Raw genomic sequence first — 57,671 nt, 5'->3', positions numbered from 1 at the left:
TCAGCACCAGACCGGTGGTATCAATGTCTAAACGCCCTGCGGCATGCAGCTTATAGGCCACGGGCTCATCCAGAAAATAGAGCACCGTTGGGTGATCAGGGTCTTCGGTGGAGCAAACATAACCCTGCGGCTTGTTCAGCATGAAATAACGCGGGCCATTCTGCTGGGTCAGCGTGTTGCCTTCGTAGGCTACGGCGTGTTCTGGTAGCAGTTTAAATGCGGTGTCACGCACCACTTCGTCATCGATGGTCACGTGGTGGCCGCGGATCAAACGCCCGGCAATAGCACGGCTGACGCCGAGTTGCTGAGCGATAAACTTATCAAGTCGCATGAAGTATTTTTAGCCTGTAATAGTGCCGGGTGCCGGACGAAACGTCCGAAAAATGGGGTAATCGACTCGCTGGATGTCCAGCTATCGGGCAAAAAACACCGATAACGGGAAAGACGACGAGTATAACAATCTGTAAGTATAACGGGCTTGTTATCCCACTCAAGTGAAAAGATTCATGGCATACTATTTGGCTATTAAGGACAATCATCACGCCAATGACTTTTACACTTCGCCCCTATCAGCAGGAAGCGGTTGACGCGACCCTGACCTACTTCCGTCGTCATACCCAACCTGCGGTGATCGTTTTACCCACCGGCGCCGGGAAAAGCCTGGTTATTGCCGAACTGGCACGGCTGGCGCGTGGTCGCGTGCTGGTGCTGGCGCACGTCAAAGAGCTGGTTGCCCAGAACCACGCGAAATACTGCGCGCTGGGGCTGGAGGCCGATATTTATGCTGCCGGGCTGAAGCGTAAAGAGAGCCACGGCAAGGTGGTCTTCGGCAGCGTACAGTCTGTGGCGCGGAATCTTGACCATTTCCAGGGCGAGTTTTCGTTGCTGATTGTTGATGAGTGCCACCGCATCAGCGATGACGACGACAGCCAGTACCAGCAAATCCTCACTCACCTGGGAAAAGTGAACCCTCACATCCGCCTGCTTGGCCTCACAGCCACGCCGTTCCGTCTGGGCAAAGGCTGGATTTACCAGTTCCACTACCACGGCATGGTGCGCGGCGACGAGAAAGCGCTGTTCCGCGACTGCATCTATGAGTTACCGCTGCGCTACATGATTAAGCACGGCTACCTGACGCCGCCAGAACGGCTGGATATGCCCGTGGTGCAGTACGATTTCAGCCGCCTGCAGGCCAACAGCAACGGGTTATTTAGTGAGTCCGATCTTAACCGTGAACTCAAGCAGCAACAGCGTATTACACCGCACATCATCAGCCAGATTGAGGAGTTCGCGCAGACGCGCAAAGGGGTGATGATTTTTGCCGCCACCGTCGAGCACGCCCGTGAAATTACCGGCCTGCTGCCCGCCGATGACGCCGCGCTGATTACCGGTGAAACCCCCGGCCCGCAGCGCGATGAACTGATTGAGGCCTTTAAAAATCAGCAGTTCCGTTATCTGGTTAACGTCGCCGTCCTGACCACCGGTTTCGATGCCCCGCACGTCGACCTGATTGCGATTCTGCGCCCGACTGAGTCCATCAGCCTGTATCAACAAATTGTAGGCCGTGGCCTACGTCTGGCGCCGGGGAAAACGGACTGTCTTATTCTCGACTACGCCGGAAACCCGCACGACCTCTACACGCCGGAAGTGGGTTCGCCAAAAGGCAAGAGCGATAACGTGCCGGTGCAGGTCTTCTGCCCCGGCTGCGGATTTGCCAATACCTTCTGGGGGAAAACCACCTCTGACGGCACTATTATTGAGCACTTTGGCCGACGCTGTCAGGGCTGGCTGGAGGATGATGAAGGCCATCGCGAGCAATGCGACTACCGCTTCCGCTTTAAAAACTGCCCGCAGTGTAATGCCGAAAACGATATCGCCGCCCGCCGCTGTCGCGAGTGCGACACGGTGCTGGTTGACCCCGACGATATGCTGAAAGCGGCGCTGAAGCTCAAAGACGCGCTGGTGTTGCGCTGTAGCGGCATGGTGCTACAGGACGGCATGGACGAAAAAGGCGGCTGGCTCAAAATCACCTATTACGACGAAGACGGCGCAGATGTGAGTGAGCGCTTCCGTCTGCACACGCCCGCGCAGAAAACGGCGTTCGAGCAGCTGTTTATCCGCCCACATACCCGCACGCCTGGCGTACCGCTGCGCTGGATAACGCCGGGCGATATTATCGCTCAGCAGGCGCTGCTCCGCGCACCGGATTTTGTCGTTGCCCGTAAGAAAGGCGTCTACTGGCAGGTGCGCGAAAAAGTGTTCGACTATGAAGGCCGCTATCGCCGGGCTAACGAGCTACGCTAGCCGCGCGTCTGCTTCACCCACAGCAAGTCGTCGACGGCAAACCCAAGCCCGCGGGCGATGGTCAGGTAGTTTTGCTGTACCTGCGGCGGCAGCGTTGGCGTGCGCGATAAAATCCACAGGTAGTCGCGGTTCGGTCCACTGACCAGTGCGTACTGGTAGTCATCATCCAACGCAATGACGTTATAGCCGCCGTAGAAAGGGCCAAAGAAGGAGACCTTCAGCGCGGCAACGTTCTGCTCGCCGGTGAAGTACGCCTTCCCTTCGCTCTCTTTCCACTCGCCTCGCACCGGGTCAAACCCGCGGTTCAACACGCTGATACCGCCATCTTTGCGTTTGCCATAGGTTGCGGTCACCTGCTCCAGACCGCGTTCAAAGCGGTTATCCAGACGGGCGATTTCATACCATTTTCCCAGATAGCGACTGGCATCAAAGTGGCTAATTGGCGTCACCCCTTTTGGCGGCGTCGGTGAACGGCAGGCTACCAGAGCCAGAGAAATAGCGACACCGGTGACAACGGGCCATAGCTTCATGCGACATCTCCCTTTTGACAATAATGGGTTAAGTGTAGAGGATAAAAACCTACGCGGTCAGAAGCGGGAGAACCTATGCTTGAACTATGGCCCACGACAAACAGGACAATAATATGAACGACAAACCGATACTCGGCATCAGCGGCTGCCTGACCGGTGCTGCCGTTCGCTTTGACGGCGGGCATAAGCGGATGGGATTTATTATGGATGAGCTCGCCGACTGGGTGACATTCAAACCCGTCTGCCCGGAAATGGGCATTGGCCTGCCTACGCCGCGCCCTGCGCTGCGCCTGGTTAAGACCGCCAATGGCGATACCCGCGTGCGCATGAGCCAGGACCTGGATAACGACCTCACCGATAAGATGCACCATTTTGCCGAGGAGGTGCTGCCTGGCGCGGCGCACTTCGCCGGTTTTATTGTCTGTGCAAAATCCCCAAGCTGCGGGATGGAGCGAGTACGGCTGTACGATGAGCGCGGTAATCGCGGCGCGAAGGAAGGCGTTGGCCTGTTTACCGCAGCGCTACAGGCGCGCTACCCGTGGCTACCAGTGGAAGAAGATGGCCGGTTACACGACCCGGTGCTGCGTGAAAACTTTGTAGCGCGGATATTTGCGCTGCACGAGTTAAATACGCTGCGGGACGAGGGATTAACTCGTCAGGCCCTGCTGGCCTTTCATAGCCGCTATAAGCTGCATCTGCTGGCTCACAATCAGCCGGGCTATCGTGAAATTGGCCCGTTTATCGCTCATCTGCATGAATGGCAGGACCTGGAGGCCTTTTTTGTCGCCTACCGCGACAAGCTGATGGCAATTCTGCGCCACCCTGCTTCACGTAAAAATCACACCAACGTGCTGATGCATATTCAGGGCTATTTCCGTAAACAGCTCAACGACCGCCAGCGTGCGGAGCTTCGCGACGTTATCGTCAACTATCACGCCGGGCACCTGCCCATTCTCGCGCCGCTGACGCTGCTGAAGCACTACCTGGCCGAGCACCCGGATGATTACCTGCTGACGCAACGTTATTTTTCGCCGTATCCGGACAGTCTGCGGCTGCGCTTAACGACCAACTGAAGGTGAGGTTTTCATTGCCCGTAAGGCAATAGGCGGCTATAATGCCGCCCGCTTTCACATCCGTGAAGCAGATCATTTGCCTGCTGCTGGGTCGCCTGTAGCAGGATTAATTAAGAGAGCTATCAATGTTTACTATTAATGCAGAAGCACGTAAAGAGCAGGGTAAGGGTGCGAGCCGCCGCCTGCGCGCAGCTAACAAGTTCCCAGCTATCATTTATGGTGGCGAAGCAGCTCCGGTTGCTATCGAACTGGATCACGACAAGCTGTGGAACCTGCAGATCAACGCTGAATTCTACAGCGAAGTTCTGACCATCGTTGTTGATGGTAAAGAAGAAAAAGTTAAGGCTCAGGCGGTGCAGCGTCACCCGTTCAAGCCAAAACTGGCTCACATCGACTTCGTTCGCGCTTAATCGCCGACAAGTTTTCGTGACGAAAAAACGGCTCCTTACGGAGCCGTTTTTTTTACTGCTTCGCCGCCTCCCGCACCACCGTCTCCTTCCCTGCCGCCGTTATCACTTCGTTATTCGCGCTGTCTGAAAGCGTAATACCGCTCACCTGCGCAAAATTCCAGGCGTGCTCCGTGTTGTCAAACGTGACGTGCGTAAACTGACTGTCATGCAGGAAGGTGATTTTGCTCGCCTGCACGTTGCGAAACTTCACATTGCTGAACGCCAGATTCTGATGATAGGCATCGCGCGGGTAGGTAATGCCGTATGCCGCCGTCATCTCCTGCACCGTCATGCCATCCACCAGAATGCTTTTCTTCGCCGCCGTGCCGTCAACGGTGACGTTCTCGACGGTCACATTGCGGAATTGAGCAGGCTCGGTGGCTGGGGTGGTGTCGTTAACGTCGGCGCTGTACTTGATGGTGAAGATAAACGGCTCTTTCGCCAAATCTTTCATCGCGTTATTGCGGAACACAACATCACGCGCGCCGCCGCCGTAATACGGGCGACTTTTCATCCGCAGACCGATATCGGTCAGATACATAACGTTATCTTCCGCTTTAACTTTCTCGATCCAGGCGCCGGTATGGCTACCGGTCACCACGGCGCCGTGCCCCTTGCGGAAGTAGTTATTGAATATCCACGCCCCGCTCTGCGGTTTCTGCCCAAAGGTTTCTACGCCCTTGCCGTAGCCTGCGGCAAAGTTCATCCCGTCGTCGCCGGTATCAAAGAAGTTATTGAAGACAAGGGCATTCTGGCTATTACCCAGCTCAATACCATCGGCGTTATTGCCGTCAAAAGTCTTGTGGCTAAGCGCATTCAGCGCGATGTTTTCCGACTCCAGCACCATGATCCCGTGAAATGCCGGGTTGAGGATGGTCAGCCCTTCGATATAAAGATTGCTGACGCCGCGCAGCGTCATCAGGCTGGAACGGCGGTTTTTGTAGGCGCTGTCGCGGTTCATCCCTTCAGATACCGCCAGCTCGGTCTGATGCTTCGCCAGAATACCGTCTTCGCCCACCTTATTGGCGTTGCTGGCGCGGTACTGCGGCAGCGCATTACCGGCTTCATCAACGATAGATTCTGCCCCGCCGTGCTTCACGCCCCGCGTCCAGCCATTACCGTCGATGGTCCCTTTACCCACAATGCGAATATTACGGAAAGTACCGGCGTGAGAGTTACCCTTATCGTTCGCTTCCAGCGCGTTAATCAACGACGGTGGGCGCTTCGGCAGCGGATTATCAGTATAGGGGTAAAGAAAATAGCCTTTTTCCATCGGGTACTGCGCCGGGTCATCCGAGCCCAGCAGCGTCGCATCTTCAGCAATCTCCAGCGTCATATCGCTGTGTAAGAACAGCGCGCCGGTTTTAAACACGCCGCCGCGCACGCTCACTTTGCAGCCTTGCGGATACTGCGCCAGCGTACAGCTATCAATCGCTTTTTGCAGCGCGGCGGTATCAAGCGTTGCCCCGTCGCCGACGGCACCTGCCGCTTTGGCATCCACCACGTGCGGCACCCTGGTGGTGCGCAGAGAAATCGGCGCGCTATCGGCGGACTCGTTACCGTCCGAATAGACCGCGCGAACGGTAAACTGATAGTCGGTATCGGCTTTCAACCCCTCGACGGTGAAGCTTCGCAAATCAACCTTCTGCTGCCAATGATCGTTATCCAGCGTCTGGTAGAAGTTATCGATATAAGGTTTAGCGGGGGAAAACTTGTCCTGATTGTCGCGCGCGCTGCCCAGCAGCTCACCGTCGCGATAGACATGATAGTCCACTACCTTGTCCGCCTCCTGAAGCGGTTTTTCCCACACCAGCACCACGCTGTCATCGTCAACGGAGAGCACCGGCGACTGGACGTTTTGTGGCGCCGCGGACGCCTTCGCCTGAGCAGCCTGGCTATCGTCACAGCCGCTTAATACGCCCACGAGCATCATTGTGGTTGCCAGCGCCAGTCGGGAGTGTCTGAAGGTATTGTGCATCTTGTTATTATTCCTCTCAGTAATTCGCGGCACCCAGCTGCCGCGTCCTTGAGCCCTCCTGAGTAAGGATGGCTCTCCATTTATAAAATCAAAATATTTTTGCATTTAAAATGAAACGTATTTTCATTTATTTCATTAAGTATTAACTGAGAGTCAGCTCAAGTTTTAACCTGGATGAAAAAACATCGATACAGAAAATGAGAGGAGTGTCACTCAAAACTGGCGGTAATACGGATAGACAAAGCCCGCTCGGGGATGAGCGGGCTTGAAGGGGGATGGCTTTAGCTTTTGCCGGAAGTCCGGCGCTGCAGCTGGTCACGCAGGTTTGGCGGCGTGCCTTTGATAGTCAGCGTGTCAGTCGCCGGATCCCAGTAAATGCGCTCACCGAGCAGCATGGCATCGAAGTTAATGGTTAACCCACCGCCGCTACCGGCAAACTTCGTCAGCTGACGCAGCGTGCTGCGATCCGCCGGGAAGCTCTCTTCCAGCTCGTAGCCTTTTTCTGCGGTAAATTCGCTGAAGCTCACCTCGCTCACGCCAGACAGTTCTTTCGACAGCGATTCCAGCTCAATCTCTTCACCGGCTTGCAGCTGTTCGTTGCAGTAGGAGTAAACCTGCTGACGCACGTTCTGACGCTCGTTTTTGTCGAGCTGCGCTTCGGCGGCAAAATCGTCCAGCGCCTGCAGCAGGCCACGGTTTTGCACCTTCGCGTTCAGGCCTTCGCTCGCGCCGAGGAAGTCCATGAAGAAATCAGCAACCTTGCGCCCAACTCGCCCTTTCAGGAAGGTCAGGTAACGGGTCGATTCCGGGTTAGTTTCCCACTCGGTCAAATCGATACGCGCGACAATATCGGCATGGTTGATGTCGAGATAATGGGTCGCGCTGATATCCAGCTCTTCGTTGACGCGCATGCTGCTGAGGTTATTCAGCACCGCCACCAGCAGGTATTCCACCGCCAGGTAGCGATAGTGACAGAACAGCACAATGCCGCCATCGGCAAACGGATATTTCGCCAGCTCGTCGCGAAGACGACCGGTGGCTGCGCGGCTGAAGGCGAGGAAATCCTCTTCGCCCTGACGCTGCAGCTTTAACGCCTGCGCCAGTTCGCTCTCTTCGGTAAACAGGCCGTAGGCTTTGTTCTTCGCGCTGTACACCCGATGCAGCTCGGCCATCATTTCTTCAACCGGTGCAGTCGGTTCCAGCAGCGTGTCGCGCAGGACCACATCCAGGTTTTGCTCATCGCGTTTGATGAGCTGATGCAAAGCAATCTGGTCGATATCCAGACTCATGTTAAACTCTCCTTTAAGATCGGGTGTATTCAACCACCCCCGATGCGACAGTGCAACTCACACATTACCGCCCTCGCGGCAGCATAATGGCGAAAGGATAACGCGTTACGCTGAAAAAAAGCGGAAAAAATGCTGCTGCTACGGTAATATACTGCCCTTTAATGAATAGACAGATTTCGATTTATGCCACAACAATCCCGCTATAGTGATGAACACGTTGAAAAGCTGCTGAGCGAGCTCGCCAACGTGCTGGAAGAACATAAAGCCCCAACCGACCTTTCTTTAATGGTGCTGGGCAATATGGTAACCAACCTGATTAACAGCAGCGTGGCTCCGGCTCAACGCCAGGCTATCGCGCGTTCTTTTGCCCAGGCGCTTCAGTCTTCCATTAACAGCGATCCTGCGCACTAAGGGTACAAGCAACAGTTTATGGTGACACATCGTCAGCCTTACCGAGAAAAAATCTCCCAGATGGTTAGCTGGGGGCACTGGTTCGCCCTGTTCAACATGCTGTTGGCCATGGTGCTCGGTAGCCGCTATCTGTTTGTCGCCGACTGGCCGACAACGCTGACTGGACGCGTTTTCTCCTATATCAGCCTTGTCGGACACTTCAGCTTTCTGGTGTTCTCTGCCTATCTGCTGATTCTGTTCCCGCTGACCTTTATCGTCATGTCCCAGCGCCTGATGCGCTTCCTGTCCGCCATTCTGGCGACGGCCGGCATGACGCTGCTGCTTATCGACAGCGAGGTCTTTACCCGCTTCCACCTGCACCTTAACCCGGTGGTGTGGGAGCTGGTTATCAACCCCGATCAAAACGAGACCGCGCGCGACTGGCAGCTGATGTTTATCAGCGTGCCGGTTATTCTGCTGGTCGAGATGCTGTTTGCCACCTGGAGCTGGCAGAAGCTGCGTAGCCTGACGCGCCGCCGTCACTATGCTCGCCCGGTTGCCTGGTTCTTCTTTGCGTCGTTCATCGCTTCACACGTGATGTACATCTGGGCCGATGCGAACTTCTATCGTCCGGTGACCATGCAGCGCGCCAACCTGCCGTTGTCGTATCCAATGACCGCTCGTCGCTTTCTTGAGAAGCACGGTTTGCTTGACGCGCAGGATTACCAGCGTCGTCTGGTAGAACAAGGCGACCCGGAAGCCGTGACCGTCCAGTATCCGCTCAGCGATTTGCGCTATCGGGATATGGGCGTCGGTAAAAACGTCCTGCTGATAACCGTAGATGGCCTGAACTATTCACGCTTCGAACAGCAAATGCCGTCGCTGGCGCGCTTTGCGGGCGAGAACGTCAACTTTACGCAGCATATGAGTGCGGGTAACACTGCCGATAACGGCATCTTTGGCCTGTTCTACGGCATTTCGCCGTCCTATATGGATGGCGTCCTGTCGGCGCGAATTCCGGCCGCGTTGATTAGCGCGCTCAACCAGCAAGGCTACCAGCTGGGGCTGTTCTCTTCTGATGGTTTTACCAGCCCGATTTACCGCCAGGCGCTGTTGTCAGATTTCTCACTGCCACCGGGCAAATCGCAGAACGATGCCCAGACGGCAAACCAGTGGACTAACTGGCTCAAAAACAATGCTCAGGACGAAAACCGCTGGTTCTCTTGGGTGTCGTTTAACGGAACTACTATCAACAACGCGCAGGCCAACGACCGTCAATATGCACGGGCAGCGGCGGATGTAGATACCCAAATAGCTAAAGTACTGGACGCGCTGCGCGACTCTGGCAAGCTTGATGACACCGTGGTGATTATTACCGCCGGTCACGGCGTACCGCTTAGCGACGGGAATAGTACCTTTAACTGGTCACGCGCCCAGCTCCAGGTACCGCTGGTTATTCACTGGCCGGGGACCCCTGCACAGCGCATCGACCTGCTGACCGATCATAAAGATATTATGACCACCCTGATGCAACGACTGCTGCACGTCAGCACACCAGCCAACGAATACTCGCAGGGTCAGGATCTGTTCAGCGCCACGCGCCGCCATAACTGGGTGACGTCGGCAGATAACGATACGCTGGCTATCACCACACCGTCGATAACCGTAGTGCTCAGCCATAACGGTCACTATAAAACCTGGAACGCGGCTGGCGAGAAGGAACAGGATCAAAAAGCCCAGCTCAGTTTGCTGCTGCAGGTGCTGACGGATGAAAAACGCTTTATCGCTAACTGATTGATTAATTTTAAATCAATTGATAAACCCTGACTTGCAATCGGGGATAAAAGCGGTACTATTTTTGTCATGCGTCGGCACGTAGCGCAGCCTGGTAGCGCACCGTCATGGGGTGTCGGGGGTCGGAGGTTCAAATCCTCTCGTGCCGACCAAAATCATAAAAAGTGTCAGTTATGAATCATCATAAAGTGGCATTTCCCCAGTAAGAACAGCAGGTTATTATGACCTGCTGTTTTTTATTGCTCATATCCAGCCATGTGAGTACATTGAAATTCACCGTTTTAGGCATATAGCAAGGCATAGATTAATCCTTATGGTTTTTCTCTATGCCTACGCATCATAGCTTGCGGAGGAATGACAATGGCCAGACAAACCAGACCGCTTACCGCAACTGAAGTCAAAAATGCCAAGGCCGCTGATAAGGCCATCGTGCTTTATGACGGCAGTGGGCTTGAGTTACAAATCACCTCTTCCGGTTCAAAATTATGGCGTTTCCGCTACTACAAGCCGCACAGTCAGAAACGTGCGATGATGAGTTTTGGCTCTTATCCTGTCGTAACGCTGGCTGACACTCGCGTCCTGCGAGAAAATGCCAGAAGTCTACTGGCAAAATATATCGATCCACTCGAAGATCAGCGCGCCAGCCAGGAGAAAACCCGCCGTACCAGAGAGAATACCTTTAAATCTGTCGCCACAAACTGGTATGAACTGAAGAAAGCCGCTGGCCTGAAACCCCATACCCTGCAGGACATCTGGAACTCATTAAACCGGTATGTGTTTCCCCATATTGGGGAGATTGGCATTGATGAACTCACGGCGCAGCAGGTTATTGCTGCACTGGAACCTTGTCGCGCAGGCGGTAAGCTGGAAACCGTAAAGCGAATGACGCAGCGAATTAACGAAGTGATGGACTATGCCATGAATGCGGGCCTGATTGTGGCTAATCCGGTTGCCCGCGTTGGCCGGGCTTTTCCCCGCCCGGTGGTACGCCACAGACCTTCACTCTCCCCTGAACAGTTACCGGAACTGATGCGCGCACTGTCTGTCGCCAGTATCCGGTTGCAGACGCGCTGTCTGATTGAATGGCAGCTTCTTACTATGTGCCGCCCTTCCGAGGCATCCGGTGCCCGTTGGAGTGAGCTGGATATGAAAGCACGAGAGTGGCGTATTCCGGAAGGTCGCATGAAGATGCAGCGGCAGCACATCATTCCGCTCAGCGAACAGGCCATGAGACTGCTTGAAGTCATGAAACCCATCAGCCAGCACGGCGAGTTTATTTTCCCTGCTCTCGGACACCCGAAAAAGCCGATGAACAGCCAGACGGCGAATATGGAGTTAAAACGGATGGGGTTTAAAGGATTGCTGGTGGCGCACGGAATGCGGGCGATTGCCTCCACTACGCTGAACGAAGCGGGTTTTTCGCCGGATGTCATTGAGTCGGCGCTGGCGCACATGGATACCAACGAAGTTCGACGAGCTTACAACCGGGCAAATTACCTTGAGCAGCGACGTCAAATGATGGTCTGGTGGGGAAACTCTGTGGATCGGGCGGCAACGGGACGTTTTGGGCTTTCATGTCTTGATGAAAAATAGAAATGCTAAACACCTGTTTTAGCTGCACCAGCTGTACCAGCTTAACTTAATTAGCTGTATTTATTGTTGTTATTGGTGGTACAGGTCGGTTAAAGACCTGTCTCATTACGCCGCCAGCCTGTGCCACAATGCAGGTCTTATTAATCCGTCTGGCCGTACACCTGCTCGATATACCTCCCCCGTCCATCACCGTGGCCCAGATCCGTTGATGTCACCGCCAGCGCCTCTTTATGGCTCAGTCCCTGCTCCTCGTAATAGCGGATCGCGTCCTGCGCCCATGCATAGCGAAGAGAGTGAGGGGCGTATTCCCCCGTCAGCCCTGCATCGCGAAGATGGTTGTGCCAGTAGTCCATCGCGGATTTCAGATCCGACTTGTCAATCAGATGTCCGTTACGCTCCACAGCAATATTCAGTGCCTCTTTCACCGCCTGACGAACCGCTTCCCGGTCCATCACCTGCGTCATGCGTGGTCGTCCGCCCTTGGTGCCGAAGATCACGGGCAGACGTTCAGTGCCTTTTTCCAGCAGTTTGTCCCAGGTTTTCAGTGACTGACAGCACTGTACAGCTTCCTGACCACGCAGGCCCATCACCCTCGCCAGTTGCAGGCTGGCCGCGAGACCAGCGTCAGTTTGCCGGACCCGCTCCAGCACCTGCTGGTAAAACGCATCCGGAATAGCACGATGTGTCCCGTCGCGGCAGGCACCGTTGATACCGAGCGACTGGTTGCTGATTAATTCTGACTGGCTGAGTTGTGTACGCCCGGCTTCAGCCAGAATAGAGCGCACCATCGCCATCACATTCTGTAAGGTACGCGGGGAAATGCCCTGCGCCAGTCGTTCGTTGATATAGCCTGTGATGTGCCTGGCCTTAATATGGTCGGTTCGGATTATCTGGATATTCTGCGCCAGCAAATGATGCGCAAAACGTTGCGCCATCTGTTCGCGGTCGTGGACTGTTTTATGGCTGCCACCCGCGCGGTGTGCCAGTTTTTTCATATCCTGCGCCAGACGTGACATGCAGACCTCCCCCCGCAGTGACAGGCTTACTCCATTTTTCAGGCGCGTGGTGTATGTACGGCGCAGAAAACTGCGCCATGCTGAACAATACCGGTGCGCCGGAAGGCGAAAGTTGAGGTATGGCGGGGTACGGTGCTACACGATGTGCAGGCCGCCTGCGTCAGCAGGGATGCCCCCGGATCGTCGTGATCCGCCTCCGGTACTGTTCATTCCTCCTTTTTGTAACGATTGACGCACGTACTGGCCGTCTTCAGCAGGTAAAAATAGAGCGGCGTGCCTGAAATTTCGGGGCTGGCGCAGCGGAGTGAGCCGGCGTCACTTTGTGCATCAGGCGCATCCAAAGTGACGCCCCGGCCAGATACACTGGCGTTTGTCGGGATAATTCCAGCGTTTTGGGCGCAGGACTAGCAGATTATTGTTGCTGGGATCTGTCACCGTTTTGGCGCAGACATACTTGAAAAACTTCAGGTGCGTGCGATCGTTGCTTTCGGCAACTGCCCTTTTTGCATGTATCGCCTGAGGACTCTTTTTGCAGTCCCAGGACTGCGTCAGTTGCTGTAAACATAGCATTCTATATGCGATGGTCAAGCAATGATTATTGTAATATTTTGATAATTAATGGTTTTATCGTTCATGCGATAACATGATGTATTAGGGGTCAGTTTGGAGAACGAAAATTGTTCTACGTTAAGGCTTTTTTGACCTTTCGACTTTAGCTGGTCTCAGCCGACGAAACTTACCGGAAGCAGGTTTCCGGTTACTCTTGTAGATATAATCGCCTGTCAGTCTGGATGTCCATACCTCATGGCAGGCTTTGTCGGGTAAAGCCCCCTCGCAGGCTGACCCGATCACACGCGCCGTGATAACCGCCATCAATAACGTGCTTATCGACCTAATGACTGGCTTAGCCGCTAACGTCAAAAGCGGGGAATTGAACAGGTAAATGCACTGGGAAAATACCGGGGAAAACAGGCTAGGAACGGCATCAGAAAGTCCTGTACTACAGCAGGTCAAGAAACTGAGCATTCGTGAAATGGCAGATACGACAGGGTACAGCCCTCCCAGATATGCTGCATTTAGGCACTTTATTGATAATCAGAAACGGGTAATTTTGGTTAAGTTGTGATTGTTGTATGATGCCAGTGAGTATAACCGCTTAAATATTGAGGGATTAATGATGGCAAGAGCACTGGCCTGCCTTGGCGACAAAACGAGTTACGGTGAGATTATTTCTGCCACCGCGTCCTGGTTCGAAGGAAGTAAAGCAATAGCCCGGACAGGCGACAAGGCATCATGCAGCAAATGCAACGGGTACTTTGAAATCCTTGCCTCCGCGCAGGACTGGGCAGAAGAAGGCAAAGCGTATGCGGCCACAGGTGACAGAGTGCTGTGCCGTTGCCCCGATCACTATGTGTACGGTTCAGCCACGCAGTCTACCAGCACAGGCACCGGCTCTCTGACCTCCCGCAATACCAGTCAGTCGCCTGTCCCGGTGCAGCAAGCACAGGATTCCGGTGCCCGGAACTGTATTCGCTTTCAGTGCGCCAGTGACGATGGCCAGCTAATGGCTGGTTGCCGCTACACTCTTATGTTCCCGGACGGACGTTCTGAAGCTGGTGTTACCGATGAACACGGGATTACGGGGTGGCATTATGCTGAATCCGCTGAAAATATTAACCTGCATATATTAATGGATTAATTATGGCTATTTACCACCTCAGTACACGTATTAACTCTAATGTCCCGGCTGATTCTTTGCTGTATGACTTGTGTATTTATCGCATGGACTCAAGCAGGAATAAACTCCCCTTGATAGATGTGAAGCAACAGTCGTTTCTGGGTAATTATGAAACGCAGAGTCATATGACCGGAAATATAAATGAGTCACTCTCGACAGTTTATATTATGGAAATGAAACTTTACCGAAAAACCATGTTGCATACACACTGTGTAACGACTGTTCCGTTCACTAAAATGTATACACTGGAAGAGTTTGCGTCAGGCAAAGCCTGGTCTTCAGTTAAGCGGGAGAACCTCTGCTATTTTGAGTCAAAAGGGACAATGAAGCCTGTGAGTCAGGGGGGAGAAACAAAACAGATTAAAATCACCATTCCTGAGCGTCCATTTATTGCGAGAGAATATCCTGTTGGTAATCCAAGAGATCCTTTTGAAAGAAATATAATCGAGCAACAAATAAACAAAAGATATAATCATTATCCAGATGCTTTTCCAGATCAAAATGCCGCAAGTACTTGTGGGCCCGCCGCTTTTTTTATTGTATTCAAATGGACCGTCCCGATGTATATGCACAGGCCGCTAGGGAATTATGGCGATATGGAAAGACCAAAATAGGTGCACTGACTATTTCTCCTGGAGAAGGATGCAAACATCCTTCCGGTACATTTTATACAAGTGACGGGAGACCTAGGATGTTAGGGCTTGACTGGATGACATTGGCTGGGCTTAGAGATTCAGAGAATACTGTGTTGAGTTTTGATACTCTTGATTCTCCAGTTGCTGGTATCACAATGTGGCAAACGCTGACTGAGTGGTTCGAAAAGGCTGGTTATGAAAAAGTATTTAGCAATGTCGGCCCTGTTCAAGCTGGTATTCAAGGAATCCAAGACCTAAATGAATATGCCCAAAAGGGCTATAAAGTTGTCACATTGATTAATGATGGTCTTTTGGAACGAAGTGATTCGAATTTAACGGTGCCAACACACTGGATTGTTTGGGGTGGGCCTGCTACACAGGACTCCAGAGGATATATGCATTTGGATTTATTTTCATGGGGTAATGTTTACGATCAAATAAAACATAAAAAAGATTCTTCGTTTTTTGTTTCTAGGTTTTTTGGAGGAATGGTTTTTAAACCATTGAAATGACATGAGATTATTATTGATTGTTTTTCCTATATTTATTTTATCAGGGTGCACATTACGTGCCGAATTTTCCCCAGAAACAAATGAGCTTAATGATGCAGTTGTTGGTGCAACTTACTATGCTCAGATAAATATTTTTGGTGGGAATGTTGCTACACTGACAAATTCTCATGGCGATAGGGAATTTGTTGGGAATATATCACCTAATGATACAGGGCTATACTTAGCAAATTGCAACAATGACAAATATGATAATAATTGCATACAAATCAGAGGAGTACCGAACAAAAAAGGAGTGATTACAGTTAGAGTATCTGGATTTTTCAATGTGGCAATGTTTCAAAAATCTAGTGAATTCAATAAAACCTATACTATTACGGTCAAAGATTCAGAAGGATCTTCTTAAGATTGTTTGAGAGGTACTCTCAGCATCGCCCATCAAGATACGAGAACCCGCTCAGAGAGCGGTTCTCTTACATCTAAGTGGTTAAAAAAACCTTAACGTACAATAGTTTTTGATATCCAAACTGATCTCTATTATGCGTTTTAGGGACTGATACTATTTTCAGCAGAAGTTCTGGCTAATTGGATAATCATCGATGGCATTGAGCGATAGATTCCGAAGAATACACGTCCGACAAGTGTATACGCGCGCCTGGCCTTCTGTTCGTGAGCATCTGGTGCAGTATGGCCCTTTGGCTTTTTCGGGCAGGGCCGTTCTCCCTTAACGCCATTCCCTTTGCCCTCAATACAGCCAAGGTGAACTTACTGCTTTGCTCACCTTAACTGGCAGTACTTACTCTTTCTGTCATTATTCCGGCAGCTTTTCACGCCGCATTTCCAGTTCCTCGGCTTCTTTAAACGCTTCATACAGCAAATGAAGCTGATCGGCGAGGATCAGTGTAAGTATCCCGGCAAAACGGCCCATTCACTTTTAGAGATCTTCCGACATACTGATTATGTCCCCTGAGGAGATCGCTATGCGTAAAGCCCGATTCACTGAACACCAGATCATCGCCGTTCTGAAGTCCGTTGAAGCCGGACGTACCGTCAAGGATGTGTGCCGTGAGGCCGCTATTTCTGAAGCCAGCTATTACAACTGGAAAGCGAAATATGGCGGGATGGAAGCAGCCGATATTAAAAAAATCAAAGACCTTGAGGATGAGAATCGACGTTTGAAACAGATGTTTGCCGACCTGAGCCTTGAGAACCGGGCACTTAAAGACGTTATCGAAAAAAGCTTTAAAACCAGCGATAAAGCGTGAACTCGTCAGCTATCTGACGGCACAATTTGCCATGAGTTTACGCCAGGCCTGCAGGACGTTATCGCTGAGCAGGACGGTGTATTTTTATCAGCCTGATACCCGGCGTGATGAACCGGTGAGCCATGCGCTGACTGAGCTGGCAGAACGCTATCCGCGCTACGGTTTTAAGAAACTGTTCCAGCTGCTGCGCAGGCAGGGTAATACCTGGAACCATAAACGTGTTCACCGGATTTACTGCCTGCTGAAACTGAATTTTCGCCGCAAGGGAAAACAGCGGCTGCCTGTGCGTAATCCAGCACCACTGGCGACACCGCAAGCGTTAAACCAGAGCTGGTCCATCGATTTTATGCACGACGCGCTGGTCTGCGGCAGACGCTTCCGGACCTTTAATGTGGTGGATGATTTTAACCGTGAAGCACTGGCGATAGAAATCGACCTGAATATCCCGGCTCAGCGAGTCATCCGGGTACTGGACAGGATCGTGGCAAACCGCGGCTACCCGCTGAAAATGCGGATGGACAACGGACCAGAACTGGTCTCGCTGGTGCTGGCACAATGGGCCGAAGAGCATGGCGTGCAGCTCGAATTTATCAAGCCGGGTAAGCCTACACAAAATGCTTTTATCGAACGGTTCAACCGGACATACCGGACAGAAATCCTGGATTTTTACCTGTTCAGAACACTGAATGAAGCACGGGAGATTACCGAGCGCTGGCTGATGGAATATAACAACGAGCGGCCTCATGAATCCCTGAATAACCTGACGCCGGAAGAGTACCGGCTGATGGCTGAAAAACCGGAACACTCAAAAAGTGCATGGAACTGAAGCTGGGATGCTTACACTTGAGCCTTAGGCATAACAACAGGGAAAGAAAACAGAGTGACAACAACAGCAATTGTTATTTTATTCATTACCAATGACCTCTAGAGCCTGACTGAGCAGAACCACCACCAATATGATTACCCCCACCTAAACCATGAGCAGAGTTACTATTAGCGGCATTATTACCACCGTTGCCTGTTCCATGTTCATGAGACGAATTATCATTATGTTGATTATACCCACCTCTGACAGTTTTAAAGACACTGACTACAGGGGGAGTAATAACTGTAGTGGTGGTAGTAGGTGGTAATGACTTAACAGCATTTAATTTATCTTGTTCTGCTTGATAGTCTTTAATCTGCTGTTCAGATAAATCACTTTCTAATACACCACTCCAAACGCTATTATCATTTGAGAAATGAACAGAGTAAGAACCATCAGCAGCTTTATCTACTACTTGACCAACGGTGAAATCTACCGTTGCTAATGCAGACATTGAAACCAGAGAAAGAACAATCAATAATCTCTTCATACAATCACCAAATTAAATATTTTTATCTTCTTTGACAAAACCATGAGTACAATTAATCAACTCCCAATCATCAATAGCCATGAATAATTGGAAAGATTTGTTATATTTTTATATTAGAAACTGGTTTACCAGGTTGTTGAATTACTAGAGCGGCTCATCCAGACAATAGAACGGCAAAAGACAAAATAAAATACAATTTCATCATTAACTCACATAGATATTAAAGAGAATATAACAATTATTTTTAACGAAAATGAGTAACATTTTACAAGCATTCTAATAACTACGAATTCAGTAGTACTTTATTCGCAGGGTCGAGAATGTAGCAACTTGTGCGGTAGTTACCTAGTGAAAATATTTCACATCGCAATTAAATGTAAATTGATTTTAGATAAAGAAATTAAATAAAAAAATTTCTTTAGTATGGTAGCCAGCTAAGAATAAGAGCAGAGAAAAGGTTTGAAAGAGGCCATTCTTGCTTATCTTATGTTGCACATGCTTAAGATTATGCCTTTACTACGGCTTACCCAGCGCCCAGCGACTGTCAAAATGCGTCTGATACTGACGAATGACCTCCGGCTCATCACGGATCACCAGTACGTTTTCTGAATTTTCCGTTTCTGCGGATTTAGCGAAGTTAAAAGACCCCGTCTCCAGCGTATTGCCATCAACAATCATCACCTTATCGTGCTGAATGTGATAATGGCCGTCGATACGAACGTCAATACCGTTTTCTCGCGCCCGGGCAATGGCCTTCAGGCTAACCTCGCCCTGATTTCGTCGCTTATCAATTACCGCCCTCACCTTCACGCCGCGTTTTTGGGCGCGAATCAGCGCGTCGACAATGTCTTTGGCCTGAAACGAGTAGGCCATCATGTCAATGGACCGCTGTGCGCCATCGATAGTGCTCAGCACCAGCTCACGAGCGGATCCTTCAGGCGAGAACCCAACCTGAATTGAGGCCTGCGCGGCAGGGAGAACGCCCAGAAGTGCAGCTATAATAAGAAATCGTGTCATTATCATCATTACCCAGAATATCCGCATGCCATCAAATGATATAAGCAGTCTTAATCGCTAGATTCACACAACAATGCAATATTTAGAACTAGTCCTAATGCAAAATTCAGTAAAATACCATTACCATTGATGTCAGGAATGATATTCTCCTCTCGTTGCAAACTGATAAAAAGGATGAACAGTGAAAAACACACATAAACTTGCCGCATCGTTACTTGCCATCGCCTGCACTTCCAGCTTCGCCTGGGCCGCAGAACAGCCGCTGGAGAAGGTTGCGCCTTTCCCAAAAGCGGAGAAAGGTATGACGCGTCAGGTCATTCAGTTGCCGGAACAGAAGGATGAGTCTGCTTATAAGGTAGAGTTATTGATTGGCAAAACGCTGGAGGTTGATTGCAACCATCATCGCCTGGGCGGTGAACTGGAGAGCAAAACGCTGGAAGGCTGGGGCTACGATTACTACGTGGTAGAGAAAATCTCCGGCCCGATGTCGACCATGATGGCCTGCCCTGACCAGAAGAAAACCAAAAAATTTGTCACCGCGTCACTGGGTGATGACGCCATGCTGCGCTACAACAGCAAGCTGCCGATCGTTATCTACGCGCCAGAGAACGTAGAAGTGAAATACCGCATCTGGGAAGCGCAGGAAGCGGTACAAAGCGCCGTCGCGCGTTAATAAAAAACCCGGGCTCGCATGCGCTTGCCCGGGCTACCAATAGTAAAGTCCCGGTCATGCCGGGACTTTTTCTTTTTAGAGCGCAATATCCGCCATTTCTTTGGCTTCTACCGGTTTTGACGTCACCTGAACTGCTGGCGTAGGATCCGCCTCGCGGGTCGCTTCATGGCGCAGCCCCAGCACTTCGCTGGTATACGCCAGCGTTTTCTCAATCAGATGCGGGTTTTCCGTTAGCGTTGAGCCATAGGTCGGTACCACAGCGCGAATTTTTTGCTGCCATTCAGCCGTCTGCATTTTGTCCTTAAATACCTTCTCCATCAGCTCCAGCATGATAGGCGCAGCGGTTGATGCACCTGGGGAAGCCCCTAACAGCGCGGCAACGGTACCTTCGTCATCGCTGACCACTTCAGTGCCCAGACGCAGTACCCCACCAATACGCGCATCACGTTTGATAATCTGCACGCGCTGACCGGCTTGCCACAAACGCCAGTCCTGCTTTTTCGCCATCGGATAGTAGGTGCGCAGCGCAGCATGACGGTCTTTATCTTTCTGCAGTACCTGGCTTACCAGGTATTTCACCAGATCAAAGTTATCCAACCCAACGTTCAGCATCGGCAGAATGTTGGATTTGTTGGTGGACGCCAGCAGATCCCACAACGAGCCGTTTTTCAGGAAACGCGTAGAGAAGGTGGCGAACGGTCCAAATAGCACCACGCGTTTTCCGTCGATAATACGGGTGTCGATGTGCGGAACGGACATCGGCGGTGCGCCCACGGAAGCCTGACCGTAAACTTTCGCCAGGTGATGGTTAACCACTTCCGGGTTTTCACATACCAGGAACTGGCCGCCAACCGGGAAGCCCGCGTACTCTCTAGCCTGAGGAATTTTGGTTTGCTGAAGCAGCTTCAGCGCCGCGCCGCCCGCACCGATGAAAATGAACTTTGCTTTGATGGTGCGTTTTTCATGGCTGCCGTTAGCATCCGAAACGGTGACGTTCCAGCTGTTATCTGCGTTGCGGCGAAAACGGCGCACCACGGTGTTGAGCTGCAGCGAGAAACGATCGCGCTTTTTGAGGCCCTGAATGAGCTGACGAGTAATCTCGCCATAGTTCACATCCGTACCCGCTTCGGTGCGCGTGGCAGCAATCTTCTGCTGCGGATCGCGTCCTTCCATCACCAGCGGCGCCCACGCCTTAATCTGTTCGTGGTCTTCAGAGTAGCGCATGCCGTTAAACAGCGGGCTCTGTTGCAGCGCACGGTAACGAGCACGCAGGAAATTGACGTTGTCATCGCCCCACACAAAGCTCATGTGCGGCACGGTGTTAATAAAGCTTTTCGGCTGCGTCAGTACGCCGCGCGTAACCTGATGCGCCCAGAACTGACGGGAAATCTGAAAGGCTTCGTTAATATCAATGGCTTTATCGATGCTGACGGAGCCATCAGCTTTCTGCGGGGTATAGTTGAGTTCCATCAGCGCCGAGTGCCCGGTACCGGCGTTGTTCCAGCCGTTTGAGCTCTCTTCGGCGACGCTCTCCATTTGCTCAACCATGGTAATCGACCAGTCTGGTTCCAGCTCCTGCAGCCACGTACCCAGCGTAGCGCTCATAATGCCGCCACCGATCAGCAATACATCTGTCTCATGAACCACACGAGTCTTCGCCTTAGTCGCCACAGAAACCGTCTCGGTACCCGATTTCTGTGAGTTGGGTACAGCTATCTTTTTTTTCATCGTAGGGGGCCTTACTTGACTTGCGATTTGTTACATGCAGGTAAAAACATCCGTACGGTTACGTTACCACCCAGGAAGATAAAATTAAATATTGTTTAAAATTTAAGTTGAGTTTTGAGATCTGTTATTAAAATGTTTAATAAATGTGTACAGAAAATGAGATTTGGTACTGGTAGAATGTGACGTAAAGCGGTATTATTCTCCCCTTTGTGATGGTACGCACGGAAGCTGGGATTATAGAAAACCCGCCATCGATAACCTGTGAATACCCTATGTCCAACGCTTCTTCCTCCCCTCTTTCTGGCTCCCTACTCTCCGTCCTGACATCACCTTCGATGTTAACGCGTGAGGTACTGGCTGGCGTTATTACCGCGCTGGCGCTGATCCCTGAGGTTATCTCGTTTTCCGTTATTGCAGGCGTTGACCCAAAAGTCAGTTTGATCGCCTCCGTGGTGCTGTGTCTGTCGATGTCGTTTCTCGGCGGCCGCCCGGCCATGGTCACCGCCGCCGCGGGCTCAGTCGCGCTGGTTATCGGGCCGATGGTACATCAGCACGGCGTTGCCTACATTTTGCCCGCCGTCGTGATGGCAGGTATCATTCAGATTTTGTTTGCTGCTTGCGGCATGGCAAAACTCATGCGCTTTATTCCGCAGTCCGTGATGACCGGGTTTGTGAACGCGCTGGGGATGTTGATTTTCTTCGCTCAGGTTCCGCATTTCTGGAGCCGTAGCCCGCTGATTGTCGCACTGTTTGCCGCCACCATTCTCATCGTGCTGTGGCTTCCTCGCGTCATGAAAAGTATTCCGTCGCCGCTTATCGCCGTGGTGCTGCTAACGCTCTACACCGCCACCAGCGGGCAGATTTTACCCACCGTTGGTGATGAAGGTTCGATGAGCGGCGGGCTGCCGGGCTTCACCCAGTGGCTGGTACCCATGAATCTTGAGACGTTGCAGATTATCTGGCCGTGCGCGCTGAGCATTGCCTTTGTCGGCCTGATGGAATCGCTGCTGACCGCTAAACTGGTCGACGATCTGACCGTCACGCCGTCCAATAAAACGCGCGAAAGTGCCGGGCTTGGCATCGCGAATATTCTGGCGGGCTGTTACGGCGGTATTGCCGGATGCGCGATGATTGGTCAAACCATCGTGAACGTGGAAATGGGAAAAGGACGCAGCCGGATATCAACGGTCGCGGCGGCGCTGGTATTGCTACTCCTGGTCACCGCATTAAGCGAAGTGATGGCGAAAATACCGATGTCGGTGTTGGCGGGCATAATGGTAATTGTCGCCTTCAAAACCTTTAACTGGAAAAGCCTGCAGCCAGGCACGCTTAAACGCACGCCCTGGCCGGAAACGCTGGTGATGCTGGTGACCGTCGGCGCGACGGTCAGTACCGGTAATCTGGCGATTGGAGTACTGGCAGGCATTATCATGATGGTCATTGTGCCTGCCCGCCTGAAGCACCGCGCAAAGCTTAAAGCAGAAACACGGTCGCCAGCCCCAGAAAAATAAAGAAGCCGCCGGTATCGGTGATGGCGGTGATCATTACGCTGGATCCGACCGCCGGGTCATGCCCCAGTTTAACCATCGTCATCGGGATCAGCACCCCCATCACCGAAGCGACCAGCAGGTTCAGGATCATCGCCAGCGTCATGACGGCTCCCAGATGCGGGTCGTCATATAGCAGCCAGGTCACCGTGCCCATAATCCCGCCCCAGACGATACCGTTAATCAGCGCCACGCCCATTTCACGCAAAATTAAAAACGAGAAGTTACCCGGCTGAATTTTCTGCAGCGCCAACGCGCGCACAATCATAGTAATCGTCTGGTTGCCGGTATTGCCGCCAATGCCGGCCACAATCGGCATCAGCGAGGCCAGCGCCACCAGTTGAGAGATGGTGTGTTCAAAACCATCAATGACGCGGGAGGCAATAAACGCGGTACAGAGATTGATAGCCAGCCACGCCCAGCGCGTTTTAACCGCTTTAGTCACTGGCGCAAACACGTCTTCTTCGCTGCTCAGGCCGCCCATGCGGCGTAAATCACTGTCGGTCTCTTCGTAGACCACATCCACGATTTCATCGATGGTCAAACGCCCCATCAGCTTGCCGTCGGCGTCAATAACCGCGGCGCTGATAAGGTCGTCACGTTCAAAGGTTCGCGCTACGCTTTCCGACTTTTCCTCCGGATGGAAGGCGACCGGATCGGACTCCATCACTTCATGCACGTAGCGCTCTGCCGGGTTGAGCAAAATGGTTTTAAGCTCCAGTTCACCAATCAGGGTCTGGTCGCGCTGCACCACAAAGAGTTTATCGGTGTTCTCAGGCATCTTGCCCAATCGGCGTAAGAAGCGTTGTACCGATGCCAGCGTGACGTCCGGGCGAATGGTAATCACCTCGAACTCCATGATGGACCCCACCTGTTCGTGGGAATAGTTCATCACCTGGCGTACGCGCGCGCGCTCAGCAGGGTCCATGGAGGCCAGCAGGCGACCGGTCAGGTCACGCGGCAGATGCTGCACCATGTAAATCTGTTCGTCGATGTCCAGCGTTTGCAGTGCATCGAGCAACGCCCGGTCGCTCATATCTTCAATGAGGTCATCCCAGACGTTCTCCGATGCTTCGAGCAACACTTTCCCACGGCGGGTGTCTTCGACCAGATTCCACAGTGCGTGACGTTCTTCTGACGGCAGCGCCTCAAGGGTATCGGCAAGATCCGGCGGCGGCAGGTGTGCGACTAACGCGCCCACTTCCGCGAGGTCGTCCACCAGCGTGCCTTCATCGTACTGCTCGGCCAGCGTCAGCTTGCCCAGCAGCGCAGAGGTGACCGCCTTATCGGTTGTCAGCAGCCAGATGAGTCGCTGACGTTCTTCGTCACGCAGACGGGCGCTGTTCTTCTTCAACAGAGACATGAATAATCCTTATTCGGGAAAGTTCGCCCAACCGGATAGTCAGACGAATTAAGCATAGCGCGGAGAAATATAAAAAAAGTTAAACGAGCCGCTCGTACGCTGAAAAAATCAACAGAGCGGCTAAAAAATCAGGCTGTACGCGCCACCGCGTCGCGGGAAGCCCGTTCGCGTTCTTCCCCAACCAATTCACTTAATTGGCCGTTACGCATCTCCAGCAGGCGATCCGCATGGGTGAAGTAATGATCATCGTGGCTAATGGCAAAAATCGTTTTACCCATTTGCTGCATCAGCGGCAGCAGCACCTGGTAAAACTCGCGGCGGAAATGAGGGTCCTGATCGGCCGCCCACTCATCGAGCATGATGATGTCGCGCTCTTCCGCTAACGCCAGCAATAGTGCCACGCGCTTTTTCTGCCCTTTTGACAGCTTCAGGTTAAGGATGCGGCCATCTTCAAGTTTCACCTTGTGGCTCATTTGCAGCTGCGCAAGCCACTTCTCTACCAGTTCCGGCTTCGCCTGTTTGCCTTCCGGCCCCAGCAGGTGTTCGAACAGCCAGACATCGGTAAACACCGCAGAGAACAGCTTGCGATAGTCTTCCGGTTTATCCGCTGCCAGCGGCTGGCCATCCAGCAAAATCTGCCCGGAAATCGGCTGATACAGGCCGGTCAACAGCATCGCCAGCGTCGATTTACCGCTGCCGTTACCGCCAATCAGGAAGACCATTTCACCTCGTTTCAACGTCAGGTTTAATGGGCCGACCGCGAAGGTGTTGTCTTCATAGTGGAAGGTCACGTCACGCAATTCCAGCGTCTGCCAGTTGGGGTGCGCCGTTGGCTGCGGGAACGGCTCGCGGAACGGCGCCAGCGAGAATTTATTCAGCTTGTTGAAGGCGACCTGCGCGCTCAGAAGCGTAGGCAGCGCCCCTACCGCCGACAGCAGCGGCGTACGCAGGAACAGCAGCGTCAGTGAATAGGTTGCCGCCACGTTGGTGTCGGCCCAGCCCAGGCCGTTTGCCATCCAGAACACCAGGCCGATAGCGCCCAGCATCATGATATTTGACCAGTTCACGGCGCTCAGGTGGAAAGTATCGGCACGAATAATATGGTGACGATAGGCTTTGGCGTCCGGCGTGAACTGCTGTTCAAAGACGTACTGCGCGCGCTCGCGGTTAAGCGTCAACTCTTTACGGCCTTCCAGCACCGTCTGGTAGTCGTTATAGAGGCTATCTTCGGTTTCACGCAGCGTCGCCATATGTTTGTACACGCGCGCCACCAGCATAAAGCCACCCCAGATGGTCAACGCCATCCACAGCGCGGTAATGAGCAGCATTTTGGTCGACAGCATCGCCAGATAGGCGGCGGAGCCCACGGTCAGAATAATGCCCTGAACCAACTCAGGCAGGCGCACAAAGGCAATGGTGATGGCGCGAATGTCACTGGTCAGGCCCGCCAGCAGCGATGCGCTGCCAAGTTTCTCCACGCGTTCTACCTGGGTGTCGAGAATACGTTTGATGAATTCACGGCGCAGGCGATAGACAAAGTGGTGCCCCAGCGTGGTCAGCGCCAGCTGAGAGCCCAGCGTAACGGCCATCAGCAGCAGCAACAGTCCGAGAAATTCCGGCAGCACCGCCACGGTGGTGTCGACCATTTCAATCAGACGCACGTTAATAAAGGCGATAAGTCCAATACCGAGCGCCGCGCTCAGCAGGCTCAGGGCGATAACGCCAATGAAGGGCCAGCGGTACTGACGCCAGACGAGTAAAAGAAGTTCCATAACAGCAACCGGGGCAAGAAAAACAGCCAGCAGTGTAAACTGCTGAGCAACGACATCAAGAATAATTCTTATTTTTATTCGTCATTGTGCGGCACGGCGGAAAGTGAGGTTATAGCGCCAGGCGCCTACCTGCGGATGGCTGCCTGCTTTAAGCGGTAAAATGGCATGATAAAACAGCCGGGACTCTCCGCCCCACACCACCACGTCACCATGTTCCAGCCAGACGCGCTGTAGGGGATCGCTGCGGTTTAGCCCGCCGAACTGGAAAGTAGCCGGTAACCCCAGCGAGACGGAAACAATCGGGGCATCCAGCCGCGCTTCGTCTTTGTCTTGATGCAGCGACAGCTTTGCGCCCGGCTGATAGCGATTGATAAGACAGGCATCGGGGCTAAATTCCGGGTATCCGGCCTGGCTTGCCGACGTCTTCGCTAGCGTCAGGAATACCGCCGGAATAGCTGGCCAGGGGTGCCCGGTCAGCGGATCGATAGCTGCATAGCAGTAACCACGGCTGTCCGTACTCCAGCCAAGCGGCCCGCAGTTGGTCATCGCCACGGACATGGTATAACCGCCCGGCGTCACCATATGGCGAAACGGCGAGACGGTGGCGACCTGCGCAACCGCGGCCAGCAATGCATCGCTGCTATCGCGCGCCAGACGGCGCAGGACAACGGCACCTGGCGCGAGCGGCTCTGACCACGGCGCTTCATCAGCAAACAGATCCAGCATCAGCGCTCCTGTTCTTTTTCACGCGCTAGCAGCGCAGCCTTACGCGCTACGCCCCAGCGATAACCGGACAAGCTGCCGTCACCCCGCACCACGCGGTGGCACGGTATCAAAATCGCCAGCCGATTTGCCGCACATGCGCCAGCAACTGCCCGTACCGCTTTCGGGTTGCCGATGCCATCGGCTATTTGCTGATAGCTGCGGGTTTCACCGGTTGGTATTTCACGCAGCGCCTGCCAGACCTGCTGCTGGAAGGCCGTGCCGCGAATATCCAGCGGCAGCGTGAGCGGCGTGGCGCGCTGATTCAGGCTCGCAATAACGGACTGGATTTGCTCAGTGAACTCAGGGGCCGCAGGCATACAATGGGCGGACGGGAAGCTTTGCTGTAGCTCGGCCATGAGCGCCTCATGGCTATCCCCCAGCAACACCGCGCAGATCCCCCTCTCGCTCAGCGCGACCAGACAGTGGCCGAGCTCACAGTGACCAACCGCGTAGTCAATACGGGTAGATTTTCCGCCCTGACGGTAGGCGCGTGCCGTCATTCCCAGAACCTCGTCGGCCTGTCGATAGTAGCTGCTGCTGGTGGGAAATCCGGCCCCTAGAACGGCCTGAGTGACGGATTCGCCCTCGCTTAATGCACCCCGAAGGCGACGCGCGCGCCACGCCTGTTGCCAGACTTTTGGCGTAACGCCGGTGACGGATTTAAACAGACGATGAAAATGATAAGGACTGACTGCCACCGCTTCAGCCAGTGCCTCCAGCGTAACGGGAGTATCTTGTTCAAGCAGGCGGCAGGCCTTTGCGACTTTATCGATTTTTTGCTGTTCAGGCGAAAGGTTGCCTGGCTGACAGCGCTTACAGGGGCGATATCCGGCTGCCTGCGCGGCTTCAGCATCAGGATAGAAGCGCACATTCTGGCGTAGCGCATGGCGGGCACGACAGGATGGGCGGCAGAAAATACCGGTGGTCTGCACGGCAAAAACAAACTGACCGTCGGCCTTTGCATCGCGATTTGTCACCGCCAGCCAGCGGTCATCATCGGTATGTAGAGTATAAGATGTCATAACGGGCTCCTCCTTTTAGTGTAACCGCCACTGTGACCAAAAGGAGGAATTAAAAAACCCGCAATCTTGCTTTTTAATTTTTCCCGCTCACCAGAAAGGCGCTGAACTGCGGCGACATCCAGGTGGTGAAGCCATCGCCCTCTTTCATTATCATGTATACCGCCAGCCCCTGCTCACGGACGACCTGCTGTGCTTTTTCCGTGCCCAGCACCATCAAACCGGTATCCCAGCCGTCGGCTTCCAGCGCGGTTGGCGCAATCACGGTGACCGAGACCAGATTATGGGTAATCGGTCGCCCGGTTTGGGGATCAATAACGTGCGAGATCCGTTTTCCGTCGAGCTCGTAGTAATTACGGTAGCTGCCAGAAGTACTGATACCGTGACCGTTGATATCCACGATAGCCTGCACCGCATTTTCCCGGTCAGTGGGTTTTTGAATCGCCACGCGCCACGGTTGGCCTTCACCATTCATTCCGCGGCTGACCAGGGCTCCGCCAACCGAAACCAGGTAGCGGGAGATCCCTTCTTCAACCATCAATCGTGCTAGATGATCGGCCGCGTATCCTTCGCCGACGGTTGATAGATCAACGTAAAGATCGGGAATCGATTTTTGCAGATACTGTTGGCCCGCGCGGTTGATAACCGTCAGCTTTTCCAGGCCGGTACGAGCCTTCGCTGCATTAATCTGCGCTTGGGACGGGGTTTTCACCGGCTGTTTATCCGGGCCAAAACCCCACAGATTCACCAGCGGCCCCGCGGTAATATCCATCGCGCCCTGGGTTTTCTGCCCAATACGCAAAGATTCGGTGACGATATCGGCCATGCCTTCGCTCACCGGCCACGGCGTCATGCTTTGCGACTGATTAAAGCGCATCAACGCCGAGTCGCTCTTCCAGGTCGACAATAGCTGATCGTCACCATCGAGCAGCGTTTGCACCTTCTGACGCAGCGCTTCCACTCTGTTTTGATCGATGCCTACCACGCTCACACGCCAGAACGTGCCCATGGTTTTACCATCAAGCACGGTCACCTGTTTCTTCGGGGTTGCTGGTGTGCTGGTATTGTCACAACCTGCCAGCAAAATAACGATGCCAAGCAGCATCGTGCGTAAAATTGTCATATCCATCCGTATTACCCTCCTGCAATCGGCGCAAGAGTACACTAATTCACGAAAATCAGGCATTAAAAAAGGGGCCAAAGGCCCCTTTTGTTCCGGTGTTAACCGAATTAGAACTGGTAAACCATACCCAGAGCAACGATGTTGTCGGTAGAGATACCGGCTGCCTGAGTGAAGTCGTTTTTGTCCAGCAGGTTGATTTTGTAATCAACGTAGGTAGACATGTTTTTGTTGAAGTAGTAAGTCGCACCCAGGTCGATGTATTTCAGCAGATCCTGGTCGCCGTAGTTCTTGCCTACGCCACCGTTGCTGATGTCCTTACCTTTAGACTGCAGGTAAGCGATGGATGGACGCAGACCGAAGTCGAACTGGTACTGTGCAACCACTTCAAAGTTCTGCGCTTTGTCAGCAAAACCGTAAACGTCAGCGTTCGGGGAACCGCCGAAACGAGTTGCGTTGTAGGTCTGGGTGTACTGAGTTGCCAGGTATACGTTGTTAGCGTCGTATTTCAGGCCAGCAGAGTAGGTCTCAGCACGGTCACCGCTGCCGTAGATTTTGCTGGTATCGCCAGTTGCAACACCGTTATCATCACGGATGGTGTAAACGTTGTTGTTCTGATCGGATGTACGTTTGGAAGAGGCGATTGCACCACCAATGCTGAAGCCTGCGCCCAGATCATAGGTCAGGGATCCGCCGAAGCCTTCACCATTCTGTTTCAGAGGCTGACGACCGTTAGCGGTCTGGCCTTCACCAGATGCGCTGCCGTTTTTACCCTGATACTGCAGAGCAAAGTTCAGACCATCAACCAGACCGAAGAAGTCGGTGTTACGGTAGGTTGCAACGCCGTTAGCACGGGATTGCAGGAAGTTGTCAGAACCGTAGGTGTCGCCGCCGAATTCTGGCAGAACGTCAGTCCAGGAAGTTACGTCGTAAACAACGCCGTAGTTACGACCGTAGTCGAAAGAACCTGCATCTGCAAAACGCAGACCCGCGAAGCCAACACGAGTCCAGGCCTGATCGGAAGAACCTTCAGTGTTGTTCGCCTGAACGTTGTATTCCCACTGGCCGTAACCGGTCAGCTGGTCATTAACCTGAGTTTCGCCTTTGAAGCCCAGACGAACGTAGGATTGGTCGCCGTCGTTGCCGTTGTCACTAGAGAAATAGTGCAGACCATCAACTTTACCGTACAGATCTAATTTGTTGCCGTCTTTGTTATAAATTTCAGCCGCATTTGCTGCGCCCGCTACCAGCAGTGCTGGTACCAGGAGGGACAGTACTTTAACTTTCATGTTAATAACCCTCTGTTGTTATATATATGCCTTTATATATGCCACTGCTTACTGATTAACCCTCATTAATCAGTCGGCAGACCCATTGTGCTGTAAAAATTAGAATAATCCAATAAGAATATGATACGAAAACCCATGAAATGTTTCATTTATCCACATAGATGTTTCAAAATGTAAATTTAAGGGAACTTTTATAAGCACAAAAAGCCTGGAAAAATAGCACTAATAATCAAAGAACAAAAAAATAAATTCACTAAATCAATGATTTAAAAAACAAGAAGGGTATAGCACTGAATGGTAAAACAAAACTTTCACCTACAACTAAAATAGTCATCGCTATCATCATTAACTTTATTTATTACCGTCATTCAGTTCTGAATGTCTGTTTACCCCAATTTCAACCGGATGCTTCGCATCCGGTTTTTTTTACCTTTCTTTACGCAAACTGAACAAAAATGTGCTACCTCACACAAATTATAACGACTATTAATTAATCACATTGCATACAATTCCTTTCGCCTGAATACTCTTTATTAATAATGTCTTGTTATTTAGTGCTATTTTTTAGTCATTATTCGTAAATAACTGTACAATAAGTGTTACATTGTACAGTTATTCCGCAACATAATATTTCTCCATCGTTCCGTTGTAGAGCGCCCCCTCCTTGTTACTGTTACCACCGCAATGCTTACGCAGAATTCGCCACATTGATGCAACCTGAAGGTTTTTTTGTATATACTGCCAGCAGTGCAAAAACAGGGTTTTCACATCTCAATGCCGCTACTGGCTTGAGCATATCCTCATTCAGATGCCGTTATGATGGGTTACACACGCCAATGAGTCAGTCCGACAAGACGAGCCCGACGAAATTCTCCCTGCTTCCCGGGAGCATTACGCGTTTCTTCCTTCTTATGATCATCGTTCTGTTGGTTACGATGGGCGTGATGATTCAAAGCGCGGTTAACGCGTGGCTTAAAGATAAAAGCTACCAGATTGTCGACATGACGCATGCCGTACATAAGCGTATTGATACCTGGCGCTACACCACCTGGCAGATCTACGACAATATTGCGGCGGCGGGCACCAATGCCACCCCCGTAGACGGCCTGCAGGAAACTCGCTTAAAGCAAGATGTCTACTATCTCGAAAAGCCGCGTCGTAAAACGGAAGCGCTGATCTTCGGCTCACACGACAGCGCGACGCTCGATATTACCCAGCGTATGTCGACCTATCTCGATACGCTGTGGGGCGCGGAGAACGTGCCCTGGTCGATGTACTATCTCAATGGCCAGGACAATAGTCTGATCCTTATCTCAACCCTGCCGCTCAAAGATCTCTCTTCCGGTTTTAAAGAATCGACGGTAGGAAACATTGTTGATTCACGCCGCGCCGAAATGCTGCAACAGGCCAATACGCTGGATGAGCGTGAAACCTTCTCATCCTTGCGCCGCCTGGCATGGCAGAATGGCCGCTACTTTACCCTGCGCACCACGTTCAACCAGCCAGGTCATCTGGCGACCGTCGTTGCATTTGATTTACCAATAAACGATCTGGTGCCGCCAACCATGTCACTGGACAGTTTCCGCATGGAGCCCGATCCGGTCCAGAACGCACAGCGCGCCCAGGATAAAGATCCAAGCGATAGCGTCTCCATCAATTTTAATAGCTCACGTATTGAAATAACGTCGGCGTTGAATGGCACCGGCATGCGTCTGGTGTGGCAAGTCCCGTTTGGTACACTGCTGCTCGATACCTTCCAGAACATCATGCTGCCGCTGCTGCTGAACATTGGCCTGCTGGCGCTGGCGCTGTTTGGCTACTCCACGTTCCGCAATTTACCCACCCGCGGCGGCAACACCAGTACGCCGTCTACCGGAACCAATAATGAGCTACGCGTGCTACGTGCAATAAATGAAGAAATTGTCTCTTTGCTGCCGCTGGGGCTGCTGGTGCATGACCAGGAATCGAACCGGACGGTGATCAGCAACAAAATTGCCGATCATCTGCTGCCGCATCTCAATTTGCAGAACATTACCAGCATGGCGGATCAGCATCAGGGCGTGATTCAGGCCACCATTAATAATGAGCTGTATGAGATTCGTCAGTTCCGCAGCCAGGTCTCCCCACGCACGCAGATCTTTATTATTCGCGATCAGGACCGGGAAATTCTGGTAAATAAGAAGCTCAAACAGGCCCAGCGTCTGTATGAGAAGAACCAGCAAGGCCGTACGGCATTTATGCAGAATATCAGCGATACGCTGAAACAGCCGATTAAGGCTCTGGCGGCCGAAGCCAGCGCTATCGATACCCCAGACAGCCAGAAACTGGCGAACCATGCCGATCTGCTGGTACGCCTGGTGGATGAAATTCAGCTCGCTAACATACTGGAAAATGACAACTGGAAAGGATCGTCTACACAGTTCTCTCTCCAGGAACTGATTGATGAAGTCGTGCCCGAGGTTCTGCCGTCCATTAAGCGCAAAGGGCTACAGCTACTGATTAACAACCAGCTTCCAGCCAAAGAGCAGCGACACGGCGACCGCGACGCGCTGCGCCGTATTCTGCTGCTGCTGATTCAGTATGCGGTAACCACCACCCAGATAGGTAAAATCACGCTTGAGGTGAATGCCGATGAGTCAGCCGAAGAGCGCTTAACCTTCCGTATTCTTGATACCGGCAACGGTGTGTCGCACGGTGAAGTCGACAACCTGCACTTCCCCTACCTGAACGATACCCAGTCCGATCGTTATGGCAAAGCTAACGCCCTCACCTTCTGGCTTTGCGATCAGCTGGCCCGTAAGCTCGGAGGTCATCTCAATATTAAGGCACGAGAGTCGCTGGGAACCCGCTACACCCTGCACGTCAAAATGCCGGTACGCGAAGAGGATATGGAGTCAGAGGAACAGCTGCTGGATGATGTTGTGGTGATGGTCGACATCACTTCAAACGAAATTCGCAACATTGTCACCCGACAGCTCGAAAGCTGGGGCGCGACCTGCATCAGCCCGGATGAGCGAGCGACAAGTCAAGAATATGATCTATTTTTAACAGATAATCCGTCTAATCTTACTGCTTCGGGCTTGCTTTTAAGCGATGATGAGGCTGGGATACGCAAAATTGGCCCGAGTCAGCTGCGTGTGAACTTTAACATGAGCAACGCCATGCAGGATGCCGTACTCCAGCTTATTGAAGAGCAACTGGCGCAGGAAGAAGTGACGGAATCGCCGCTGGGCGGAGATGAAAGTGCCGAGCTTCAGGCCAGTGGCTATTATGCTCTGTTTGTGGATACGGTACCGGAAGATGTTAGCAGGCTGTATACTGAGTCTGCGGCAAAGGATTTTGCTGCTCTGGCACAGACAGCTCACCGCCTTAAGGGTGTGTTTGCCATGCTAAATCTGGTACCTGGCAAGCAGTTATGTGAATCGCTTGAACATCTGATTCGTGAAAAAGATGCTTCAGGCATAGAAAAATACATCAGCGACATTGACGCCTACGTCAAGAGCTTGCTGTAGCAAGGTAGCCTTTACATGAACAATATGAACGTAATTATTGCCGATGACCATCCGATTGTGCTGTTCGGGATTCGTAAATCTCTGGAGCAAATTGAATGGGTTAATGTTGTTGGCGAATTTGAAGACTCCACTGCGCTAATTAACAACTTACCGAAGCTTGATGCCCACGTACTGATTACTGACCTCTCCATGCCTGGAGATAAGTACGGTGACGGTATTACGCTGATTAAGTACATCAAACGCCACTTCCCAGGTTTGTCCATCATCGTGCTGACCATGAACAACAACCCGGCGATTCTGAGCGCGGTGTTGGATCTGGATATTGAAGGGATCGTGCTGAAACAAGGGGCACCAACGGACCTGCCAAAAGCGCTGGCTGCGCTGCAAAAAGGCAAGAAGTTTACCCCAGAAAGCGTTTCTCGCCTGCTGGAGAAAATCAGCGCGGGTGGTTACGGCGACAAGCGCCTGTCACCAAAAGAGAGCGAAGTTCTGCGACTCTTTGCTGAGGGTTTCCTGGTGACCGAAATCGCGAAGAAACTGAACCGCAGCATCAAAACCATCAGTAGCCAGAAGAAGTCGGCCATGATGAAGCTCGGCGTGGAAAACGACATCGCGCTACTGAACTACCTCTCCTCCGTGACGCTTTCGCCGTCAGATAAAGACTAATCGTTGTTGCCTGTCGGGCCTGCTTTACGTAGGCCCGATAAGCACAGTGCCATCGGGCTACCTATAAATACCTTATTCCCGTGCTTTACGGACGCGTGCGGCATACACCGTTAACGTCTGCTTGAGCACATCCAGGGTGACCGGTTTTGACAGGCAGCTGTCCATCCCAGACTCCAGACAGCGCTGCTTCTCTTCGGCCAGCGCATTGGCGGTGACGCCAACGACCGGTAGCGTCAGCCCCAGTTGGCGAATACGCTGTGTCAGACGATAGCCGTCCATATTTGGCATGTTGACATCACTCAGCACAATATCGATGTGGTTCTTACTCAACACATTCAGCGCATCGACACCGTCGTTGGCGGTTTTACACTGATAACCCAACGATCCTAGCTGATCGGCCAGCAATCGGCGATTGATAGGATGATCGTCGACCACCAGGATCATCATATCGTCGTTGCTATCTGCCGGTTGTTCATGCGCTGGCAGCTCCGCGGCATCGCCCGTCTCTACCTTCACGCGATAAATACGTCCCAGCAGCGTCATTAATTCATGCGGTGACACAATGCTGTGCACCCACTGCCCCGGCGCGTACTCCTGCGGAATACCAATATGCCGACGGCAGAAGACCACAGCGGCCCTGCCCGCCCACGGCTGAGACAGCTCATCATCGGTGATAAGCAGATCGTCCGGCTCTGGGGTTTCGCCGTCATAGAGACGAACGTCAATGCCGTGCCAGCTGAGCAACGAATGAATAAAGTCAGAGAGAGAAGCGTTGCGCACCGCCAGCCAGCAGCGAATTTTCGCCAATCCATCAATCGCCAGCGGCGTGGAATCCTGCTCACCATAGAGCGGAATGCGCAGCGTAAACTGGCTGCCCATACCCGGCTCGGTATCCACCGCAATATCGCCGTCCATCATGTTGACCAGCTTCTCACAGATAGCCAGCCCTAGACCGGTCCCCTGAAAATTGCGCTGCACCCCGGTTCCCACCTGGAAGAACGGGTCAAACAATCGCACCACCTCTTTCGCCGGAATACCGACGCCAGTATCGCGAATGCTGATGCTCAGGTAATACCCTTCCCGTTTCAGGTGTAAAACAATACAGCCGATATCGGTAAACTTGATGGCATTGCTCAGCAGGTTGGAAATCACCTGCTGCAAACGCATCGGGTCACCCAACAGCTTCATCGGCACGTCCGGCTCGATAAAGCAGTACATGCCAAGCTGTTTTCTGACCACCAGCGGCAGGTAGTTAGCGGTGATATGGTTCATCACCTCTTTTGGCGAGAATTCGCGCGGTTCAATTTTCAACTGCTCGGATTCAATTTTCGAGAAGTCGAGAATGTCGCTGATAATCTTCAACAGCAGCCCGGAAGGGTTATTCATCGCCGTCACCAGACGGTCAACACCCTTTGGCAACTCTTTGGTTTGCAACAGATCGAGGTTGCCGATAATCCCGTAGAGCGGCGTACGCAGCTCGTGGCTGACCGTTGCCAGGAACATCGACTTCGACTGACTCGCCTGCTCCGCGGCCTGCGCCATCTCCTGCAATGACTCTTCCATTTTGACGCGCGAGCTGACGTCTACCAGCACACATATCGCCACGTTTTCGTTGCGGTAGCGCGAATGGACGAAGCTGATTTGCAGGTTGGTATTGTTGCTGGTCAGCACATCGACGAAATTCACCTGCTGGCCGCAGATAATCTGCGTCAGACGCTGACGGTCTTCGTGCGTCAACATATTGAGATAGTTGTGCGCCAGTTCGTTACTCAGAATATTGGTGCCATCCTGGGTACGCAGGATACAGATCCCCACCGGGGCAGAGGCGACAATTTTACGGTTGAACTGCTCGTGCTCTTCCAGGCGCAGCGCGTCAGATTCCGCAGGTAAAAAGATGCGGCGCTCGTACATTCGCGCCATGGTAAACAGCGCAATACCCGTCAGCAGGTTCAGCAACAGCGCATTCAGCACCAGAATGCGAATACGCTCCAGCACCACATCCAGCGGCACCGAATAGACAATACTGAGTGAAGAAGGCGACAGCGTTTTTTTCAGCACCAGTTCGCGGTAGCCTGAGGTGTAGCCAAACCACAGTCGTTCCTGCAAGCCCCGCGGGCTGATACGCATTTTGGTATCCGGCCCCGCCAGGGAAAGCAGCGTATTGCCGTTATCATCCAGGATGGATACCCCCATCGGCATACTGCCTGGGGTAAAGAAGTTTTCCGCCCGCATGGTCTGCTCAACGCCAAGCAGCGCCTGCAAGCGGTTTGCCTGGTAAACCGGCGTCAGCGCATAGAAATACCCCACGCTATGTCGCGGCCCCTGCCCAACCCAGAACAGATTGCCCCCGCGGTCATCCTGCGGGGCATTACGATAGGCAATAATACGTTCGTGCAGCGCCTTCAGGGCTTCACTGCGATCAACCGGCATTTCACGCAGGCCAAAATTGGCCATACAGAGATTCTCGCTACCGATTAAAAAGACGCGATTAAGATCGTACGTGGCCGAGAAATTTTCCCGCCAGTAGCGCAAGAACCAGGCCAGCGACTCCAGCGGGCCGCGCCAGGTGGTATCGAGCGTGCCACAGTCAGAATCGGAGAACAGCGGCTCAAAATCAGGTATTTCAGCGCTATCTTTTGCCAGCCCGCCGGGCAGCACGCCATTTACCGCCGTCAACCGGTTTTCGGCAATGTACTTGAGCTCCTTAATCACATCGGAGGTTCGCTGGAAGTATCGCTGAGCCTGATCGGAGTTGAGGTTGAATTCCTGACGGATTTCAGACTCTTTTTGATGCAGTGCATTCACGATATAGAAAACGGAAATCAGCGCGATAAGCAGCCAAAGCAGCAGCGCCAGAGCCCGAAACAGGTAACGTGAAACTTTCAGCGTTGTGCGAAAGGAGACAAGATATTTCAAAGTGGCGAAACTCCGCCGTTGAGGGTCAACAGGATGTGGTTAAGGTAGCGGGAAAAGCCGTTAGCCGCAATCAGAGAGTCGCCTAACCGACTCCGGGTATACCGCAAACATAAAAAAAGGGCCGGTTTTCACCGACCCTTTCTCAACGTTGCTCAACGATTACTCTTCAGCATCGTCCGCTACGTCGTCATCGCTCTCGGTTTCTGGCGCGATATCATCGTCGCCTTCCGCCACGCTACCGTCGATAGCGTCCAGCTCTTCGTCGTCAACCGGTTCGGCCACGCGCTGCAGGCCCACGACGTTTTCATCTTCCGCAGTACGGATGAGGATTACGCCCTGGGTGTTACGCCCTACCACGCTGACTTCCGACACGCGGGTACGCACCAGCGTACCGGCATCGGTGATCATCATGATCTGGTCACAGTCGTCGACCTGTACCGCGCCCACCACGGAGCCGTTACGCTCGGTGACTTTGATAGAGATAACGCCCTGCGTCGCACGCGACTTGGTCGGGTACTCTTCAGCAGCGGTACGTTTACCGTAGCCGTTCTGGGTGACGGTCAGGATAGCGCCTTCGCCACGTGGAACAATCAGCGATACCACGCTGTCTTTTTCCGCGAGCTTGATACCGCGTACGCCGGTCGCAGTACGACCCATGGCACGAACGGCATCTTCTTTAAAGCGCACCACTTTACCGGCGGCAGAGAACAGCATGACTTCATCGGAACCGGAGGTCAGGTCAACGCCAATCAGTTCGTCGCCTTCGTTCAGGTTAACCGCGATAATACCGGCAGAACGTGGACGGCTGAACTCGGTCAGCGCCGTTTTCTTCACGGTACCGCTGGCGGTCGCCATAAAGACGTTCACGCCCTCTTCGTACTCGCGTACCGGCAGGATGGCGGTGATACGTTCGTTCGCTTCCAGCGGCAGCAGGTTGACGATCGGACGGCCACGCGCGCCGCGGCTAGCTTCCGGCAGCTGATAAACCTTCATCCAGTACAGACGACCACGGCTGGAGAAGCAGAGGATCGTGTCGTGGGTGTTGGCCACCAGCAGGCGGTCGATAAAGTCTTCTTCTTTAATACGTGCAGCTGACTTGCCTTTACCGCCACGACGCTGAGCTTCGTAATCGGTAAGCGGCTGATATTTGACGTAACCCTGGTGAGACAGCGTTACTACAACATCTTCCTGGCTGATCAGATCTTCGATATTAATATCGGCGCTGTTGGCGGTGATTTCAGTACGACGTTCGTCACCGAACTGTTCGCGAACCAGTTCCAGTTCTTCACGGATCACTTCCATCAGACGCTCGGCGCTGCCCAGAATGCGCAGCAGTTCTGCTATCTGTTCCAGCAGCTCTTTGTACTCGTCGAGCAGTTTTTCATGCTCAAGGCCGGTCAGTTTCTGCAGACGCAGATCCAGAATCGCCTGTGCCTGCTGTTCGGTCAGGTAGTATTTACCGTCGCGAACGCCAAACTCAGGTTCCAGCCATTCCGGACGCGCCGCGTCATCACCCGCACGTTCCAGCATCGCAGAAACGTTGCCCAGCTCCCACGACTGCGCCACCAGGCCCGCTTTCGCTTCGGCCGGGGTTGGTGCACGACGGATCAGTTCAATAATCGGGTCGATGTTAGCCAGTGCAACGGCCAGCGCTTCCAGAATGTGGGCGCGATCGCGTGCTTTACGCAGTTCGAAAATGGTACGGCGAGTCACCACTTCACGGCGGTGGCGCACGAACGCAGCGATAATCTCTTTCAGGTTCATGATCTTCGGCTGACCATGGTGCAGTGCAACCATGTTGATACCGAAGGAAACCTGCAGCTGAGTCTGGGAGTAGAGGTTGTTCAGCACCACTTCCCCAACCGCGTCGCGTTTCACTTCAATCACGATGCGCATACCGTCTTTATCAGACTCGTCACGCAGCGCGCTGATGCCTTCAACGCGTTTATCTTTTACCAGCTCGGCGATTTTCTCGATCAGGCGCGCTTTGTTCACCTGATACGGAATTTCGTGCACGATGATGGTTTCACGACCGGTTTTGGCGTCGGCTTCGACTTCCGCGCGGGCGCGAATGTACACTTTCCCACGACCGGTACGATAGGCTTCTTCAATCCCGCGACGGCCGTTAATGATGGCGGCAGTCGGGAAATCAGGGCCTGGGATATGTTCCATCAAACCTTCGATGGTGATGTCTTCGTTGTCGACATATGCCAGACAGCCGTTGATCACTTCCGTCAGGTTGTGCGGTGGAATGTTGGTGGCCATACCTACGGCGATACCAGAGGCACCGTTAACCAGCAGGTTAGGAATTTTGGTCGGCATTACATCTGGAATACGTTCGGTGCCGTCGTAGTTATCGACGAAGTCCACCGTCTCTTTTTCCAGATCGGCCATCAGCTCATGGGCGATTTTCGACATACGGATTTCCGTATAACGCATCGCTGCGGCGGAGTCGCCATCGACAGAACCGAAGTTACCTTGACCATCTACCAGCATGTATCGCAGTGAGAATGGCTGTGCCATACGGACGATAGTGTCATAGACGGCAGTATCACCATGCGGGTGATATTTACCGATCACGTCACCCACGACACGGGCTGATTTTTTGTAGGCTTTGTTCCAGTCATTGCCCAATACGTTCATGGCGTAAAGTACGCGACGGTGTACCGGCTTCAGGCCATCTCGGACATCCGGCAGCGCACGGCCAACAATGACCGACATCGCGTAATCCAGATAAGAGTTCTTAAGCTCTTCCTCAATGTTGACCGGTGTAATTTCTCTCGCAAGGTCGCTCATCTAACCGCTATCCCTCTACTGTATTCCCGGATTCAAAGGTCGCAAATTATAACACATTAGCGTAAAGACAGGTAAACCCATTAGCACCCCGCGAACGCTTTATTCACGCCGTGGTACTGATATACTCGCTGACAATAACGAAATAAGGAGCAGGAACAGCCATGAATGCCGAAAAAGCTGCGGTAGCGCACAACGTAGACCACGAAGAGATAGCCAAATTCGAGGCCGTCGCATCACGTTGGTGGGATCTGGAGGGGGAATTTAAACCTCTGCACCGCATTAACCCGCTGCGTCTGGGCTATATCGCCGAACGCTCCGGCGGCCTGTTCGGTAAAAAGGTGCTGGACGTTGGCTGCGGCGGCGGCATTCTGGCCGAAAGCATGGCGCGTGAAGGCGCGACAGTTACCGGTCTCGATATGGGCTTCGAGCCGCTGCAGGTGGCAAAGCTGCACTCATTAGAAACCGGTATTCCCGTCGACTACGTGCAGGAAACGGTAGAAGAACACGCGGCGAAACATGCCGGGCAGTATGACGTGGTGACCTGCATGGAGATGCTGGAGCACGTTCCGGACCCACAGTCGGTGGTGAAAGCCTGCGCCCAATTGGTGAAACCGGGCGGTCAGGTCTTCTTCTCCACGCTCAACCGCAACGGCAAATCCTGGCTGATGGCGGTGGTCGGCGCGGAATACATTCTGCGCATGGTGCCAAAAGGCACGCACGACATTAAGAAATTCATCAAGCCGGCCGAACTGCTGAGCTGGGTTGACCAGACCGTATTGAAAGAGCGTCACATGATTGGCCTGCACTACAACCCCATCACCAACCACTTTAAGCTCGCTCCGGGCGTTGATGTTAACTATATGCTGCATACCACCGCCAAAACCCATGCCTGATACGCATGACCTGTAGGCCGGATAAGGCGCGCCAGCGCCGCCATCCGGCACCGAGCATCAATGTCGGATGGCGCTTCGCTTATCCGACCTACATATTGCCTACCAATCATGGGGGGCGCTTACAACAAAATTGCGCCACATCATATTGCGCAAATTCCCCCTTCGACGAAGAAATCAGCACTCGATCAAATTTTCATTTTTTTTTGCAAATTATTGACATTCCCGCCAGCCCTTATGCGCCGTGGACTTAGCGTTTTTTACGCTTTATCAACCTCAAGTTAACGTCAAAATCAACCCTTGTGCTCAAAAGAATCCAGACTAGAATACTCACCATATAGCGTTTAATTAATCAACGAACCCCTACATGTAGTATTTATCCACAGGTTTTGCTACAACGGCAACTGTGGATAAATCAGGGGATATTTTCCTTTTCACGGACAGGTAAAAATCACATGAATCAGAGTCTGCTGGTGACTAAGCGTGACGGCCGCACAGAACGCATTAACCTCGACAAAATTCATCGCGTGCTGGATTGGGCCGCCGAAGGGCTGCACAACGTTTCGATTTCTCAGGTCGAACTGCGTTCACACATCCAGTTCTACGACGGGATTAAAACGTCCGACATTCATGAAACCATTATCAAAGCAGCAGCAGACCTGATCTCCAGCGAAGCTCCGGACTACCAGTACCTGGCCGCGCGCCTGGCGGTGTTCCACCTGCGCAAAAAAGCCTACGGTCAGTTTGAGCCACCGGTACTGCTTGACCATGTCAAACACATGGTTAACCTGGGTAAATACGACAATCATCTGCTGGAAGACTATACGGAAGAAGAGTTCAAGCAGATGGACTCGTTCATTGTTCACGACCGTGATATGACCTTCTCCTACGCAGCGGTTAAGCAGCTGGAAGGTAAATACCTGGTACAGAACCGCGTTACCGGCGAAATCTACGAGAGCGCTCAGTTCCTCTATATTCTGGTGGCCGCGTGCCTGTTCTCGAACTACCCACGTGAAACCCGCCTGAGCTACGTGAAGCGCTTCTATGATGCGGTTTCCACGTTCAAAATTTCTCTGCCTACGCCGATTATGTCCGGCGTGCGTACCCCAACTCGTCAGTTTAGCTCCTGCGTCCTGATCGAGTGCGGCGACAGCCTGGATTCCATCAACGCCACCTCCAGCGCAATTGTGAAATACGTTTCCCAGCGTGCCGGTATCGGTATCAACGCCGGCCGCATTCGTGCGCTGGGTAGCCCGATTCGCGGCGGTGAAGCGTTCCACACCGGCTGTATTCCATTCTACAAGCACTTCCAGACAGCGGTAAAATCCTGCTCTCAGGGCGGCGTACGCGGTGGTGCGGCCACCCTGTTCTACCCAATGTGGCACCTGGAAGTCGAAAGCCTGCTGGTACTGAAAAACAACCGCGGCGTTGAAGGCAACCGCGTGCGTCACATGGACTACGGCGTACAGATCAACAAGCTGATGTACACCCGCCTGCTGAAAGGCGGCGACATCACGCTGTTCAGCCCGTCCGACGTCCCTGGCCTGTACGACGCGTTCTTCGCCGACCAGGACGAGTTCGAGCGTCTGTACACTAAATATGAAAACGACGACAGCATTCGCAAACAGCGCGTGAAAGCGGTTGAACTGTTCTCCCTGATGATGCAGGAACGTGCTTCTACCGGCCGTATCTACATTCAGAACGTTGACCACTGCAACACCCACAGCCCGTTTGACCCGGTTGTCGCGCCGGTACGCCAGTCTAACCTGTGCCTGGAAATCGCTCTGCCGACCAAACCGCTGGACGATGTGAACGACGAAAACGGCGAAATCGCCCTGTGTACGCTGTCCGCGTTCAACCTGGGTGCTATCAATAGCCTGGACGAGCTGGAAGAGCTGGCCGTACTGGCAGTGCGCGCACTGGATGCCCTGCTGGACTACCAGGACTACCCAATTAAAGCCGCTGAACGTGGCGCAATGGGCCGTCGTACGCTGGGTATTGGTGTTATCAACTACGCCTACTGGCTGGCGAAAAACGGCAAGCGCTACTCCGACGGCAGCGCCAACAACCTGACGCACCAGACCTTTGAAGCTATTCAGTACTACCTGCTGAAGGCCTCCAACGAGCTGGCGAAAGAGCAAGGCGCATGCCCGTGGTTCAACGAAACCACCTACTCGCAGGGCATTCTGCCGATCGACACCTATAAGAAAGACCTGGATGCGATTACTAACGAGCCGCTGCATCTGGATTGGGAAGCTCTGCGTGAGTCCATTAAGACGCACGGCCTGCGTAACTCCACGCTCTCTGCCCTGATGCCGTCCGAGACCTCTTCGCAGATCTCCAACGCCACCAACGGCATCGAGCCACCGCGCGGCTACGTGAGCATCAAAGCGTCGAAAGACGGGATCCTGCGCCAGGTAGTGCCGGACTACGAGCACCTGCACAACGCTTACGAGCTGCTGTGGGAAATGCCAAACAACGACGGCTACCTGCAGCTGGTTGGTATCATGCAGAAGTTTATCGACCAGTCGATCTCTGCGAACACCAACTATGACCCAACGCGCTTCCCATCTGGCAAAGTCCCGATGCAGCAGCTGTTGAAGGACCTGCTCACCGCCTACAAATTTGGCGTGAAGACCCTGTACTACCAGAACACCCGTGACGGTGCAGAAGATGCGCAGGACGATCTGGCTCCATCCATTCAGGATGACGGCTGCGAAAGCGGCGCTTGTAAGATCTAATAACGATTGCCGGGCAGCGACACGCTGACCCGGCCTTTGATTTCCGTATCGACCAAAACCTTATTCGGTGTACGGATTTTTTTGCGATGATATTGTAAGCAGGTAAGTAACCGCCATCCGGCATTACTCTCCAGACAGGATTGACATCAATGGCATACACCACTTTTTCACAGACGAAAAACGATCAGCTCAAAGAGCCGATGTTCTTTGGCCAGCCGGTCAACGTGGCACGCTACGACCAGCAAAAATATGACATCTTCGAAAAACTGATTGAAAAGCAGCTCTCCTTCTTCTGGCGTCCGGAAGAAGTTGACGTGTCCCGCGACCGTATCGACTACCAGGCGCTGCCGGAACACGAAAAGCATATCTTCATCAGCAACCTGAAGTATCAAACCCTGCTGGACTCCATCCAGGGCCGCAGCCCGAACGTCGCGCTGCTGCCGCTGATTTCCATTCCGGAACTGGAAACCTGGGTTGAAACGTGGGCGTTCTCTGAAACCATCCACTCACGCTCTTATACCCACATCATCCGCAACATCGTCAACGATCCGGCGATTGTGTTTGATGACATCGTTACCAACGAGCAGATCCAGAAGCGTGCGGAAGGTATCTCCAGCTATTACGACGAGCTGATCGAGATGACCAGCTACTGGCACCTGCTGGGCGAAGGTACCCACACCGTCAACGGCAAAACCGTGACCGTGAATCTGCGCGAGCTGAAAAAGAAACTCTACATCTGCCTGATGAGCGTGAACGCACTGGAAGCGATTCGCTTCTACGTCAGCTTCGCCTGCTCCTTCGCCTTCGCCGAGCGCGAACTGATGGAAGGCAACGCCAAGATTATTCGTCTGATCGCCCGCGATGAAGCGCTGCACCTCACCGGTACCCAGCACATGCTGAACCTGCTGCGCAGCGGCGCGGATGACCCGGAAATGGCGGAGATTGCTGAAGAGTGCAAACAGGAATGCTATGACCTGTTCGTCCAGGCTGCCGTGCAGGAAAAAGAGTGGGCGGATTATCTGTTCCGCGACGGCTCGATGATTGGCCTGAACAAAGACATTCTCTGCCAGTACGTTGAGTACATCACCAACATCCGTATGCAGGCGGTTGGCCTGGATCTGCCGTTCCAGACCCGATCTAACCCAATCCCCTGGATCAACACCTGGCTGGTGTCCGATAACGTGCAGGTTGCCCCGCAGGAAGTGGAAGTCAGCTCTTATCTGGTCGGCCAGATTGACTCGGAAGTCAATACTGACGATCTCAGCGACTTCCAGCTCTAATGAGCCGCGTTTTTCTGCGCATCTCTGGCACGCGTTTGCAGTGCCAGGATGAACACCCTTCCCTGCTGGCGGCGCTGGAGTCTCACAACGTTGAGGTCGAATACCAGTGCCGCGAAGGCTACTGCGGCTCCTGCCGCACGCGGTTAGTTTCAGGCCAGGTCGACTGGCTGACCGAACCGCTGGCCTTTATCCAGCCGGGTGAAATTTTGCCCTGCTGCTGCAGGGCAAAGGGTGATATCGAAATTGAGATGTAACGGTTAGTGCACTTCGTGTGCACTCACTAGCGGCATCGCGCCACGGCGCTTTATCTGCAAGATGTATAGCGCCCCGGCCAACACCACCAGCAGCGCCCCAACCAGATAAATGGCGCGATAGCCCACCCCTTCCACCATCATCCCCATCACGAAAGCGCCAATTGCCAGCCCGGCATCCATCGCATTGAAGAACAACGAGTTCGCCACGCCGATTTTATGCGGTTCAACCGAACTGATAATCTGCGTCTGGAAGATAGGCGTCACTGAACCGTAGCCGATGCCAATTAACGCCCCCGCAAGAATCATCGATGCGCTGCCGTGAGTGTAGCCCAGTACCACCAGGCCGATAGTGAACGCCAGCAGGCAAGGATAAACCACGTATTTCGGCCCCTTTTTATCGCAGATGTTGCCGGTAAAGGCGCGGCAGATCATCAGGAAAATGGCGTAGCACAGCAGGAAGTTGCTAGCCGCGGCCATCAGGTCCAGTTCGCGAGCATACAGGGCGAGAAACGCGGAGACTCCAGCGTAGGAGAAGGTCATAAAGAACGTGACCAGCGCAAACGGCATGGCCGCGCGGTCGAACATGGCTGAGAAACCCAGCTTTGGCTGAGAACCATCGGCATGACGAATAACCGGCGGCACGCGGACAATCAGCGACAGTACGATGCCTATCGCCGAGACCACGGTACACATCCAGAACGCCTGGGTAAACGCACTATGCCGCGCCATGTTCAGGCCAATCCACGGCCCAACGACCATCGCCAGCCCCATGGCTAAAGAGAAAAAGCTGATGCCTTCCCCACGTCGGGAAGCAGGAATCAGGCGCGCAGAGATAGTGCCCTTCACCGTAGTAATCACCCCAAAAGTAATACCGTGCAGCACGCGAATAAAAAGCAGTGCTTCAATGGAATGACAGAACGGATACAGCGCAGTTACCGCTAAAAACGCCAGGGAGGAGAGCATCAGAATCGTTTTGTTTGAGTATTTTCCCACCCATTGTCCAGCGAACGGACGCACGATTATCGCGGCGGCCAGGAAGAAGGTCACCAGCAGCCCGGCTTTGTCCGCGGTGGCGTGGAGGTTATCGGCGATATAAATCGGCAGGAGCGTGAGAAGAACATAAAATACGAAGAAGATAATAAAGCTAATAATCGTGATTGCCCAAAAATCTTTAGTCCATAATTTCTCTTTCATTGATATGCAACCTAATTAAACGTCGCGCATTATCACATTCATCACGAATATATAATTCAAGAATGCATTAAAAACACAAATAATTGCGTGCGTGATTTTGTGATTGAGTCCGTAGAAAAAATTATAGGCAGGCGATATAAATTAGTAAAATTAATCGTTTTAATGACTTTAGTTAGGAAAAACTAATGACGTTAACGCAGATCGGCGCACTGTTAACGGTCCTCGAATGCGGGGCATTTACCGAAGCGGGTAAACGACTGTATATGACCCAGTCCGCCGTTAGCCAGGCTATTTCAGCACTGGAAGAGGAACTGGGCGTCGCCATTCTGGTGCGCGAGCGCCGTAAAGCCATTACGCTGACGGTAGCTGGCGTCCGTATCGTGGCTCACCTTCGTCGCCTGATGAACGAAGTCAGCGCGGTCAAAGAAATTGCCGAGCAGGAGAAAAAAACGCCTCTTCGCTTGCTGCGCATAGGCTGCTTCCCCAGTATTTGCGCCAGCATATTACCGGAGGTGGTACGTTATTTTGAACAACACCATCCGAATATAAAAATTGTCCCCCACGAAGCCAATAGCTCGGAGATTATCGATGCTATTCGCGAAAATAATATCGACGCCGGTTTTGTACATATTCCAGCAGAAGGCATGTTTGTGGCTCCGGTTTATAAAGACAGATTTGCCGTAGTCGTGCCCGATAATCATCCCTTTGCGGGAAAAAAATCCATTTCGCTAAACGCACTGTTCGACGAGCCCCTGATTGTCAGTAAAGGGCGCTATGAAATGAGCATCATGTCGCTGTTCGCCGGGATGAATATTACCCCCAACATTAAATATGAATTTAACCACCCTACCACGGCAATGAGCTTTATCCGTCAGGGGTTGGGCATCGCGTTGCTGCCGGAACTGACCCTGAAAACGCTGGAACAACCGCTACGCTCGGTGCCGCTGGAACCCCCGTTCTATCGCCAGGTATCACTTATTGCCAGCGAGCCTCCGGTTAGCGGTAGCCCTTTGCAGCTGCTGCACGACTGTCTGCACCAACTGGTCAGAGACGGTCATATCTAAGAAAAGGCGATACACGGCACATTTCTCGCGATTATCACTTTCGATTAATGCTCGAATATGTTCGAAATCAAACAAATCAATTCATATACGTGACTTAATGTTATCAAAACGAACATTGAGGACACATTATGGACAGCGCCTCTGTCAATGAATACGATGCCATCATCATCGGCGGCGGAGCCACCGGGGCCGGTATCGCCCGCGACTGCTCGCTTCGCGGTCTGAAGGTAGCGCTGGTTGAACGCTTTGATATTGCCACTGGCGCAACCGGGCGCAACCACGGCCTGCTGCACAGCGGCGCGCGCTATGCGGTGACCGACAGCGAATCGGCGCGCGAATGCATCAGCGAAAACCAGATCCTGCGGCGCATCGCCCGCCACTGTATCGAACCCACCAGCGGGCTGTTTATCACCCTGCCTGAAGATGACCTCGGCTATCAGCGTACCTTTATGGATGCCTGCCAGACGGCGGGAATTCAGGCTGAAGCTATCGACCCCGCGCTGGCGCGGCGGATGGAGGCAGCGGTGAACCCCGCGCTGGTTGGCGCGGTGCGCGTGCCCGACGGCACCGTCGACCCCTTCCGCCTGACCGCCGCCAATATGCTCGATGCCCGCGAACACGGCGCGACGATTTTTACCGCCCATGAAGTCACCGGCCTTATTCGCCACAACGATCGCATCCACGGCGTTCACCTGCTCAACCACACTACCGGGCAACCGCAATCGCTGCGTGCGCCGGTGGTGGTCAACGCCGCCGGGATCTGGGGACAGCGTATTGTCGAATACGCCGACCTGCGCATCCGCATGTTCCCGGCGAAAGGCTCGCTGCTGATATTTGAAAACCGTATCAACCAGCATGTGATCAACCGTTGTCGTGCGCCCGCCGATGCCGATATTCTGGTGCCTGGCGATACCATTTCGCTGATTGGTACCACTTCAACGCATATCGATTACGACGACATTGACCGCTGCCGCGTTACCGCCGACGAGGTGGATATTCTGCTGCGCGAAGGTGAAAAGCTGGCGCCAATCATGGCGAATACCCGCATTCTTCGCGCCTACTGCGGCGTACGCCCGCTGGTTGCCAGCGATAACGACCCCAGCGGGCGCAACGTCAGCCGGGGTATTGTTCTGCTGGATCACGCTGAGCGCGACGGGCTGGAAGGGTTCATTACCATCACCGGCGGCAAGCTGATGACCTATCGCCTGATGGCTGAATGGGCCACCGATGCGGTTTGCCGCAAACTTAACCACAGCGGCATCTGCACCACCGCACAAACACCGCTGCCTGGCTCCCGTGAGCCGGCGGAGAAAACGCTGCAACGTATGATTTCCCTGCCCGCGCCGCTGCGCGGTTCAGCGGTCTATCGCCACGGCGACCGTACGCCGGAATGGCTCGGCAACACTCGATTACAGCGCAGCGTAGTCTGCGAATGCGAAGCCGTCACCGCGGGCGAAGTGCAGTACGCGGTGGAAAATCTGGCGGTCAATAACCTGCTGGATTTACGCCGCCGCACCCGCGTCGGCATGGGTACATGCCAGGGCGAGCTGTGCGCCTGCCGCGCAGCCGGTCTGCTCCAGCGTTATCGCGTCGCCACCTCGGCGCAATCGCTCACCCAGCTTTCTGCCTTCCTCAATGAACGCTGGAAAGGCGTCCAGCCGATTGCCTGGGGCGATGCGCTGCGCGAGAGCGAATTAACCCGCTGGGTATACCAGGGATTGTGCGGCCTGAAAAAGGAGCCAGAAGATGAAATTTGATAGCGTGATTATCGGCGGCGGACTCGCCGGGTTGCTGTGCGGCATCCAGCTACAAAAAGCGGGCCTGCGCACGGTGATTGTCAGCCGGGGCCAGAGTGCGCTGCACTTCTCTTCCGGCTCGCTGGACCTGCTCTGCACCCTGCCCGACGGTCAACCGGTCACCCACCTCGCAGACGGGCTGGCCGCGCTGCGCGAACAATCCCCGCAGCATCCCTATAGCCTGATTGGCTCCCGTCTTGTGCAGCACTACGCGCAGCAGACGCAGACGCTGCTGGCTGAATGCGGAATCAACATGCGCGGCGATATGGCGAAGCCTCATCAGCGTATTACCCCGCTGGGCACTCAACGTGCCGCCTGGCTGAGTCCGTCGGAAGTACCGATTATCCCGTTCAGGCGCGGCCGCGTTCGGGTCGTCGGCATTAGTGGATTTCTCGATTTCCAGCCGCATCTGGTCGCCGAATCCCTCCAGCAGCAGGGGCTAAACGCCGATACCGCTGAAATCGATTTACCAGAGTTGGATGTGCTGCGGGAAAACCCGACCGAGTTCCGCGCGGTCAATATCGCCAGGGTACTGGATGAAAAAACGCACTGGTCAATGTTGCATCAGGCGCTATTACCGCTCAGTGAAGGATGCGACACGCTGGTGATGCCCGCCTGCTTTGGCCTGCGTGACACGGCGTTATTCGACTGGCTCAATCACAATCTCCCCTGCACCCTGCTGCTTCTGCCAACGCTGCCGCCTTCAGTGCCGGGCATGCGGCTCCACACCACCCTGCAACGGCGGTTTGTTGCGCTGGGCGGAACCTGGATGGCGGGTGATGAAGCGGTGCGCGTCAGCCACGACCGCGGCGAGGTTTGCGAAGTCTGGACGCGTAACCACGGCGATATTCCATTACGTCCGCGCTATGCGGTACTGGCCAGCGGCAGTTTCTTCAGCAACGGCCTGACCGCCGATCGCGACCACATTCGCGAGTCCATTATGGGGCTGGATATTCAGCAACCCACCTCACGTAGCGCGGGCTATCGCGATGATTTCTTTGACCCGCAGCCGTGGCAGCAGTCGGGCGCAATCGTCGATGCCGAGCTGCATCCCACGCTCCGAGGTCTACCGATGCGCAACCTGTTTGCCATCGGCTCGGTGCTTGGCGGCTTCGACCCGATCGCGCAGGGCTGCGGCGGGGGCGTATGCGCCGTCTCCGCGCTACACGCTGCCGCGCAGATTATCCGTTTGGCGGGAGGCGAAGCATGAGCCAGCAAAGTTTCGAAAACTGCATTAAATGCACCGTTTGCACCACCGTCTGCCCCGTTAGCCGCGTCAACCCACGCTATCCGGGGCCAAAACAGGCCGGGCCGGACGGCGAACGTCTGCGCCGCAAAGACGCCGGGCTGTATGACGAGGCGCTAAAATACTGCATCAACTGCAAACGCTGCGAAGTCGCCTGCCCGTCGGATGTCAAAATTGGCGATATTATCCAGCGCGCCCGCGCCGACTATAGCCAGCAAAAACCGGGTATCCGCGATACGATCCTCAGCCATACCGACCTGATGGGCACGCTCTCTACGCCGTTCGCCCCCATCGTCAATGCCGCCACCGGCCTGAAGCCCGTGCGTCAACTTCTGGATAGCGCGCTCAAGATTGACCATCACCGCGCCCTACCGAAATACTCCTTCGGCACCTTCCGCCGCCGCTACGCGCGTATTGCCGCAGCACAGGCGCAGTTTGCCGAGCAGGTCGCTTTCTTCCACGGCTGCTACGTTAATTACAACCATCCGCAGCTCGGGCTGGATTTGATAAAGGTGATGAATGCGATAGGCATTGGTGTGCAGCTACTCAGCAAAGAGAAGTGCTGCGGCGTGCCGCTGATTGCTAACGGTTTCTTTGATAAAGCCCGTCGACAGGCGCAGAGCAACGTCAAGTCGCTGCGGGAAGCCATTGGCGGCAAAAAGCTGCCGGTCATTGCCACCTCGTCCACCTGCACTTTTACGCTGCGTGATGAGTACCCGCACCTGCTGGACGTCGATAACCACGATCTGCGCGACAACATTGAGCTAGCAACCCGCTGGCTGTGGCGCAAGCTGGATGATGGAGCGGAGCTGCCGTTACAGCCACTGCCGCTAAAGGTGGTGTATCACACGCCGTGTCATATGGAAAAGATGGGCTGGTCGCTGTACTCGCTGGAATTAATACGCCGCATACCGGGTATTGAGCTTCAGGTGCTGGATTCACAATGCTGCGGAATAGCGGGAACTTACGGCTTCAAAACGGAGAACTACCCAACGTCGCAGGCAATAGGCGCACCGCTCTTCGAGCAAATTGAAGCGAGCGGCGCAGACCTGGTGATTACCGACTGCGAGACCTGCAAATGGCAGATTGAGATGTCCACCAGCAAGCGTTGTGAACATCCAATCACGCTGTTAGCGCGGGCGTTGGTCCGATAATCTGCGCCCAACGGTCCCCTCTCCCTGAAAGGGAGAGGGAGAAAAGCCGGTTACAGCTTAAAGCGTGAGCGAGTCCACCACGTTAATCCAGCCGTGTTCGCTGGCAACGGGACGGCCATTCAACCAGCGGCGCAACATGTTCAGTGCCATCATCGCACACACTTCCTGACGCACCGCCAGACCATGACGCGTATTGCTGAACTTCACCTGCAGCGCGTGCGTCCCTTCCGGTGTCGCCAGCGCAAAGTTAATGTGTTCACTTTCAAGACCACTTACCGCCAGCGCCAGCCCGGCAAAATGGTTCACGCGACGCTCGGCGGCCCAGCGGGCGGTTTGCGCCAGCGTTTCATCCTGCGGCGGTACCACTTCACTCGCCAGCAGCGGCGCCTGGGCACGGGAAAGCTGTAGGGCAATCAGCCCGCTGGTGAACTGCTCGCTTAACGTCAGGCTGAACTGTCTTTCTTTCAGCACGCGGGCAAGCTGCGCGGGAAGCCCTTCGGTGCCTTCAAAAATCAGACTTTCGCCCGCCACTTTCTGTACTTCTGGCCACAGCGCCAGCATCGCATCACGATGTTCCGCAGGCCCGGTCAGCTTCAGTTCAATAATCGGCATCGAGGAGCGATAACCCATGCTCACGCCCGGTGGCAGTTCAAGGTGCTGCAGGCTTTGGGCAAGATCGCTTTCAGAACGGCCAAAGGTCGTCAGACGCAGGCACAGCGGCGGCTCGCCGACCGGATAACGCTGGCGAATACGCGGCAGGATCTCTTGCTCAACCATCACTTTAAATTCAGACGGCACGCCCGGCGTAAAGAACATCAGGCAGCGGTTAAGCTTAACGGCAAAGCCGCAGGCGGTGCCGACCGGATTGTCGATAAGCTCGGCGCTGGCCGGGATCTCCGCCTGCTTGCGGTTGCTCGGCGCCATCACACGGCCACGCTCGCGGAAGAAACGCTCCATAAACGCCAGCCACTCTTCGTGCATAATCAGCGATTCACCTTTCGCCGTTGCCGCAGCAAGCGCGCTAAGGTCGTCGCTGGTCGGCCCGAGACCGCCGTTCACAATCAGAATATCTGCCTGAGTACTGCGCTCGCGCAGAATAGCGACCAGGTCATCCAGGTTATCCCCAACGGTGTTACGTCGCGTCAGCGGAATACCCCGCTGGAAACAAAAATCGGCAAGCCAGGCAGCGTTTGTATCGACGATCTGCCCCGATAAGACTTCGTCACCGGTGGACAGCATCTCAACCGTTATCATCACTTTCTCCAATAAAAAGAGGACGAGTCACTATAACGCAAGCGGAGGATTTAAGAAGAGAAAAACTGGCGCAGCGGTGTCGCCGCGCCGGAGGGGGATTAGAACGATGCGCTCACACCAACGTACGGGCCATCGGCCACGGCGTTGTCACGATGACCGTCTTTACCCGCGAGGTTCAGGTAACGATAACCCGCTTCGATGCTGATTGGACGCATAATGGTATAACGCGCGCCCGCGTTAGCTTCGGTATAGCTGTCGATACCGCTTGAGAGTGAATCCGGGGAGTAGTAGTACTCACCGAACAGACGCAGGCTGTCGCCGATTTTCCACTGCAGTCCACCACCGACCGCTGCGGCATAGCCGGAATCGCTGTCGTTAGGATCGGTGTAAACGCCTTTACCACCCACGGTAGCCATGAACGGACCGAGAGGGATATTCAGTCCCAGGCCCAGACCTGCCACATCACCATCGTCGTCGCTGTGCGTCCAGTTACCGGTTAACGCCAGGCCAGAAGTCTCAGTACCGACACCAAAGCCCAGGTTAGTGTAATCTTTACCAGCTTGACCGTTAAAGCTGATTGCACTCGCTGACGCGGAGACAAACATCAGCCCCGCCAGACCAAATAACACGCTCTTTTTCATCTTCATCCTTTCATGCAAACGCAAAAATAAACGCCCTTAAACCGCTGAATTGTACTGCGATACGCAGCGGATTCAATGTACTAAACAGGCAATAATCAGGGGGATTGTAACGAATTACGTCTAATACATCACCAGGAATGATGGCGTATGTTAATGAAATAACACGTATCTATTATTCATGATTTTAACTGGGCGTTCACCCACTGCATCAGCTGATGACGGGACACCTTAATGCCCGTCCCCTTCATTTCTTCCGGCAGCGTCAACCATTGGCACGGCTGCTGGAATCCCGCCAACTTGTCTTTCGCCCACAACGCCAGCTCAGCCATATTCAGCGTGGGCTCAGCGTCCAGTACCGCCACCGGGCGCTGGCCAAATTCGATATCGTCAATGGGGACAATAAAGACCTGATTCACCGCCGGATGCTGTACCAGCACTCGCTCAACTTCTTCTGGTTGAATGCCTTCACCGCCGCTGAAAAACAGATTATCCAGACGACCAATGACGTGCAGTTTGCCGTCATGGATTTCACCGCGATCGCGGGTGGCAAACCAGCCTTCGGCGTTGGTCAGCGGCAGCAGTTCACCGTTGCGCCAGTAGCCTGAAGCCATGCTGCTGGCGCGCAGCCAGATTTCGCCATCGACCAGCCGCAGTTCGCGCCCTGGCAGCGGCATGCCGACATCCTCGCCGCCGTTGGCTTCACGCGCGCAGACGGTGGAAGCAAACTCGGTCAGGCCGTAGCCGCAGAAAGTTTGAATCCCCCGCGCTGCCGCCTGTTCGGTCAGCACCGCAGGAATCGCCGCGCCGCCCAACAGCACCGTTTTCAGAGTGAGCGGCTGTTCATCATTAAGCAGGCGCCAAAGCTGCGTCGGCACCAGAGACGCGTGGGAACACCCGTGCAGCGCCTGCGCAAGCGGATGCTCACTCACCGCCATCTGCGCGCCCACCAGCAGCCAGCGCCAGAAAATGCCCTGGCCGGAGACGTGAAACAACGGTAGCGACAGCAGCCAGCAGTCGTTTTCTGCAAACGGCATCAGGCTCAGCACGCCGTGTGCGCTCGCCAGATGCGCCGCGCAGGTATGGACCGCCGCTTTCGGCAGGCCGGTTGAACCCGAGGTGAGCGTCATCGAAGCCAGGCGTTCAGCACGCCAGTCGCACGGCGAGGTCAGCGGTGCGGAACGCAGCTGCAACGGCGCAAGGCCGTAGTGATCATCGGCTTCCAGATTTAAAAAGTGGCACAGGCTGAGCCCCGGAAGCAGTTCGCTGACCAGCGTCGCCGGTAGCCGTGGGTTTAGCGGCAGGATACGCGCGCCGCACTGCAACAACGCCAGCCAGGCCAGCACCGCTTCCGGGCGATTGCGCGCGCAGAGCGCCACGCCGTCTTCGGGATTAACGCCCTGCGCCTGAAACCCGGCGGCGAGCGCGTCGATACGCTCACACAGCGCCGTCCAGCTCAGCGTTTCATCATCGAGACGCAGCGCGATGGCGTCGCCACGCTCCTCGCGCCAGTGCCGCCACGGCCAGGTAGAGAAGGTCACAGCAGCGGCTCCATATCCTCAATTGCCCCGCATGGCAGCGGGCTGTCAGGCCAGCAGCGGATAAGCTGAGTTTGCATCAAATTCAAAGTATCCAGACCCGGAATGGTGTCTGGGGTGAGCCAGGCCGCGATGCGCGCTAACTGAGTTAAACCGAGGCTTGATTCCAGCGAGGAGCTAATTACCGCCGTCAGGCCAAGCGCATGCGCCGCCGCCACCTGCGCTTTTACGCGTTCCAGGCTGCCGGTCAGCGTTGGTTTAATCACCACGGCTTTGAGGCCAAGCTCGGCTTCAAAGCGGAAATCCGCCTCGCGCAGGCTTTCGTCCCAGGCAATAGCAATGCCGGTTTCACGCGCAAAGGCGCGCGAGTCATCGCGGGTTTTGCACGGTTCTTCAAGGAAGGCGATGCGCGAACGATAGTCCGGGTTGACGTATTTGGCGAACTGCTGGGCTTTCAGCGGCGTCCAGGCGCGGTTGGCATCGAGGCGCAGGGTCAGCTCTGGAATAGCTTCCAACAGCAGATTCACCACCATGCCGTCACGGACCGCTTCGTACAGGCCGACCTTCACTTTAGCCACCTTCTCGCCGGACATATCAGCAAGCTTGATAACCAGATCGTCCGGGTCACCGGTGCACAGCGGCGCGGCGCGATAATCCGCCGCCTCAGGCAGCGCATCGTTGAGCTCCGCCAGCGCACAGCTGATGCCAAAGGCCACCGAGGGAACCTCTGGCAACGCGCCATCGTCGCCCTGCCGCCAGGCGTTAACCCAACCGAGCAGCGCCGACTGCGCGTCGTCCAGCGACTCCAGACTAAAGCCCGGTAGTGGGGAAATTTCTCCCCACCCGTCCCGTTCGCCGTCACGCAGGTAGACGAATAACCCATCACGGGTTTTCAGCCGCCGCTCGCGCAGAACCACACCTGCGTCCATCGGTATCTGCCAGCGGTAAACCTGCGCACTACGCATTACGGATTCCGTTTGAATTTGCTGAAGTCAGGCTGACGTTTCTGGTTGAAAGCGTTACGGCCTTCCTGACCTTCTTCGGTCATGTAGAACAGCATGGTGGCGTTACCGGCCAGCTCTTGCAGACCCGCCTGGCCGTCACAGTCGGCATTCAGCGCGGCTTTCAGGCAGCGCAGCGCCATCGGGCTGTTTTGCAGCATTTCGCGGCACCAGCGTACGGTCTCTTTTTCGAGGTCAGCCAGCGGTACCACGGTGTTCACCAGGCCCATATCCAGCGCCGCTTTCGCGTCGTACTGGCGGCACAGGAACCAGATTTCACGCGCTTTTTTCTGGCCGACGATGCGCGCCATGTAAGAAGCGCCCCAGCCGCCGTCAAAGGAGCCGACTTTCGGACCGGTCTGGCCGAAGATGGCGTTATCCGCCGCAATAGTCAGGTCACACATCATGTGCAGCACGTGGCCGCCGCCGATGGAGAAGCCAGCCACCATCGCTACCACTGGTTTTGGGCAGGTACGGATCTGACGCTGGAAGTCCAGCACGTTCAGGTGGTGAACACCGCTGTCGTCCTGGTATCCGCCGTAGTCGCCACGCACTTTCTGGTCACCACCGGCGCAGAAGGCTTTGTCGCCCGCGCCGGTCAGGATGATAACGCCGACGTTGTCGTCATAGCGCGCATCCGCCAGCGCCTGAATCATCTCTTTGACCGTCAGTGGACGAAACGCGTTGCGAACCTGCGGGCGGTTAATGGTGATTTTGGCGATGCCGTCAGCGGATTTTTCGTAGCGAATGTCGGTAAAACCTTCGGAACAATCGTGCCACTCAGCGGGGGCGTACAGCATAGCTTCATCAGGATAGATCATAGCGAGTCCTATAAGTTAACAGGCAGAATCTGAGCCAGACACGCGGCCACGCCCGCGGGGTTTTCCCGGTGCGCGTTGTGTCCAGCATCATGAATAAGGTGGCAAGGGCGCGAGAGTTCCTCGGCAATCGCCCGAAACTTGCTGTCGCGCTCGCCACAGAGATACCAGAATGGTAGTGAAAGCGTTTGCAGCGCAGGACGAAGGTCTTCCTGCACGGCTAAAGAGGTGGCCAGCAGCATCGCCGCCAGCGCGTTGCCGTCGTTTTTCTGGCGCAGCGTCACCAGCGAGGCACGCTGTGCGTCGGTGAGGCTGGCAAAAACCGGCTGTTGATACCAGGCGGTAAAGACGTCGGCAAGCGGAAGCTCGCGAAAACGCTGTGCCCAGGCTTCGTCGTTGCGCCAGCGCAATTCACGTTCCACATCGTTCGTCAGCCCAGGATGACCGCCTTCAACAATCAGCCCTGCCAGGCCTTCCGGCCGCGAGCAGGCGTAGTGCATGGCAATCCGTCCGCCCAGCGAGTAACCGACCAGCCAGTAGTTGAGTATGTTGTAACTAAGCAGCGTAGCCTGGAGCGCGGCGTCCATCTCAGCGAAGTTATTAACCCGTACGGCTGAAGATCCACCGTGGCCGGGCAAATCGACATACAGCCGATTCGCCCGCGCAAAGCGCTGCCCCACCGGCTGCCATTCGCGATGGTCG

At 54.0% G+C, this 57,671-nt stretch carries 46 protein-coding genes, 1 tRNA gene and 1 pseudogene (1 of these 48 running past the window's edge); 25 read left to right on the top strand and 23 right to left on the bottom strand.

Features of this window, described 5'->3' with window-relative positions; translation table 11 throughout:
• On the bottom strand, positions 1-331 hold the beginning of the coding sequence (gene rsuA / locus GKAS_RS06080; protein ID WP_035892659.1) for a 16S rRNA pseudouridine(516) synthase RsuA. It extends 377 nt beyond the left edge of the window; 331 of the gene's 708 nt are visible here — the first part of the coding sequence; its start codon is at positions 329-331; the stop codon falls past the left edge of the window.
• 215 nt (positions 332-546) lie between these two features.
• Between rsuA and radD the strand changes: the two genes are divergently transcribed.
• Positions 547-2,304, top strand: a complete 1,758-nt coding sequence (gene radD / locus GKAS_RS06075) for a DNA repair helicase RadD (RefSeq protein WP_035892657.1) — start codon at positions 547-549, stop codon at positions 2,302-2,304.
• Here radD and GKAS_RS06070 read toward each other — a convergent pair.
• A complete protein-coding gene (locus GKAS_RS06070) occupies positions 2,301-2,834 on the bottom strand; it encodes a lipocalin family protein (RefSeq protein WP_035892656.1) in 534 nt (177 codons plus the stop codon). The genes radD and GKAS_RS06070 overlap by 4 nt on opposite strands.
• Positions 2,835-2,947: 113 nt before the next feature.
• Between GKAS_RS06070 and GKAS_RS06065 the strand changes: the two genes are divergently transcribed.
• Both GKAS_RS06065 and rplY read left to right on the top strand, forming a co-directional pair.
• Positions 2,948-3,907: a YbgA family protein gene (locus GKAS_RS06065; protein WP_035892655.1), complete on the top strand. Its 960-nt coding sequence runs from the start codon at positions 2,948-2,950 to the stop codon at positions 3,905-3,907.
• Between the two features lie 125 nt (positions 3,908-4,032).
• Entirely contained in the window at positions 4,033-4,317 is a 285-nt protein-coding gene (rplY, locus tag GKAS_RS06060; protein WP_035892654.1) for a 50S ribosomal protein L25, read from the top strand.
• A 52-nt stretch (positions 4,318-4,369) separates the two neighbouring features.
• Here rplY and GKAS_RS06055 read toward each other — a convergent pair whose 3' ends face one another.
• Positions 4,370-6,334, bottom strand: a complete 1,965-nt coding sequence (locus tag GKAS_RS06055; RefSeq protein ID WP_035892653.1) for a glycosyl hydrolase family 28 protein — start codon at positions 6,332-6,334, stop codon at positions 4,370-4,372.
• Positions 6,335-6,615: 281 nt separating this feature from the next.
• Positions 6,616-7,623, bottom strand: coding sequence for a nucleoid-associated protein YejK (gene yejK, locus GKAS_RS06050; protein ID WP_035892652.1), 1,008 nt, complete (start codon positions 7,621-7,623; stop codon positions 6,616-6,618).
• Between the two features lie 183 nt (positions 7,624-7,806).
• On the opposite strand from yejK, the gene GKAS_RS06045 reads away from it, so the two are divergent.
• The 4 genes from GKAS_RS06045 to GKAS_RS06030 all read left to right on the top strand — a co-directional run bounded on the left by GKAS_RS06045 (position 7,807) and on the right by GKAS_RS06030 (position 11,400).
• A complete protein-coding gene (locus tag GKAS_RS06045) occupies positions 7,807-8,034 on the top strand; it encodes a YejL family protein (RefSeq protein ID WP_035892650.1) in 228 nt (75 codons plus the stop codon).
• A gap of 18 nt (positions 8,035-8,052) precedes the next feature.
• A complete protein-coding gene (yejM, locus tag GKAS_RS06040; protein WP_035892649.1) occupies positions 8,053-9,807 on the top strand; it encodes an LPS biosynthesis-modulating metalloenzyme YejM in 1,755 nt (584 codons plus the stop codon).
• Between the two features lie 75 nt (positions 9,808-9,882).
• A tRNA-Pro gene (locus GKAS_RS06035) sits at positions 9,883-9,959 on the top strand.
• Positions 9,960-10,167: 208 nt separating this feature from the next.
• The gene (locus tag GKAS_RS06030) at positions 10,168-11,400 is read left to right on the top strand and encodes an integrase domain-containing protein (RefSeq protein ID WP_035892648.1); all 1,233 of its coding nucleotides are present in this window, start codon (positions 10,168-10,170) and stop codon (positions 11,398-11,400) included.
• A gap of 140 nt (positions 11,401-11,540) precedes the next feature.
• Here GKAS_RS06030 and GKAS_RS06025 read toward each other — a convergent pair whose 3' ends face one another.
• The gene (locus GKAS_RS06025; RefSeq protein ID WP_035892646.1) at positions 11,541-12,416 is read right to left on the bottom strand and encodes an integrase domain-containing protein; all 876 of its coding nucleotides are present in this window, start codon (positions 12,414-12,416) and stop codon (positions 11,541-11,543) included.
• Between the two features lie 781 nt (positions 12,417-13,197).
• On the opposite strand from GKAS_RS06025, the pseudogene GKAS_RS23715 reads away from it, so the two are divergent.
• The 6 genes and pseudogenes from GKAS_RS23715 to GKAS_RS05995 all read left to right on the top strand — a co-directional run.
• Positions 13,198-13,542, top strand: a pseudogene (locus GKAS_RS23715) (recombinase family protein); the annotation flags it as partial.
• Between the two features lie 51 nt (positions 13,543-13,593).
• Entirely contained in the window at positions 13,594-14,115 is a 522-nt protein-coding gene (locus GKAS_RS23710; RefSeq protein WP_072011358.1) for a PAAR domain-containing protein, read from the top strand.
• A gap of 2 nt (positions 14,116-14,117) precedes the next feature.
• Positions 14,118-14,768 carry a hypothetical protein gene (locus GKAS_RS25515; RefSeq protein ID WP_373995152.1) on the top strand — a complete coding sequence of 217 codons (651 nt, stop codon included), beginning with the start codon at positions 14,118-14,120 and terminating at the stop codon, positions 14,766-14,768.
• A gap of 77 nt (positions 14,769-14,845) precedes the next feature.
• Positions 14,846-15,301, top strand: a complete 456-nt coding sequence (locus tag GKAS_RS25510; protein ID WP_373995151.1) for a hypothetical protein — start codon at positions 14,846-14,848, stop codon at positions 15,299-15,301.
• Between the two features lies 1 nt (position 15,302).
• A complete protein-coding gene (locus GKAS_RS23705; protein ID WP_072011357.1) occupies positions 15,303-15,704 on the top strand; it encodes a hypothetical protein in 402 nt (133 codons plus the stop codon).
• A gap of 574 nt (positions 15,705-16,278) precedes the next feature.
• Positions 16,279-17,389, top strand: a protein-coding gene (locus GKAS_RS05995) for an IS3 family transposase (RefSeq protein ID WP_156105144.1) whose coding sequence is annotated in 2 segments (ribosomal slippage) — positions 16,279-16,532 and positions 16,531-17,389 — 1,113 coding nt in all. Because the reading frame shifts where the segments join, the coding sequence is not laid out codon by codon here.
• A gap of 85 nt (positions 17,390-17,474) precedes the next feature.
• Here GKAS_RS05995 and GKAS_RS24780 read toward each other — a convergent pair.
• Together GKAS_RS24780 and GKAS_RS05990 are read right to left on the bottom strand one after the other, a co-directional pair.
• Positions 17,475-17,918, bottom strand: coding sequence for a hypothetical protein (locus GKAS_RS24780; protein WP_115073862.1), 444 nt, complete (start codon positions 17,916-17,918; stop codon positions 17,475-17,477).
• Between the two features lie 516 nt (positions 17,919-18,434).
• The gene (locus tag GKAS_RS05990) at positions 18,435-18,941 is read right to left on the bottom strand and encodes a phospholipase D family nuclease (RefSeq protein WP_035892668.1); all 507 of its coding nucleotides are present in this window, start codon (positions 18,939-18,941) and stop codon (positions 18,435-18,437) included.
• Between the two features lie 175 nt (positions 18,942-19,116).
• Between GKAS_RS05990 and eco the strand changes: the two genes are divergently transcribed.
• Positions 19,117-19,608, top strand: a complete 492-nt coding sequence (eco, locus tag GKAS_RS05985) for a serine protease inhibitor ecotin (RefSeq protein WP_035892643.1) — start codon at positions 19,117-19,119, stop codon at positions 19,606-19,608.
• Positions 19,609-19,683: 75 nt separating this feature from the next.
• Here the strand turns inward: eco and mqo are convergent, their stop codons facing one another.
• On the bottom strand, positions 19,684-21,336 hold the full coding sequence (gene mqo / locus GKAS_RS05980) for a malate dehydrogenase (quinone) (protein WP_035892641.1): 1,653 nt from the start codon (positions 21,334-21,336) through the stop codon (positions 19,684-19,686).
• 272 nt (positions 21,337-21,608) lie between these two features.
• On the opposite strand from mqo, the gene GKAS_RS05975 reads away from it, so the two are divergent.
• Positions 21,609-22,847: a SulP family inorganic anion transporter gene (locus tag GKAS_RS05975; RefSeq protein WP_035892640.1), complete on the top strand. Its 1,239-nt coding sequence runs from the start codon at positions 21,609-21,611 to the stop codon at positions 22,845-22,847.
• Here GKAS_RS05975 and mgtE read toward each other — a convergent pair.
• The 6 genes from mgtE to GKAS_RS05945 all read right to left on the bottom strand — a co-directional run bounded on the left by mgtE (position 22,810) and on the right by GKAS_RS05945 (position 30,211).
• A complete protein-coding gene (gene mgtE / locus GKAS_RS05970) occupies positions 22,810-24,246 on the bottom strand; it encodes a magnesium transporter (RefSeq protein WP_035892638.1) in 1,437 nt (478 codons plus the stop codon). The two genes, GKAS_RS05975 and mgtE, sit on opposite strands and share 38 nt — an antisense overlap.
• 128 nt (positions 24,247-24,374) lie before the next feature.
• The gene (locus tag GKAS_RS05965) at positions 24,375-26,018 is read right to left on the bottom strand and encodes a multidrug ABC transporter permease/ATP-binding protein (RefSeq protein ID WP_035892636.1); all 1,644 of its coding nucleotides are present in this window, start codon (positions 26,016-26,018) and stop codon (positions 24,375-24,377) included.
• Between the two features lie 81 nt (positions 26,019-26,099).
• The gene (gene alkB / locus GKAS_RS05960; protein WP_035892634.1) at positions 26,100-26,744 is read right to left on the bottom strand and encodes a DNA oxidative demethylase AlkB; all 645 of its coding nucleotides are present in this window, start codon (positions 26,742-26,744) and stop codon (positions 26,100-26,102) included.
• Positions 26,744-27,805, bottom strand: coding sequence for a bifunctional DNA-binding transcriptional regulator/O6-methylguanine-DNA methyltransferase Ada (ada, locus tag GKAS_RS05955; RefSeq protein WP_035892632.1), 1,062 nt, complete (start codon positions 27,803-27,805; stop codon positions 26,744-26,746). The genes alkB and ada overlap by 1 nt, the downstream gene beginning before the upstream one ends.
• 73 nt (positions 27,806-27,878) lie before the next feature.
• Positions 27,879-28,931: an FAD:protein FMN transferase ApbE gene (gene apbE, locus GKAS_RS05950; protein WP_035892631.1), complete on the bottom strand. Its 1,053-nt coding sequence runs from the start codon at positions 28,929-28,931 to the stop codon at positions 27,879-27,881.
• A gap of 101 nt (positions 28,932-29,032) precedes the next feature.
• Positions 29,033-30,211, bottom strand: coding sequence for a porin OmpC (locus GKAS_RS05945; protein ID WP_035892630.1), 1,179 nt, complete (start codon positions 30,209-30,211; stop codon positions 29,033-29,035).
• Positions 30,212-31,047: 836 nt separating this feature from the next.
• Between GKAS_RS05945 and rcsD the strand changes: the two genes are divergently transcribed.
• Positions 31,048-33,723 carry a phosphotransferase RcsD gene (gene rcsD, locus GKAS_RS05940; RefSeq protein ID WP_035892629.1) on the top strand — a complete coding sequence of 892 codons (2,676 nt, stop codon included), beginning with the start codon at positions 31,048-31,050 and terminating at the stop codon, positions 33,721-33,723.
• A 15-nt stretch (positions 33,724-33,738) separates the two neighbouring features.
• A complete protein-coding gene (gene rcsB, locus GKAS_RS05935; protein ID WP_035892628.1) occupies positions 33,739-34,389 on the top strand; it encodes a response regulator transcription factor RcsB in 651 nt (216 codons plus the stop codon).
• Positions 34,390-34,461: 72 nt separating this feature from the next.
• On the opposite strand, the gene rcsC is transcribed toward rcsB, so the two are convergent.
• Positions 34,462-37,305 (bottom strand): two-component system sensor histidine kinase RcsC, encoded by a 2,844-nt coding sequence (gene rcsC, locus GKAS_RS05930; protein ID WP_035892626.1) that lies wholly within the window; start codon positions 37,303-37,305, stop codon positions 34,462-34,464.
• A gap of 159 nt (positions 37,306-37,464) precedes the next feature.
• On the bottom strand, positions 37,465-40,101 hold the full coding sequence (gyrA, locus tag GKAS_RS05925; protein ID WP_035892625.1) for a DNA topoisomerase (ATP-hydrolyzing) subunit A: 2,637 nt from the start codon (positions 40,099-40,101) through the stop codon (positions 37,465-37,467).
• A 161-nt stretch (positions 40,102-40,262) separates the two neighbouring features.
• Here gyrA and ubiG point away from each other — a divergent pair, with 161 nt between their 5' ends.
• The 4 genes from ubiG (at position 40,263) to yfaE (ending at position 45,266) form a co-directional block, all read left to right on the top strand.
• Positions 40,263-40,994, top strand: coding sequence for a bifunctional 2-polyprenyl-6-hydroxyphenol methylase/3-demethylubiquinol 3-O-methyltransferase UbiG (ubiG, locus tag GKAS_RS05920; protein ID WP_035892624.1), 732 nt, complete (start codon positions 40,263-40,265; stop codon positions 40,992-40,994).
• 452 nt (positions 40,995-41,446) lie between these two features.
• Entirely contained in the window at positions 41,447-43,732 is a 2,286-nt protein-coding gene (gene nrdA, locus GKAS_RS05915) for a class 1a ribonucleoside-diphosphate reductase subunit alpha (RefSeq protein WP_035892622.1), read from the top strand.
• Between the two features lie 149 nt (positions 43,733-43,881).
• On the top strand, positions 43,882-45,012 hold the full coding sequence (gene nrdB / locus GKAS_RS05910) for a class Ia ribonucleoside-diphosphate reductase subunit beta (RefSeq protein ID WP_035892621.1): 1,131 nt from the start codon (positions 43,882-43,884) through the stop codon (positions 45,010-45,012).
• Entirely contained in the window at positions 45,012-45,266 is a 255-nt protein-coding gene (yfaE, locus tag GKAS_RS05905; protein WP_035892620.1) for a class I ribonucleotide reductase maintenance protein YfaE, read from the top strand. The genes nrdB and yfaE overlap by 1 nt, the downstream gene beginning before the upstream one ends.
• A gap of 3 nt (positions 45,267-45,269) precedes the next feature.
• On the opposite strand, the gene GKAS_RS05900 is transcribed toward yfaE, so the two are convergent.
• On the bottom strand, positions 45,270-46,460 hold the full coding sequence (locus tag GKAS_RS05900; RefSeq protein ID WP_035892619.1) for an MFS transporter: 1,191 nt from the start codon (positions 46,458-46,460) through the stop codon (positions 45,270-45,272).
• A 185-nt stretch (positions 46,461-46,645) separates the two neighbouring features.
• Between GKAS_RS05900 and GKAS_RS05895 the strand changes: the two genes are divergently transcribed.
• The 4 genes from GKAS_RS05895 (at position 46,646) to glpC (ending at position 51,720) form a co-directional block, all read left to right on the top strand.
• Positions 46,646-47,524, top strand: a complete 879-nt coding sequence (locus GKAS_RS05895) for a LysR family transcriptional regulator (RefSeq protein WP_035892618.1) — start codon at positions 46,646-46,648, stop codon at positions 47,522-47,524.
• A gap of 128 nt (positions 47,525-47,652) precedes the next feature.
• Entirely contained in the window at positions 47,653-49,281 is a 1,629-nt protein-coding gene (gene glpA, locus GKAS_RS05890; protein WP_035892617.1) for an anaerobic glycerol-3-phosphate dehydrogenase subunit A, read from the top strand.
• Complete coding sequence (glpB, locus tag GKAS_RS05885) at positions 49,271-50,530, top strand: glycerol-3-phosphate dehydrogenase subunit GlpB (protein ID WP_035892615.1); 1,260 nt, start codon at positions 49,271-49,273, stop codon at positions 50,528-50,530. Before glpA ends, glpB begins: the two co-directional genes overlap by 11 nt.
• Positions 50,527-51,720, top strand: coding sequence for an anaerobic glycerol-3-phosphate dehydrogenase subunit GlpC (glpC, locus tag GKAS_RS05880; protein ID WP_035892614.1), 1,194 nt, complete (start codon positions 50,527-50,529; stop codon positions 51,718-51,720). The genes glpB and glpC overlap by 4 nt, the downstream gene beginning before the upstream one ends.
• A gap of 57 nt (positions 51,721-51,777) precedes the next feature.
• Here the strand turns inward: glpC and GKAS_RS05875 are convergent, their stop codons facing one another.
• From GKAS_RS05875 to menH, 6 genes are all read right to left on the bottom strand, one after another.
• A complete protein-coding gene (locus GKAS_RS05875; protein WP_035892613.1) occupies positions 51,778-52,974 on the bottom strand; it encodes a nicotinamide mononucleotide deamidase-related protein YfaY in 1,197 nt (398 codons plus the stop codon).
• 98 nt (positions 52,975-53,072) lie between these two features.
• Entirely contained in the window at positions 53,073-53,615 is a 543-nt protein-coding gene (locus GKAS_RS05870) for a YfaZ family outer membrane protein (RefSeq protein WP_035892612.1), read from the bottom strand.
• A gap of 176 nt (positions 53,616-53,791) precedes the next feature.
• Entirely contained in the window at positions 53,792-55,153 is a 1,362-nt protein-coding gene (gene menE / locus GKAS_RS05865; RefSeq protein ID WP_035892611.1) for an o-succinylbenzoate--CoA ligase, read from the bottom strand.
• A complete protein-coding gene (gene menC, locus GKAS_RS05860; protein WP_035892610.1) occupies positions 55,150-56,115 on the bottom strand; it encodes an o-succinylbenzoate synthase in 966 nt (321 codons plus the stop codon). The genes menE and menC overlap by 4 nt, the downstream gene beginning before the upstream one ends.
• On the bottom strand, positions 56,115-56,972 hold the full coding sequence (gene menB, locus GKAS_RS05855) for a 1,4-dihydroxy-2-naphthoyl-CoA synthase (RefSeq protein WP_035892608.1): 858 nt from the start codon (positions 56,970-56,972) through the stop codon (positions 56,115-56,117). The genes menC and menB overlap by 1 nt, the downstream gene beginning before the upstream one ends.
• An 8-nt stretch (positions 56,973-56,980) precedes the next feature.
• A partial coding sequence (gene menH / locus GKAS_RS05850) for a 2-succinyl-6-hydroxy-2,4-cyclohexadiene-1-carboxylate synthase (protein WP_035892606.1) occupies positions 56,981-57,671 on the bottom strand: 691 nt, incomplete at its 5' end.

The organism is Kluyvera ascorbata ATCC 33433 (genome assembly GCF_000735365.1).
GTDB classification, from domain to species: Bacteria; Pseudomonadota; Gammaproteobacteria; order Enterobacterales; family Enterobacteriaceae; genus Kluyvera; species Kluyvera ascorbata.
The sequence above is the reverse complement of the archived record's forward strand: the minus strand, read 5'-3'. Positions and strand labels throughout refer to the sequence as shown.

Bases quoted from the DNA above. Each gene is read 5' to 3' on its own strand.
- radD (WP_035892657.1), top strand. From the start codon at position 547: ATGACTTTTACACTTCGCCCCTATCAGCAGGAAGCGGTTGACGCGACC.
- GKAS_RS06070 (WP_035892656.1), bottom strand. From the start codon at position 2,834: ATGAAGCTATGGCCCGTTGTCACCGGTGTCGCTATTTCTCTGGCTCTG.
- GKAS_RS06065 (WP_035892655.1), top strand. From the start codon at position 2,948: ATGAACGACAAACCGATACTCGGCATCAGCGGCTGCCTGACCGGTGCT.
- rplY (WP_035892654.1), top strand. From the start codon at position 4,033: ATGTTTACTATTAATGCAGAAGCACGTAAAGAGCAGGGTAAGGGTGCG.
- GKAS_RS06055 (WP_035892653.1), bottom strand. From the start codon at position 6,334: ATGCACAATACCTTCAGACACTCCCGACTGGCGCTGGCAACCACAATG.
- yejK (WP_035892652.1), bottom strand. From the start codon at position 7,623: ATGAGTCTGGATATCGACCAGATTGCTTTGCATCAGCTCATCAAACGC.
- GKAS_RS06045 (WP_035892650.1), top strand. From the start codon at position 7,807: ATGCCACAACAATCCCGCTATAGTGATGAACACGTTGAAAAGCTGCTG.
- yejM (WP_035892649.1), top strand. From the start codon at position 8,053: ATGGTGACACATCGTCAGCCTTACCGAGAAAAAATCTCCCAGATGGTT.
- GKAS_RS06030 (WP_035892648.1), top strand. From the start codon at position 10,168: ATGGCCAGACAAACCAGACCGCTTACCGCAACTGAAGTCAAAAATGCC.
- GKAS_RS06025 (WP_035892646.1), bottom strand. From the start codon at position 12,416: ATGTCACGTCTGGCGCAGGATATGAAAAAACTGGCACACCGCGCGGGT.
- GKAS_RS23710 (WP_072011358.1), top strand. From the start codon at position 13,594: ATGGCAAGAGCACTGGCCTGCCTTGGCGACAAAACGAGTTACGGTGAG.
- GKAS_RS25515 (WP_373995152.1), top strand. From the start codon at position 14,118: ATGGCTATTTACCACCTCAGTACACGTATTAACTCTAATGTCCCGGCT.
- GKAS_RS25510 (WP_373995151.1), top strand. From the start codon at position 14,846: ATGTTAGGGCTTGACTGGATGACATTGGCTGGGCTTAGAGATTCAGAG.
- GKAS_RS23705 (WP_072011357.1), top strand. From the start codon at position 15,303: ATGAGATTATTATTGATTGTTTTTCCTATATTTATTTTATCAGGGTGC.
- GKAS_RS24780 (WP_115073862.1), bottom strand. From the start codon at position 17,918: ATGAAGAGATTATTGATTGTTCTTTCTCTGGTTTCAATGTCTGCATTA.
- GKAS_RS05990 (WP_035892668.1), bottom strand. From the start codon at position 18,941: ATGATAATGACACGATTTCTTATTATAGCTGCACTTCTGGGCGTTCTC.
- mqo (WP_035892641.1), bottom strand. From the start codon at position 21,336: ATGAAAAAAAAGATAGCTGTACCCAACTCACAGAAATCGGGTACCGAG.
- GKAS_RS05975 (WP_035892640.1), top strand. From the start codon at position 21,609: ATGTCCAACGCTTCTTCCTCCCCTCTTTCTGGCTCCCTACTCTCCGTC.
- mgtE (WP_035892638.1), bottom strand. From the start codon at position 24,246: ATGTCTCTGTTGAAGAAGAACAGCGCCCGTCTGCGTGACGAAGAACGT.
- GKAS_RS05965 (WP_035892636.1), bottom strand. From the start codon at position 26,018: ATGGAACTTCTTTTACTCGTCTGGCGTCAGTACCGCTGGCCCTTCATT.
- alkB (WP_035892634.1), bottom strand. From the start codon at position 26,744: ATGCTGGATCTGTTTGCTGATGAAGCGCCGTGGTCAGAGCCGCTCGCG.
- ada (WP_035892632.1), bottom strand. From the start codon at position 27,805: ATGACATCTTATACTCTACATACCGATGATGACCGCTGGCTGGCGGTG.
- apbE (WP_035892631.1), bottom strand. From the start codon at position 28,931: ATGGATATGACAATTTTACGCACGATGCTGCTTGGCATCGTTATTTTG.
- GKAS_RS05945 (WP_035892630.1), bottom strand. From the start codon at position 30,211: ATGAAAGTTAAAGTACTGTCCCTCCTGGTACCAGCACTGCTGGTAGCG.
- rcsD (WP_035892629.1), top strand. From the start codon at position 31,048: ATGAGTCAGTCCGACAAGACGAGCCCGACGAAATTCTCCCTGCTTCCC.
- rcsB (WP_035892628.1), top strand. From the start codon at position 33,739: ATGAACAATATGAACGTAATTATTGCCGATGACCATCCGATTGTGCTG.
- gyrA (WP_035892625.1), bottom strand. From the start codon at position 40,101: ATGAGCGACCTTGCGAGAGAAATTACACCGGTCAACATTGAGGAAGAG.
- ubiG (WP_035892624.1), top strand. From the start codon at position 40,263: ATGAATGCCGAAAAAGCTGCGGTAGCGCACAACGTAGACCACGAAGAG.
- nrdA (WP_035892622.1), top strand. From the start codon at position 41,447: ATGAATCAGAGTCTGCTGGTGACTAAGCGTGACGGCCGCACAGAACGC.
- nrdB (WP_035892621.1), top strand. From the start codon at position 43,882: ATGGCATACACCACTTTTTCACAGACGAAAAACGATCAGCTCAAAGAG.
- yfaE (WP_035892620.1), top strand. From the start codon at position 45,012: ATGAGCCGCGTTTTTCTGCGCATCTCTGGCACGCGTTTGCAGTGCCAG.
- GKAS_RS05900 (WP_035892619.1), bottom strand. From the start codon at position 46,460: ATGAAAGAGAAATTATGGACTAAAGATTTTTGGGCAATCACGATTATT.
- GKAS_RS05895 (WP_035892618.1), top strand. From the start codon at position 46,646: ATGACGTTAACGCAGATCGGCGCACTGTTAACGGTCCTCGAATGCGGG.
- glpA (WP_035892617.1), top strand. From the start codon at position 47,653: ATGGACAGCGCCTCTGTCAATGAATACGATGCCATCATCATCGGCGGC.
- glpB (WP_035892615.1), top strand. From the start codon at position 49,271: ATGAAATTTGATAGCGTGATTATCGGCGGCGGACTCGCCGGGTTGCTG.
- glpC (WP_035892614.1), top strand. From the start codon at position 50,527: ATGAGCCAGCAAAGTTTCGAAAACTGCATTAAATGCACCGTTTGCACC.
- GKAS_RS05875 (WP_035892613.1), bottom strand. From the start codon at position 52,974: ATGATAACGGTTGAGATGCTGTCCACCGGTGACGAAGTCTTATCGGGG.
- GKAS_RS05870 (WP_035892612.1), bottom strand. From the start codon at position 53,615: ATGAAAAAGAGCGTGTTATTTGGTCTGGCGGGGCTGATGTTTGTCTCC.
- menC (WP_035892610.1), bottom strand. From the start codon at position 56,115: ATGCGTAGTGCGCAGGTTTACCGCTGGCAGATACCGATGGACGCAGGT.
- menB (WP_035892608.1), bottom strand. From the start codon at position 56,972: ATGATCTATCCTGATGAAGCTATGCTGTACGCCCCCGCTGAGTGGCAC.